General features: G+C 70.2%; 35 protein-coding genes and 2 pseudogenes (2 of these 37 cut by a window edge). 27 read left to right on the top strand and 10 right to left on the bottom strand.

The window, feature by feature from the left end:
- From ACWIGI_RS31410 to ACWIGI_RS31395, 4 genes and pseudogenes are all read left to right on the top strand, one after another.
- Positions 1 to 6561, top strand: the 3' portion of a protein-coding gene (locus ACWIGI_RS31410) for an amino acid adenylation domain-containing protein (RefSeq protein ID WP_454206428.1). It extends 726 nt beyond the left edge of the window; 6561 of the gene's 7287 nt are visible here — the last part of the coding sequence; its start codon lies beyond the left edge, outside the window; the stop codon is at positions 6559 to 6561.
- A 256-nt stretch (positions 6562 to 6817) separates the two neighbouring features.
- Positions 6818 to 25282, top strand: a pseudogene (locus tag ACWIGI_RS31405) (amino acid adenylation domain-containing protein); the annotation flags it as partial.
- Between the two features lie 211 nt (positions 25283 to 25493).
- Positions 25494 to 26516, top strand: a complete 1023-nt coding sequence (locus ACWIGI_RS31400; RefSeq protein ID WP_454206426.1) for an alpha/beta hydrolase — start codon at positions 25494 to 25496, stop codon at positions 26514 to 26516.
- A 288-nt stretch (positions 26517 to 26804) separates the two neighbouring features.
- Complete coding sequence (locus ACWIGI_RS31395; RefSeq protein WP_454206425.1) at positions 26805 to 28052, top strand: Nramp family divalent metal transporter; 1248 nt, start codon at positions 26805 to 26807, stop codon at positions 28050 to 28052.
- Positions 28053 to 28148: 96 nt separating this feature from the next.
- On the opposite strand, the gene ACWIGI_RS31390 is transcribed toward ACWIGI_RS31395, so the two are convergent.
- Positions 28149 to 28943, bottom strand: a complete 795-nt coding sequence (locus ACWIGI_RS31390) for an enoyl-CoA hydratase-related protein (RefSeq protein WP_454206423.1) — start codon at positions 28941 to 28943, stop codon at positions 28149 to 28151.
- Positions 28944 to 29068: 125 nt separating this feature from the next.
- On the opposite strand from ACWIGI_RS31390, the gene ACWIGI_RS31385 reads away from it, so the two are divergent.
- On the top strand, positions 29069 to 30316 hold the full coding sequence (locus ACWIGI_RS31385) for a TetR/AcrR family transcriptional regulator (protein ID WP_454206421.1): 1248 nt from the start codon (positions 29069 to 29071) through the stop codon (positions 30314 to 30316).
- Between the two features lie 96 nt (positions 30317 to 30412).
- Here the strand turns inward: ACWIGI_RS31385 and ACWIGI_RS31380 are convergent, their stop codons facing one another.
- Positions 30413 to 31918: an aldehyde dehydrogenase family protein gene (locus tag ACWIGI_RS31380; RefSeq protein ID WP_454206419.1), complete on the bottom strand. Its 1506-nt coding sequence runs from the start codon at positions 31916 to 31918 to the stop codon at positions 30413 to 30415.
- 307 nt (positions 31919 to 32225) lie between these two features.
- On the opposite strand from ACWIGI_RS31380, the gene ACWIGI_RS31375 reads away from it, so the two are divergent.
- The 4 genes from ACWIGI_RS31375 to ACWIGI_RS31360 all read left to right on the top strand — a co-directional run bounded on the left by ACWIGI_RS31375 (position 32226) and on the right by ACWIGI_RS31360 (position 36170).
- Positions 32226 to 33374: an ATP-binding cassette domain-containing protein gene (locus tag ACWIGI_RS31375; protein ID WP_454206417.1), complete on the top strand. Its 1149-nt coding sequence runs from the start codon at positions 32226 to 32228 to the stop codon at positions 33372 to 33374.
- A gap of 44 nt (positions 33375 to 33418) precedes the next feature.
- The gene (locus tag ACWIGI_RS31370; protein WP_454206441.1) at positions 33419 to 34186 is read left to right on the top strand and encodes an ABC transporter permease; all 768 of its coding nucleotides are present in this window, start codon (positions 33419 to 33421) and stop codon (positions 34184 to 34186) included.
- The gene (locus ACWIGI_RS31365) at positions 34183 to 35061 is read left to right on the top strand and encodes an ABC transporter permease (protein ID WP_454206415.1); all 879 of its coding nucleotides are present in this window, start codon (positions 34183 to 34185) and stop codon (positions 35059 to 35061) included. The genes ACWIGI_RS31370 and ACWIGI_RS31365 overlap by 4 nt, the downstream gene beginning before the upstream one ends.
- Before the next feature lie 80 nt (positions 35062 to 35141).
- Entirely contained in the window at positions 35142 to 36170 is a 1029-nt protein-coding gene (locus tag ACWIGI_RS31360) for an SDR family oxidoreductase (protein ID WP_454206413.1), read from the top strand.
- A 38-nt stretch (positions 36171 to 36208) separates the two neighbouring features.
- Here ACWIGI_RS31360 and ACWIGI_RS31355 read toward each other — a convergent pair whose 3' ends face one another.
- Positions 36209 to 37432: a lycopene cyclase family protein gene (locus tag ACWIGI_RS31355; protein WP_454206412.1), complete on the bottom strand. Its 1224-nt coding sequence runs from the start codon at positions 37430 to 37432 to the stop codon at positions 36209 to 36211.
- Positions 37433 to 37636: 204 nt separating this feature from the next.
- A complete protein-coding gene (locus ACWIGI_RS31350) occupies positions 37637 to 38113 on the bottom strand; it encodes a hotdog fold domain-containing protein (protein ID WP_454206410.1) in 477 nt (158 codons plus the stop codon).
- Positions 38114 to 38631: 518 nt separating this feature from the next.
- Between ACWIGI_RS31350 and rpsJ the strand changes: the two genes are divergently transcribed.
- Genes rpsJ through rpsQ form a run of 11 tightly spaced genes read left to right on the top strand, consistent with a single transcriptional unit; the run spans position 38632 to position 43903 of the window.
- Positions 38632 to 38937: a 30S ribosomal protein S10 gene (gene rpsJ / locus ACWIGI_RS31345; protein WP_003938093.1), complete on the top strand. Its 306-nt coding sequence runs from the start codon at positions 38632 to 38634 to the stop codon at positions 38935 to 38937.
- A gap of 14 nt (positions 38938 to 38951) precedes the next feature.
- On the top strand, positions 38952 to 39617 hold the full coding sequence (rplC, locus tag ACWIGI_RS31340; protein WP_454206408.1) for a 50S ribosomal protein L3: 666 nt from the start codon (positions 38952 to 38954) through the stop codon (positions 39615 to 39617).
- Complete coding sequence (gene rplD / locus ACWIGI_RS31335) at positions 39614 to 40285, top strand: 50S ribosomal protein L4 (RefSeq protein WP_354986658.1); 672 nt, start codon at positions 39614 to 39616, stop codon at positions 40283 to 40285. The genes rplC and rplD overlap by 4 nt, the downstream gene beginning before the upstream one ends.
- Entirely contained in the window at positions 40282 to 40587 is a 306-nt protein-coding gene (rplW, locus tag ACWIGI_RS31330; RefSeq protein WP_354986657.1) for a 50S ribosomal protein L23, read from the top strand. Before rplD ends, rplW begins: the two co-directional genes overlap by 4 nt.
- A gap of 32 nt (positions 40588 to 40619) precedes the next feature.
- Positions 40620 to 41450 (top strand): 50S ribosomal protein L2, encoded by an 831-nt coding sequence (rplB, locus tag ACWIGI_RS31325; protein ID WP_454206406.1) that lies wholly within the window; start codon positions 40620 to 40622, stop codon positions 41448 to 41450.
- Between the two features lie 14 nt (positions 41451 to 41464).
- Positions 41465 to 41746 (top strand): 30S ribosomal protein S19, encoded by a 282-nt coding sequence (rpsS, locus tag ACWIGI_RS31320; protein ID WP_327143669.1) that lies wholly within the window; start codon positions 41465 to 41467, stop codon positions 41744 to 41746.
- Positions 41743 to 42144 (top strand): 50S ribosomal protein L22, encoded by a 402-nt coding sequence (gene rplV / locus ACWIGI_RS31315; RefSeq protein ID WP_354986655.1) that lies wholly within the window; start codon positions 41743 to 41745, stop codon positions 42142 to 42144. Before rpsS ends, rplV begins: the two co-directional genes overlap by 4 nt.
- Positions 42145 to 42951 carry a 30S ribosomal protein S3 gene (gene rpsC, locus ACWIGI_RS31310; RefSeq protein ID WP_454206404.1) on the top strand — a complete coding sequence of 269 codons (807 nt, stop codon included), beginning with the start codon at positions 42145 to 42147 and terminating at the stop codon, positions 42949 to 42951.
- 3 nt (positions 42952 to 42954) lie between these two features.
- Entirely contained in the window at positions 42955 to 43371 is a 417-nt protein-coding gene (gene rplP, locus ACWIGI_RS31305) for a 50S ribosomal protein L16 (RefSeq protein ID WP_330183462.1), read from the top strand.
- Positions 43371 to 43610, top strand: a complete 240-nt coding sequence (gene rpmC, locus ACWIGI_RS31300; protein ID WP_354986652.1) for a 50S ribosomal protein L29 — start codon at positions 43371 to 43373, stop codon at positions 43608 to 43610. Before rplP ends, rpmC begins: the two co-directional genes overlap by 1 nt.
- Complete coding sequence (rpsQ, locus tag ACWIGI_RS31295) at positions 43607 to 43903, top strand: 30S ribosomal protein S17 (protein WP_454206402.1); 297 nt, start codon at positions 43607 to 43609, stop codon at positions 43901 to 43903. Before rpmC ends, rpsQ begins: the two co-directional genes overlap by 4 nt.
- An 85-nt stretch (positions 43904 to 43988) precedes the next feature.
- Here rpsQ and ACWIGI_RS31290 read toward each other — a convergent pair whose 3' ends face one another.
- Together ACWIGI_RS31290 and ACWIGI_RS31285 are read right to left on the bottom strand one after the other, a co-directional pair.
- Positions 43989 to 44411, bottom strand: coding sequence for a pyridoxamine 5'-phosphate oxidase family protein (locus ACWIGI_RS31290; protein WP_454206400.1), 423 nt, complete (start codon positions 44409 to 44411; stop codon positions 43989 to 43991).
- 39 nt (positions 44412 to 44450) lie between these two features.
- On the bottom strand, positions 44451 to 44912 hold the full coding sequence (locus tag ACWIGI_RS31285; RefSeq protein WP_454206398.1) for a MarR family winged helix-turn-helix transcriptional regulator: 462 nt from the start codon (positions 44910 to 44912) through the stop codon (positions 44451 to 44453).
- 134 nt (positions 44913 to 45046) lie between these two features.
- Here ACWIGI_RS31285 and ACWIGI_RS31280 point away from each other — a divergent pair, with 134 nt between their 5' ends.
- Positions 45047 to 46243, top strand: a complete 1197-nt coding sequence (locus tag ACWIGI_RS31280) for an MFS transporter (RefSeq protein WP_454206396.1) — start codon at positions 45047 to 45049, stop codon at positions 46241 to 46243.
- A 66-nt stretch (positions 46244 to 46309) separates the two neighbouring features.
- Here ACWIGI_RS31280 and ACWIGI_RS31275 read toward each other — a convergent pair whose 3' ends face one another.
- Complete coding sequence (locus ACWIGI_RS31275) at positions 46310 to 46744, bottom strand: DUF5997 family protein (RefSeq protein WP_454206394.1); 435 nt, start codon at positions 46742 to 46744, stop codon at positions 46310 to 46312.
- Between the two features lie 71 nt (positions 46745 to 46815).
- Between ACWIGI_RS31275 and ACWIGI_RS31270 the strand changes: the two genes are divergently transcribed.
- The 4 genes from ACWIGI_RS31270 (at position 46816) to ACWIGI_RS31255 (ending at position 51445) form a co-directional block, all read left to right on the top strand.
- On the top strand, positions 46816 to 47781 hold the full coding sequence (locus tag ACWIGI_RS31270; RefSeq protein ID WP_454206392.1) for a LysR family transcriptional regulator: 966 nt from the start codon (positions 46816 to 46818) through the stop codon (positions 47779 to 47781).
- Positions 47782 to 48100: 319 nt separating this feature from the next.
- Entirely contained in the window at positions 48101 to 48628 is a 528-nt protein-coding gene (locus tag ACWIGI_RS31265; RefSeq protein WP_454206390.1) for an EXLDI protein, read from the top strand.
- A gap of 52 nt (positions 48629 to 48680) precedes the next feature.
- Positions 48681 to 50831 (top strand): MMPL family transporter, encoded by a 2151-nt coding sequence (locus tag ACWIGI_RS31260; protein WP_454206388.1) that lies wholly within the window; start codon positions 48681 to 48683, stop codon positions 50829 to 50831.
- 203 nt (positions 50832 to 51034) lie between these two features.
- Positions 51035 to 51445 (top strand): hypothetical protein, encoded by a 411-nt coding sequence (locus ACWIGI_RS31255; RefSeq protein ID WP_454206386.1) that lies wholly within the window; start codon positions 51035 to 51037, stop codon positions 51443 to 51445.
- A gap of 109 nt (positions 51446 to 51554) precedes the next feature.
- Here the strand turns inward: ACWIGI_RS31255 and ACWIGI_RS31250 are convergent, their stop codons facing one another.
- From ACWIGI_RS31250 to ACWIGI_RS31240, 3 genes are all read right to left on the bottom strand, one after another.
- Positions 51555 to 52253, bottom strand: coding sequence for a CPBP family intramembrane glutamic endopeptidase (locus ACWIGI_RS31250; protein WP_454206439.1), 699 nt, complete (start codon positions 52251 to 52253; stop codon positions 51555 to 51557).
- A 136-nt stretch (positions 52254 to 52389) separates the two neighbouring features.
- Positions 52390 to 53334 carry an RluA family pseudouridine synthase gene (locus tag ACWIGI_RS31245; protein ID WP_454206384.1) on the bottom strand — a complete coding sequence of 315 codons (945 nt, stop codon included), beginning with the start codon at positions 53332 to 53334 and terminating at the stop codon, positions 52390 to 52392.
- A gap of 19 nt (positions 53335 to 53353) precedes the next feature.
- Positions 53354 to 53788: a TIGR03667 family PPOX class F420-dependent oxidoreductase gene (locus ACWIGI_RS31240; RefSeq protein ID WP_454206382.1), complete on the bottom strand. Its 435-nt coding sequence runs from the start codon at positions 53786 to 53788 to the stop codon at positions 53354 to 53356.
- A gap of 173 nt (positions 53789 to 53961) precedes the next feature.
- Here ACWIGI_RS31240 and ACWIGI_RS31235 point away from each other — a divergent pair, with 173 nt between their 5' ends.
- On the top strand, positions 53962 to 55245 hold the full coding sequence (locus ACWIGI_RS31235; RefSeq protein WP_454206380.1) for a SidA/IucD/PvdA family monooxygenase: 1284 nt from the start codon (positions 53962 to 53964) through the stop codon (positions 55243 to 55245).
- Positions 55246 to 55631: 386 nt separating this feature from the next.
- Positions 55632 to 57671 (top strand): annotated as a pseudogene (locus ACWIGI_RS31230) (non-ribosomal peptide synthetase); its annotated part runs 1215 nt beyond the window's last position; the annotation flags it as partial.

Raw genomic sequence — 57671 nt, 5'->3', positions numbered from 1 at the left:
ACGCTGGTCGTGGTGCCGCCGACCGTCTTCGGCGGGCCCGAGCTGGCGGAGGTGCTGCGCCGGGAGCGCGTGACGCACATGTGCATCACCCCCGCGGTGCTCGAATCCATCGATCCGGCCGGGCTGGACGATCTCGCGGCCATCATGTGCGGCGGCGAGCGGGTCAGCACCAATCTGGTGGACCGCTGGTCCTCGCCGACCCGCTCCTTCTATATCGAGTACGGCCCGACCGAGGTCACCGCGATCTCGGTCGGCACCGAGGTGCTCACCCCCGGCGATCCCGAGCACATCGGCGCCGCGATCCCCGGCATCGGCGCCTACGTGCTGGACGCGCGGCTGCGGCCCGTGCCCGCGGGCGTGGTCGGCGAGCTGTACCTCTCGGGACCCGGTCTGGCACAGGGTTATCTGTATCGCCCGAGCCTGACCGCCGAACGTTACGTGGCCAGCCCGTTCGGCACCGCCGAGAACGGTGAGGCCGGATCGCGCCTGTACCGCACCGGCGATCTCGTGAAGCGCTTGGACAGCGGCAATTTCGAGTATCACGGCCGCTCGGACTTCCAGGTCAAGATTCGCGGTCTGCGCATCGAGCTCGGTGAGATCGACGCCGTGCTCGCCTCGCATCCCGACATCGACTACGCGGCCACCCTCGGGGTCACCCTGCCGACCGGCGCGGCCGCCCTGGTCTCCTACGTGCTGCCGCGCCCGGGCGCGACGGTGGACACCGCCGCGCTGGCCGCGTTCGCGGGAGAGTCGTTGCCCGCGTACATGGTTCCGGCCGCGCTCATGGTGCTGGACGAGATCCCGCTGAATCCGGTGGGCAAGCTCGATCGCGCGCGCCTGCCCGAACCCGAGTTCAACGCGCGGGCCTTCCGCGCCCCCGGCACCGCCGCCGAACAGGCCATCGCCGAGGTGTTCTCGGCGCTGCTGACCCCGCCCGAGGCCGAGGAGCCGGTGCGGGTCGGCGCGGACGACGACTTCTTCGAACTCGGCGGCAACTCGCTGCTGGCGACCCAGGCCACCGCGCGCATCGGCAACGCGCTCGGCGTGCGGGTGCCGGTGCACGTGCTGTTCGAGGCGTCCTCGGTGAGCGCGCTGGCGCAGCGCCTGGAGCTCGAGAGCGTCGCGGTCACCGGTCCCGCGCTCGGCACGCTGGCGCGTCCCGAGCGGGTGCCGCTGTCGTTCGCCCAGCAGCGCATGTGGTTCCTCAACCGCTTCGATCCCAGCAGCGCGGTGAACAACATTCCGCTGGCGGTGCGCCTGACCGGCGACATCGACGTCGACGCGTTGCGGGCCGCGGCAAGGGATCTGGTGCAGCGGCACGAGGTGCTGCGCACGATCTACCCGGAGGTCGACGGCGAGGGTTTCCAGCAGGTGCTGCCGCTGAACGATCCGCGCGCGGTGCCCGGTCTCGAGGTGCTCGACATCGAGGTCGCCGATATCCGCGCGCGCGTCGGCGAGGTCGTGGCGGGCGGGTTCGACGTGACCGCCGCGCCGCCGATTCGCCTGCGGGTGCTGCGCATCGGCGCGCGGGAGCACGTGCTGGTGTGCGTGGTGCACCACATCGCCGCCGACGGCTTCTCCATGGGCCCGCTGACCCGGGATCTGGTGACCGCCTACGCCGAACGCGCGCGCGGTGTCGCGCCGTCCTGGTCGCCACTGGCCGTGCAGTACGCCGATTACGCGGTGTGGCAACGGGAAACGCTCGGCCGCGAGGACGACGAGACGTCGGTGCTGGCCCGGCAGATCGCGTTCTGGCGCGAGACCCTGGCCGATCTGCCCGATGAACTGGTGCTGCCGGCGGATCGCCCGCGGCCCCCGGTCGCCTCGTATCGCGGTGGGACGTACCGGTTCACGCTCGCCGACGATGTGTACGCCGCCGCGCGCCGGCTGGCCGAGAGCCGCAATTCGACGCTGTTCATGGTCGTGCACGCGGCGCTGACGGTGCTGCTGGCGCGCCTGTCCGGCACCGGCGATATCGCGGTCGGCACGCCCGTGGCCGGTCGCGGCGAGGCCGAATTGGACGATCTGATCGGCATGTTCGTCAACACCCTGGTGCTGCGCACCGAGGTCGACGGCGCGAGTTCGTTCGATCAGCTGCTGGCCCAGGTGCGTGAGAACGATGTGCGCGCCTTCGGGCACGCCGACGTGCCCTTCGAGCGCCTGGTGGAACTGCTCGATCCGGCACGTTCGCAGGCCCGCAATCCGCTGTTCCAGGTGATGCTGGCGTTCCAGAACCTGGCTCCGACCCGGCTGGAGCTGCCGGGCCTGAGCGTGTCCGGCGCCGATCTCGAGGTGCCGTTCGCCAAGTTCGACCTGCAGCTCACCGTGCAGGAGGAGATGGACGAGCGCGGCGACGCCACCGGCCTGGCCGCCGAGTTCTCCTACGCGCTGGATCTTTTCGACGAGTCGACGATCGCGGGCTTCGCGAATCGCTTCGCGCGGATTCTGGCCGCGGTGAGCGCGGATCCGAACGCGGCGGTCGGCGACATCGATCTGTTCGGCGTCGGCGAGCGGGCGCGCGTGCTGCACGACTGGAACGCGACCGCGGTCGATGTGCCCGCCGCGACCCTGGTGTCGCGCTTCGACGAACAGGCCGCGGCCACCCCCGACGCGGTGGCGCTGGTCTTCGAGGACGAGCGGCTCACCTACCGGGAACTGGCCGAGCGGTCGAGCCGGCTGGCTCGCGAACTGGTGCGCACCGCGGGCGCCGGTCCCGAATCGCTGGTGGCCCTGGCCATTCGGCGCTCCACCGAATTGGTGGTCGCCATGTACGCGGTGCTGCGAACCGGTGCGGCCTACGTGCCGCTGGATCCGGATCAGCCGCTGGATCGCGTCGCCCACATCCTCGAGACGGCGCAGCCCCGCCTGGTGCTGAGCACCGCGCGCGACGAGTTCACCGCCGCCGACGCCGCGCTGGTCGACGAACTCGAACGCGCCGCGGCGGGCCACAGCGGCGCGCCGCTGACCGATGCCGAGCGCACGGCCCCCTTGCGGCCGGAGAACACCGCGTACGTCATCTTCACCTCCGGGTCCACGGGCCGCCCCAAGGGCGTCGCGGTCTCGCACGCCGCGATCGTGAACCGCCTGGTGTGGATGCAGGCCGAATACGGTCTCACCGCCGACGACGCGGTGCTGCAGAAGACCCCGGCGACCTTCGACGTGTCCGTCTGGGAGTTCTTCTGGCCGTTGCAGGTCGGCGCGCGCCTGGTGGTCGCCGCCCCGGACGGTCACCGGGATCCGGCCTACCTGGCCCGGGTCATCGCCGAAACGGGCATCACCACGGCGCATTTCGTGCCGTCCATGCTCGCGGTGTTCGTGGCCGGGCTCGACGCCGGGACCACCGGTCTGCGCCTGCGGCACGTCTTCGCCTCGGGTGAGGCGCTGCCCGCGCCCACCGCGCAGCGCCTGCGCGAGCTGACCGGTGCGCGCCTGCACAACCTGTACGGCCCGACCGAAGCCGCGGTCGACGTCACGTACCACGAGGTCACCGCCGCCGACACGGTGTCGGTGCCGATCGGCCGCCCGGTCTTCAATACCCGCGTGTACGTGCTGGATTCGCGATTGGTCCCGGTTCCGGTCGGCGTCGCGGGCGAGCTCTACCTGGCCGGCGCGCAGCTCGCGCGCGGCTACGTGCGCCGCCCGGATCTGACCGCCGATCGCTTCCTGGCCGATCCCTTCGTCGACGGCGAGCGGATGTACCGCACCGGCGATCTGGTGAAGTGGACCGGCGCGGGTGAGCTGGAATACCTGGGCCGCACCGACTTCCAGGTCAAGCTGCGCGGTCTGCGCATCGAACTCGGCGAGATCGAGGCGGCGCTGCTGGCGCAGCCGGGCGTCGCGCAGTCGGTGGTCGTGGTGCGCGCCGACGCCCACGCCGGGGATCGCCTGGTCGGGTACGTGATTCCGGACGCCGGCGCGGTGATCGACACCGCCGCACTGGAATCCGCGCTGTCGCGCACGCTGCCGGGTTACATGGTGCCCGCCGCCACCGTGGTGCTGGACGCCTTCCCGCTGAACGCCTCGGGCAAGCTGGATCGCAAGGCCCTGCCCGCACCGGTGTTCGAGGCCAAGGTCTTCCGCGCGCCCGCGACGCCGATCGAGGAGATCGTGGCGCAGGTGTTCGCCGATCTGCTCGGCGCCCAGCGGGTCGGCGCCGACGACGACTTCTTCGAACTCGGCGGCAACTCCCTGGTCGCGACGCGGGCGGTCGCCCGGGTCAATGAGGCGCTGAACGCCGATGTAGCGGTGCGGGAACTGTTCGAGACCTCCACCGTGGCCGGGCTGGCCGCGCGCATCGTGCCCGGCGCGGGCGCCGGTGCGCGGCCGCCGCTGGTGGCCGCGCAGCGCCCGGAGCGACTGCCGCTGTCGCTGGCGCAGCAGCGCATGTGGGTGCTCAACCAGTTCGATCCCGAATCCCCGGCCTACAACATCCCGATGGCCATTCGCCTGACCGGCGCGCTGGATGTGACCGCGCTGCGGCAGGCCGCGGAGGACGTGCTGCTGCGGCACGAGGTATTGCGCACCCGGTACCCGGAATCCGCGCCCGGCGCACCGGCGTACCAGGAGATCCTCTCGGTCGCCGACGTCCTGCCGCGCGGTCTCGAGACCGAGCGCATGGCCGATGTCCCGGCGCGACTGGTGGAACTGGCCTCGGCCGGATTCGATGTCGCGGCACAGGTTCCGGTGCGGGTGCGCCTGCTCACCGGTACCGATCCCGAGGATCACCTGCTGGTGCTGGTCGCGCATCACATCGCCGCCGACGGCTCGTCCATGGCGCCGCTGGCCCGCGATCTGATGACCGCGTACCTGGCCCGCACCGCCGGTGCGACGCCGGGCTGGACGCCGCTGACCGTGCAGTACGGCGACTTCGCCGTGTGGCAGCGCACCGTGATCGGTACGGACGACGACGAGAACTCGCGCGCCGCACAGCAATTGGCGTTCTGGCGAGAGCGCCTGGCCGGGCTGCCCGATGCCCCGGTGCTGCCGCTGGACCGGCCGCGGCCCGCGGTGTCGAGCATGCGCGGCGCGCTGGTGGACACCACGGTTCCCGCCGCGGTGCACGCCGATCTGAACCGCATCGCCCGCCGGCACAACGCCTCGCTGTTCATGGTGGTGCACGCGGCGCTGGCGGTGCTGCTGGCCCGGCTGTCCGGCGGCAACGACATCGCGGTCGGCACCGCGGTCGCCGGGCGCGGTGAACGCGCGCTGGACGATCTGGTCGGCATGTTCGTCAACACCCTGACCCTGCGCACGGTGGTCGATCCCACCGCGCCGTTCGACGCCCTGGTCGAGCAGGCGCGCGAGGCCGACCTGTCCGCCTTCGCCAACGCCGACGTGCCGTTCGAGCGCGTCGCCGAGGTGGCGGCCGCGGGCCGTGGCGCCGCGAATCCGCTGCTGCAGGTGGTGCTTTCGCTGCTCAACACCGAGCAGCCGGTGGTGGAACTGCCCGGGCTGACGGTCTCGGCCCTGGACTCCGGCCTCACCGTGGCGAAGTTCGATCTGCAGATCGGCGTCGAGCCCCGCCCGGCCGTGGACGGCGACTTCGGTGATCTCGGGATCGTGTTCTCCTATGCCACCGACCTTTTCGACGAGGCGACGGTGCGCTCGTTCGGGCGGCGGCTGGAGCGGATCCTGGCGGCGGTGGCCGCGGATTCGCAGATCACGGTCGGCGACATCGACATTCTCGACGCGCAGGAGCGCGAGCGCGGCGCCGTGGCGGCCGAGGCCGCCGAGCCCGCGGTCGGCCGGACCCGGGGCGCGGCGCTGAGCCAGGTGCTCGTCACCGCGGCCGACGACGATCCCGAGGGCCCCGCGCTGGTGTGGGGCGAGGACGCGGTGAGCTACGAGGAACTCGCCGCTCGATCCGCGCGCCTGGCCCGGGTGCTGATCGCGCGCGGCAGCGGTCCGGGCACCGGGGTGGCGCTGCGACTGGATCGCGGCGTCGAGCTCGCCGTGGCGACGTGGGCGGTACTGCAGGCGGGCGCCGCGCTGGTGCCGCTGGCCGCTGCCGGCGCCCCGGGTCTGGACGTCAAGGTGGGCCTGACCCTCGGCGCGGCCCCCGCCGCCGGGGAGGGCATCGAATGGCTGTCGCTGGACGATCCGGCGGTGGCCGCCGAGATCGCCGCCGAATCGGCCCGGCCGGTGACCTACGCCAGCCGTACCCGCGCGCTGCGCGGTGAGGACGCCGCCTACGTGGCGGGTTCGGAACTGAGCTACGACGCGCTGGCCGCGGCCGTGCACCGGGTGCGCACCGGCAGCGAGCTGACCTTCGAGTCCCGCACGTACCAGTACGGGCCGCCGGAGTCGGCGCTGGCGCTGATCGAATTGGTGAGCGCGGGCGCGGTGGGCGCCTCGGTGGTGCTGGCCGAACCGGCCGATGTGCCCGAGGAATGGGTCACCCACCTGTTCGCGGCCGGCCATCGGCTCCCCGAACTCGGTGACCCGGAGGCGTTAGCGGACTTGCAGGCGCTGGTACTCGACGCGACCCCCGTCGCACCCGCATGGGCGCAGGTCGAGACCGTACTCGAGCTGCCCGGACTGCCCGCCGGCTGCACGAAGTGAGGTGAGTTCGAACCGCCGGGTTTGCGAGCACGCGCCTGCTGGGGTGAAGTAACCGCTGAGTAGTAACCGCTTGACGTAACACGGCCTCGGCACACTCGATGGTTCTCGTGGCGTGTCGGCACAGCACAATGGACAGGATGAGGAAAATCTTCATGATTCGGGTGGTCGGGGACCGGCACTACGAGACGCGGGCGGTGTGCGCATGACCCGCACGGCTCGAGTCCGGCCCACCCGCACCCGGCGGCCGCGTATTCCCACGTTGCCGCAGCTCATGGCGACCGCGGTGGAGGCCAATCCGGCCGGCGCCGCCCTCGTGCTCGCCGACGGCGAGGCCACGCTCGCGCGGCTGTCCTACGCCGAACTCGACGAGCGGTCCACTCGGCTCGCGCGCCGGCTGATCGAGCGCGGCGTCGGGCCGGAGGATCTGGTCGCTATCGGCATCCGGCGTTCGCTGGAGTCGGTCGTCGCGGTCTGGGCGGTGGCCAAGTCCGGCGCCGGATTCGTGCCCGTCGACCCGAACTACCCGGCCGATCGCGTCGCGCACATGGTCTCCGATTCGGGGGCCGTACTGGGCCTGACCGTCGCCGATACGGTCGGTGATCTGCCCGGACTCGTCGAATGGGTCGTCATCGACGGCCCCGAGGGCGACTATTCGACCGAGGCCATCGCCAACGCCGAGCGGGTGCGCCCGCTGCGGGCCGAACATCCGGCCTACGTCATCTACACCTCCGGGTCCACCGGTAAGCCCAAGGGCGTCGTCGTCACGCACGCGGGCCTCGCGGGTTTCTGCGAGGTGCAGCGCGAGCGGTACGAGGTCACCGCCGAATCGCGCACCGTGCACTTCGCGACGCCGTCGTTCGACGCCTCGGTCCTGGAGCTGCTGCTGGCGCTGGGCGGCGCGGCCACCATGGTGGTGGTGTCGCCGACCGTGTACGGCGGCGCCGAACTGGCCGCGGTGCTCGAGCGCGAGCAGGTCACCCACGCCTTCATCACCCCCGCCGCGCTGGCGTCGGTCGATGCCAGTGGATTGCCCGCGTTGCGGGTGGTCGTCACCGGCGGTGAGGCGTGCCCGCCGGATCTGGTGCAGCGCTGGGCAACCGGCGCCCGCCGGTTCTGGAACGCGTACGGGCCCACCGAGGCCACGGTCATGACCAATATGGCCGAGCTGCTGCCGGATCGCCCGGTGACCATCGGCGCGCCGATTCCCGGTGTCGTGGAATACGTTCTGGACGAACGGCTCGGGCAGGTCCCGACCGGCGTGGTGGGCGAACTGTATGTCGCCGGAGCGCATCTGGCGCGCGGCTACCACGGGCAGTCCGCGCTCACCGCCGCGCGCTTCGTCGCGAATCCCTTCGACACCGGTGGTTCCCGGCTCTACCGCACCGGCGACCTGGTGCGCTGGAACGCGGCCGGTGAAGTCGAATACATGGGCCGCAACGACTTCCAGGTGAAGATCCGCGGTTTCCGGATCGAGCTCGGTGAGATCGACGCCGTGCTGGCCGAACACCCCGGTATCGATCTCGCCGTCACCGTCGGGCACCGGTTGCCCACGGGCGCAACGGTGCTGGTGTCCTACGTGCACGCCGTCGACGACGCCGAGGTCGCGGTCGAGGAGCTCACCGCGCTGGCCGAGCGCAGCCTGCCCGCGCACATGGTGCCGACCGCGATCATGACGCTGGATCGCATCCCGCTGACCCCCGCCGGCAAGCTGGATCGCCGCGCACTGCCGGAACCCGTTCTGCAGGAACGCGAATACCGTGCCCCGCAGAGCGCGACCGAACAGCTGCTGGCCGGCATCGTGGGCGAGGTGCTGCGGCTCGACCGCGTCGGTCTCGACGACGATTTCTTCGCGCTCGGCGTCGACTCCATCACCGCCATCCAGATCGTCTCCCGGGCCCGGGCGCGGGGCGTCGCCTTCAAACCCAAGGATCTGTTCGAGACCCGCACGGTCGCCGATCTGGCGCTGATCGCCGAAGAGGCCGGGGCCGAACCGGAATTCACCCCCGGGACACTGCCGGAGCCGTCCGCGGCGGATCTGGAGCGGCTGCGCGGGGAGTACCCGAATCTCGCCGAGGTGTGGCCGCTGACGCCGCTGCAGTCCGGCATGCTGTTCCACGCGCTGCTCGCCGAATCCTCGGTCGACGCCTACATGACCCAGTTCACCGTGGACATCGGCGGCGGGGTCGACATCGAGCGGTTGCACGCGGCCGCGCAGGCCGTGCTGGACCGGCATCAGAATCTCCGGGTCGCCTTCGCCGAGGACGAGAACGGCGATCCGGTCCAGGTCGTCGTCGACGGACTCGACGTGCCCTGGCGCTTCGTGGATCTCGGGACGCCCGAGCCCGAGGACGCCGCAGCGGCGGTCGAGCGCATCCTGGCCGACGACATGGCCGAGCACTTCGACATGGCCACCGCGCCGCTGTTGCGCTTCACCCTGATTCGCACCGGCGCCGACGCCTACCGGGTGGTCGCCACCAGCCACCACATCCTCATCGACGGCTGGTCCATGCCGCTGCTGATGCAGGACATGTTCGCCTTCTACGCGCTCGGCGACGCCGCCGCGCAGCTGCCCGCCCGCCCCTACCGGGATTACCTGGAATGGCTTGCCGGACAGGACCGGGACGCCGCACGCGCGGCCTGGGGCGAGGTGCTGGCGGGTATCACCGAGCCGACCCCGATCGCACCCGCCGACCGCTCCCGGGTGATCACCGAGGGCATCGGCCAGATCGAATTCGAGTTGTCCGCGACCGAGACCGCCGCGCTGGGCCGGGTCGCCGCCGAGGCGGGCGTCACCGTCAATACGATCGTCCAGGCCGCGTGGGGTCTGCTCATCGGCCGCAGCACCGACCGCGACGACGTGGTGTTCGGCGCCACCGTGTCGGGCCGCCCACCGCAGCTCGCGGGTATCGAGACCATGGTCGGGCTGTTCCTGAACGCCATTCCGGTGCGCGTGCGGTTGCGGGCCGCCGACACCCTCGCCGGGCTGCTGCGCCTGCTGCAGCGCGAACAGGCCGGGCTGCTGGAGCATCATTACCTGGGGCTCAGCGAGATTCAGGACACCATCGGCGTCGAAGGACTCTTCGACTCGCTGGTGGTCTTCGCCTCCTTCCCGGTGGACGGGGAGAGGCTGGCCGAGGCCGCCGCGCCCGTCGCCGGGGTGGATCTGCTCGGTACGCAGATGGCCAACGGCACGCACTACCCGGTGACGGTCATGGTGCTGCCCGCTGCGGACACGCTGCACATCCAGGTCAAGTACCTGCGGGACGTCTTCGACGAGCCGGCCGCGCGGGCGCTGGCGCAGCGGCTCGCGCTGCTGCTGGAACGCTTCGGCAGCGATCCGCACGCGCGAGTCGCCGACGTGGACGCGCTCACCGCCGCCGAGCGCACCGCGCTGGCCGCGGTCAACGACACCGAAGTCGCTGACCTGCTGGACGATTCGACGCTGCTGTCGCTGTTCGACGCGCAGGTCGCGCGGACCCCCGAGGCCGTCGCGGTTCGGTTCGGGGACACCACGCTGAGCTACACCGAACTCGACGCGCGCTCGCGGATTCTGGCCGAGGAACTGCGGCTGCGCGGGGTCGGGCCGGAGTCGCGGGTCGCGGTCGCGCTGCGGCGCGGCATCGACCTCGTGGTCGCGGTCTACGCGGTGCTGCGCGCCGGGGGCGCCTACGTGCCGGTCGATCCGGACCATCCGGCCGAGCGCAACGAGTACGTGCTCGAGAGCGCCGCACCGGTCTGCGTGCTCACCCGCCGGGTGGAGGAGTTCGAAACCGCCACCGGCACACCGCTGTTCTACCTGGAAGCGCTCACCTCGGGCAGCGGGGTACCAGTGGTGGCCGCCGCCGCGCAGGTGCGCCCGGACAACGCCGCGTACGTCATCTACACCTCCGGCTCCACCGGCCGCCCCAAGGGCGTGATGATCACGCACCGGCAGATGGCCAACCAGTTCCGCTGGGCGCAGCGCGAATACCCGCACGGCCCCGGTGACGTGGTGCTGCACAAGACGCCCATCACCTTCGACATCTCCACCTGGGAGCTGTTCTGGCCGTTGCAGACCGGCGCGGCCGTGGTCATCGCCGAGCCGGACGGGCACCGCGATCCCGCGTACCTCGCCCGGGTCATCGACGAATACGGCGTCGGCACCGTGCATTTCGTGCCGTCCATGCTGGACGCCTTCCTGGACGGCGTCACCGGCCCCGCCGGGTTCGCCACGCTGCGGCGGATCTTCGCCGCCGGTGAGGCGCTGACCGCCGAGACCGCCGCCAAGTGCGCGGACCGGCTGCCCGGCGCCGAACTGCTGAACTGGTACGGCCCCGCCGAGGCCACCGTGGTCACCGCCCATCCCGCCCGCGAGGTCACCGGGCTCGCGGTGCCCATCGGCAGCCCGGTCGCCAATACCCGTGTGCACGTGCTGGATCGCCAGTTGCGGCCGGTGCCCCCGGGCGCGGCCGGCGAACTGTACGTCGCCGGTGTGCAATTGGCGCGCGGCTATTCCGGCGCGCCCGCGCTCACCGCGGAGCGGTTCGTCGCGCACGACGGCGGGCAGCGGCTCTACCGCACCGGCGACGTGGTGCGCTGGACCGGACAGGCCCTGGAGTACCTGGGGCGCAGTGACTTCCAGGTCAAGCTGCGCGGTCAACGCATCGAACTCGGCGAGATCGAGACCGTGCTGCTCGCGCATCCCGGCGTGCACCGGGCCGCGGTGTCGCTGGTGCGCGGCGCGGGCGGCGATCGACTGGTCGCCTACGTGGTGCTCGAACCGGGCGCCGCGCCCGACGACGCCGCGCTGCTCGCGCCCGCCCGCGAGGCGCTGCCCTCGTACATGGTGCCCTCGGCCGTGGTGCGGCTCGACGCCATGCCGCTCAACGCCAGCGGCAAACTCGACCGTAAGGCGCTGCCGGAACCGGAGTTCCAGGCCCGCGCCTACCGTGCGCCCGCCGCCGGAACCGAGAGCGTCGTGGCCGAGGTGTTCGCGACGGTCCTGGGCCTCGACCGCGTCGGCGCGGACGACGAGTTCTTCGAACTCGGCGGCAACTCGCTCAGCGCCACCCGGGTGGTCGCCCGGCTCGGCGCCGCCCTCGGCGCCCGGGTTCCGGTGCGCGCGCTGTTCGCCGCGCCGAGCGTCGCGCAGCTGGCCGCCTACCTGGCCGAGCACGCGGATTCCGCTGCCGCGCAACCGCTGCGACCCATGCCGCGCCCCGAGCGGGTGCCGCTGTCCTACGCGCAGCAGCGCATGTGGTTCCTCAACCGCTTCGATCCCGAGAGCGGCGTCAACAACCTGCCGTTCGTGGTCCGGCTCACCGGCGATCTGGACGCCGGGGTGCTGCGGGCCGCGCTGCACGACGTGGTCGAGCGGCACGAGGTGCTGCGCACGCTGTACCCCGAACTCGACGGCGAGGGTTACCAGCTGATCCTGCCGGTCACCGATCCCCGGGCGCTGCCCGAACTCCCGGTCGTGGACGTCAGGGCCGACGAGATCGCGGATCTGGTCGCCGCCGACGCGATCGCCGGTTTCGACGTGACCGCCGCGCCGCCGCTGCGGATCGGCCTGCTGCGGATCTCCGCGACCGAGCACGTGCTGGTCGCGGTCGTGCACCACATCGCCGGTGACGGCTTCTCCATGGGCCCGCTCACGCGCGATCTCATGACCGCCTACTTCGACCGGGTGCAGGGCAGCGCGCCGCGGTGGGAGCCGCTGCCGGTGCAGTACGCCGACTACGCGCTGTGGCAGCGCGAGGCCCTCGGCGCGGAATCGGATCCCGACTCCGCGCTCGCCCGGCAGGTCGCCTACTGGCGGGCCACGCTGGCCGGACTGCCCGATCAGCTGGACCTGCCGCTGGACCACCCGCGGCCCGCGGTGGCCTCGGGCCGGGGCGCGACCCTGGTCTTCGACATCGACCGGTACGTGCACGCCGAACTGAATCGCACCGCGCAGGAACACAATTCGACCCTGTTCATGGTCGTGCACGCGGCCCTGGCGGTGCTGCTGGCCCGGCTGTCCGGCTCCCGGGACATCGCCGTCGGCACCCCGGTGGCCGGTCGCGGCGAGGCCGAACTCGACGGCGTCATCGGCATGTTCGTCAACACCCTGGTGCTGCGCACCGACGTCGACCCGGCCGCCACGTTCGGTGACCTGCTGGCCGCGGTGCGGCACAACGACATCGAGGGCTTCGGGCACGCGGACGTCCCGTTCGAACGGCTCGTCGAGCTGCTGGACCCGGCGCGCTCGCAGGCCCGGCATCCGCTGTTCCAGACCATGCTGACCTTCCAGAACATGGCGCGCACCGAGCTGGAGCTGCCGGGTCTGGCGGTGGCCTCGGTCGACCTGGACGTGCCGCTGGCCAAGTTCGACCTGCAGCTCTCGGTGGTCGAGCAGCTCGGGGACGACGGTGCGGCGCAGGGGCTGACGGCCGTGTTCACCTACGCCACCGACATTTTCGGGCCGGCCACGGTGCAGAGCTTCGCCGACCGCTTCCGCCGGGTGCTGGTCGCGGTGGCCGCGCACCCGGAGACGCCGGTCGGCGATTTCGACCTGCTCGCGGTCGACGAGCGCCAGCGCGTGCTCGCCGACTGGAACGCCACCGGCGTGGGCCTGCCGCCCGCGGCGACCCTGGTCTCGGTGTTCGCCGAGCAGGTCGCGCGCACCCCGGGCGCGCCCGCGCTGATCGCCGAGGGGACGAGTCTGTCCTACGGCGAGTTCGCCGAACGCGTGCACCGGCTGGCCCGCCGCCTGATCGCGGCCGGCGTCGGGCCGGAAACCCTGGTGGCCCTGGGCATCCGGCGCTCGGTCGATCTCGTCGTCGCCATGTACGCGGTCCTGGAGGCCGGCGGCGCGTACGTGCCGCTGGACCCGGATCAGCCCGCCGAGCGCAACGGCCACGTCCTGGACACCGCCGCCCCGGTGTGCGTGCTGTCGACCGGTCGCGACGGCTTCGACGCGGGTGAGCACCCGGTGCTGGACATCGACTCCGAGGACCTGTCCGGCTTCGCCGGCACCCCGGTCGCGGACGCCGAACGCCGTGCGCCGCTGCGGGCCTCGAACACCGCCTACGTCATCTTCACCTCCGGTTCCACCGGCCGGCCCAAGGGCGTGGCGGTGCCGCACGCCGCGGTGGTCAACCAGATCCGCTGGATCACCGCCGAATACGGCATCGACGCCGACGACGTGGTGCTGTTCAAGACCCCCGCGACCTTCGACGTCTCGGTGTGGGAACTGTTCGGGCCCTTGGCCGTCGGCGGCCGCATGGTCGTGGCGAGCCCGGACGGACACCGCGATCCGCAGTACCTCGCCGAGGTGATCGCCGCGCGCCGGGTCACGCTCACCTCGTTCGTGCCGTCCATGCTCAGCGTCTTCGCGAGCAGCGCCGCGCCGGACGCGCTCACCTCGCTGCGCGCCCTGCTCATCGCCGGTGAGGCCTTCACCGCCGACGCGGTGCACGCCTTCCGCCGGGTCGGCTCGGCCGCACTGCACAACCTGTACGGCCCCACCGAATTCACGGTGCACGCCACCTACGCGCCGGTGCCCGAGCAGGTCTCGGGCGCGGTGCCGATCGGCGGCCCGGTGTGGAACGCGCGGGCGTACGTGCTCGACGCGCGCCTGCACCCGGTCGCGCCCGGCATCGCGGGCGAGCTGTACCTCGCGGGCGATCAGCTGGCCACCGGCTACGTCGGCCGCCCCGATCTGACCTCGGATCGGTTCGTGGCCAACCCCTTCGGCCGCGGCGAGCGGATGTACCGCACCGGCGACCTGGTCACCCGCGACGCCGACGGGGCGATCGTGTACCTGGGCCGCACCGACTTCCAGGTCAAGCTGCGCGGTCAGCGCATCGAACTCGGGGAGATCGAGGCGGCGCTGGTCGCACACGAGTCGGTGGCCCAGGCCGTCACGCTGGTGCGCTCGGACGAGCACACCGGCGACCGGCTGATCGGCTACGTGGTGCCCGTGCCCGGCGCGGAGCCGGACCTCGCGGACCTGCGCGCCCACCTGTCCGGCCTGCTGCCGTCCTACATGGTGCCCGCCGCGCTGGTGGTGCTGGACACGTTGCCGCTCAACGCGAACGGCAAGCTCGACCGCAAGGCGCTGCCGGTCCCGGACATCGAGATCCGGCCCTTCCGCGCGCCGTCGACTCCGGTCGAGGAGATCGTCGCCGGGGTGTTCGCCGACGCGCTCGGACTAGAGCGCGCCGTCGGCGCCGACGACGACTTCTTCGATCTCGGCGGCAATTCGCTGATCGCCACCCAGGTCGCCGCCCGGCTCGGCGCCGCCCTCGACATCCACGTGCCCGTGCGCGTGCTGTTCGAGGCGGCGAGCGTGAGCGGGCTCGCGGTCGCGGTGGAACAGCACCGCGGCGCCGGGGCGCGCCGCGCGCTCACGGCCGTCGAACGGCCGGATCGGGTTCCGCTGTCCATGGCGCAGCAGCGCATGTGGTTCCTGAACCAGCTCGACAACGCTTCGGTCGCCTACAACCTGCCGATCGCGCTGCGGCTCATCGGCGAACTCGACGTCGCGGCGCTACAGGCGGCCGTCGCCGACGTGGTGACCCGGCACGAGACCCTGCGCACGGTGTATCCGGAGATCGACGGCGTCGGGCACCAGGTGGTGCTGCCGGTCGGGCGGTTCGCCCCGGACCTCGCGCCCGAGACCATCGAATCGGCCGACATCCTCGAGCGGGTCGCGGGCCTGTTCCTGAGCCCGTTCGACGTGACCGCCGCGGTTCCGTTGCGGGTCAAGCTCTTCCGCATCGACAACGGCGACCGCACGCCCGAGCACGTGTTCGTGATGGTGGCGCACCACATCAGCTCCGACGGCTGGTCGCTGGGCCCGCTGACCCGCGACCTGATGATCGCCTATGCGGCCCGCACCAGCGGTGTCGAGCCGGGCTGGGCGCCGCTCGCGGTGCAGTACGCGGACTACTCGCTGTGGCAGCGCGAGGTGCTCGGCCGCGAGGACGACCCGGAATCGCTTGCCGCACAGCAGCTCGGCTACTGGAAGCAGGCGCTGGCGGGGCTGCCCGACCAGCTGGACCTGCCCGCCGACCGGCCCCGGCCCGCCGTGCAGTCCTTCGCCGGCGACACCGCCGAGATCCGCGTCGACGCCGCGACGCACCAGGCGTTGCTCAACCTCGCGCGCGCCGAGGGCGCGACGCTGTTCATGGTCGTGCACACCGCGCTCGCGGTCCTGCTGGCCCGGCTCTCGGGCACCGACGACATCGCGGTGGGCACGCCCATCGCCGGTCGCGGCGAGGCGGTGCTGGACGACCTGGTCGGCATGTTCGTCAACACCCTGGTCTTCCGCTCCCGCGTCGACGGCGCCGTCCCCTTCACCGAGCTGCTCGCCCAGCAGCGCGCCGCCGACATCGCGGCCTTCGCCAACGCGGACGTGCCCTTCGAGCGGCTGGTCGAGGTGCTCAACCCGGTGCGCTCCACCGCGCGGCATCCGCTGTTCCAGGTCGGCCTCTCGTTCCAGAACCTGGCCAAGGCCGGACTGGAACTGCCCGGGCTCTCGGTCGCGCCGGTCGCGGTGGACACCGAACTGTCGCAGTTCGATCTGCACTTCCTGATCACCGACGCGCACGACGAATCCGGTGCGGCGGCCGGCATCACGGGTCTGGTCACCTACGCGGCCGACATGTTCGATCGCGCCACCGTGCAGGGCTTCGCCGATCGCTTCATGCGCCTGCTGGACGCCATCGTGGCGAATCCGGCCGCCGCGGTGGGCGATTACGACCTGCTGACCCACACCGAGTACGGCGAACTCGTCCGCGACGTGAACGCGACCGCGCACGAGACGGATCCGACGACGCTGGCCGCGCTGCTCACCGCGAGCGTGGCCCGGCACGGCTCGGCCATCGCCCTGTTCGAGGACGCCTCCGGCGACGATCTGACCTACGCCGAGCTGGGGGAGCGGGTCAACCGCCTGGCCCGGCACCTGATCTCGGCCGGGGTCGGCCCGGAATCGCGGGTGGCGCTGGCGCTGCGGCGTTCGGCCGACCTGGTGGTCGCCATGTACGCGGTCACCCTCGCCGGTGGCGCGTACGTACCGCTGGATCCGGACCAGGCCGCCGAGCGCACCGGGTACATCCTGGAGACCGTCGCGCCGGTGTGCGTCCTGACCGACGCCGACGCCGGCTTCCGCACCGATCTCGCGCCGGTCGTCCGGCTCGACGAATTGGATCTGGAAGCGGTTGCGGGCGAGCCGATCTCCGACGCGGAGCGGATCGCGCCGCTGCGTCCCGAGCACACCGCGTACGTCATCTTCACCTCCGGTTCCACCGGCAGGCCCAAGGGCGTGGCGGTGCCGCACGCGGCCATCGTCAACCAGTTGCTCTGGAAGACCGCCGAATTCGCGCTCGGCTCCGACGACGCGGTGCTGCTCAAGACCGCGGCCACCTTCGACCTGTCGGTCTGGGAGTTCTGGTCCGCCGCCGTCTGCGGCGGACAGCTCGTCATCGCCGCGCCGGACGGGCACCGCGATCCGGCCTACCTGAACGAGCTCGTGCGGCGTGAGCAGGTCACCACGCTGCACGTGGTGCCGTCCATGCTGGACGCACTGCTGGCCGACGCCACCGCGACCGGCGCCGGCGCCCTGCGCAGGGTGCTGGCCATCGGCGAGGCGCTGCCGGGTGCGCTGGCCCAGCGGTACCGGACCGCGTTCCCGCAGGTCGAACTGTTCAACCTGTACGGGCCCACCGAGGCGGCGGTGTCCATCACCAGCCATCGGGTGAGCCCCGCCGACCAGGTGTCGGTGCCCATCGGCGCGCCCGAGTGGAACAGCCGCGTCTACGTGCTGGACGCACGGCTGCGGCCGGTCCCGGCCGGGGTGGCGGGCGAGTTGTACCTGGCCGGAGCGCAATTGGCGCGCGGCTACTTCGCCAGGCCGGATCTCACCGCCGACCGGTTCGTGGCCGATCCGTTCGGCGCGCCCGGCACGCGGATGTACCGCACCGGCGACCTGGTGGCCTGGAATCCCAACGGCGAGCTGGACTATCGCGGCCGCACCGACTTCCAGGTGAAGATCCGCGGCTTCCGCATCGAACTCGGCGAGATCGAGGCCGCGCTGCTCGCGCTGCCGGAGATCGACCGGACCGCGGTGCTGGCCAAGTCCGATCCGCACACCGGGGACCGGCTCGTCGCCTACCTGGTCGGCTCGGACATCGAGGTGGCGCGGGTGAAATCGGCGCTGTCCGAGGCCCTGCCCTCCTATATGGTGCCCGCCGCCTTCGTCGTGCTCGACGCTCTGCCGCTCAACGTCAACGGCAAGCTCGATCGCAAGGCGCTGCCCGAACCCGAGGGCGCCGCCCGTGAATACCGCGCACCCGGAACGGCATTGGAGCAGACCGTCGCCGACGCCTTCGGCGCGGCGCTCGGCATCGAACGCGTCGGCCTGGACGACGACTTCTTCTCCCTCGGCGGCAACTCGCTGCTGGCCACCCAGGTCGTCAGCCGGCTGCGGACCCTCACCGGCGCGCAGGTCATGGTGGCCTGGTTCTTCACCGACCCCACCGTGGGCGGGCTCAGCGGGCAGATCATGACCGCGCTGGCCGGGGAACACGACTACGACGAGGACTCCGAGGCCGGACTCCAGGTCGTACTGCCCATCCGGGCCACCGGCACGCGCACGCCGCTGTTCTGCGCGCCGCCCATGGCGGGCATGTCCTGGTGCTACGCGGGCCTGACCCGGTTCCTGCCGGACGACCAGCCGATCCTCGGCCTGCAGTCGCCCGCGCTGACCGAAGCCGACTGGGATCCCGCCACGCTGCGAGACGTGGTGCGGCGCTACGTAACCGAGATGCGCAAGATTCAGCCGGAAGGCCCGTACCGGGTCCTGGGCTACTCACTCGGCGGCATTCTGGCGCACGCCATCGCCACCGAACTGGAGGCCGACGGGCAGCGGGTCGACCTGGTCGCGATCCTGGACTCCTACCCCGAGACCGAGTTCACCGACTTCCGCAGTTCGCTGCGCGACGAACTCGCCCAGGTCGGCGTCGGACCCGACGCCTTCCCCGACGGCGACCTGCGCAACCTCGACGGCGACGCGCTCGCCGCGGTGCACGCCGCCATCCCCGCCGACCTGGCGGTGCTCACGCTGGAACGCTTCCAGCAGATCTACCGCGGTGCGGTGCGCAGCATGGAACTCGGCTCCGAGTACCGGCACGCCGTGCTCGACGGCCCCCTGGAACTCTTCCGGGCCACCTTCGGCCGAGATGGTGCGGGACAACCGCATTCGGCCGCGGACTGGCGACCGTACGTCACCGGACCCATCGGTGAATACCCGGTCGAGACTCGACATCAGCTCATGACGACCGCCGAAGCCTTCGCCGATATCGGACCGAAGCTGGCGGAGCTCATCGAACGCGCCGACCGAGAACGCGGCGAATCGGAGGAAACCGTGCGAGTTCCGGTATCCCCGGCCCAGCAGCGCATCTGGTCCCGCGAGCGCTCGGCGGTCGACAACCTGCCTATCGTGCTTCGCTTCACCGGAGAGCTCGACGCCGGAGCCCTCGAACAGGCCCTCGGGGACGTGGTGCGGCGGCACGAATCGCTGCGCACCCTGTACCCGGTGGTCGAGGGCGAGGTCTACCAGCGGGTGCTGCCCGGCGTGCAGATCGCGCCCAAGGTCACCCCCGAACTGATCGACGTCGACACCCTGCCCGATCGGCTCGAACGACTGCTCACCCGGCGCTTCGACGTGGCCGCCGAACTGCCCCTGCGCGCGGAGCTCTTCCGCGTCGATCTGGGCGGCGAGATCGAACACGTGCTCGGCCTGGTCGTCCACGCGATCAGCGCCGACGCGGGCTCGGTGGGCCCGATGGTGCGAGATCTGGTGACCGCGTACGAATCCCGCGTCACCGGCATCGGACCGCGCTGGGCCGCGCTGCCGATGCGATCGGTCGATCACACCGGATTGCGCACGGACACCCGCCGATTCACCGAACTGACGCTGCCCGGCGACCGGCCGCGCCCGGCGATCGCGAGCCATCGCGGCGGCAGCGTGCGGTTCCCCGTCAACGCCGCCATCCACCGCGGGCTCGATCGCATCGCCCGCCAGCACGGCACCACCCTGTTCTCCGTGGTGCACACCGCGCTGGCGCTGTTCCTGGCCCGGCTGACCGGAACCGCGGACATCGCCATCGGCACCCCGGTGTCGGGGCGGGACGCAGCCGGATTGCACGACGCGGTGGGCGTTTTCGCCAACACCGTGGTGCTGAACACCCGGGTCGAGGGACACCTGAAGTTCGCGCAGCTGCTCGCGCGCGCCGGTGACGCCCAGGCCGAGGCGTTCGCCCAGCCCGAGCTGCCGGTCGGGACCGCGCAGGTGTCGCTGTCCTTCCAGCGCCCGGAGCAGACCGAGTTCGAGCTGCCCGGATTGCGGATCAGCACCCTGGATTCCGGGATCGAGTACACCGCCACCGATCTGGCGCTGAGCATTCGCGAGCGCGCCGACCACGACGCCGGGCTGTTCGCCACGCTGAGTTTCGCGCGGGACCTGTTCGACGACGAGACCGTGGACGTGTTCGCCTACCGCTTCGTGCGACTGCTCGCGGCCGTGGTCACCAGCTCCGAGACGCCCATCGGCGATCTGCCGCTGCTCGGTGACGACGAATACGAACTGCTCACGCGGGTAGAGGATCCGGCGCCGGCCACCCGGCTGCTGCCGGACCTGCTGGCCGCCGGAGCCCGGCTCGGCCGGGACCGGGTCGCGGTGCGCTATCGCGGGCATTCGCTGACCTACGGCGAGTTCGACGACTACTCCTCGCAGCTCGCGCGGGTGCTCATCGATCGCGGGGTGGCGCCGGAAACCCTGGTCGCCGTGGCGTTCCCGCGGTCGTTCGAGGCCGTGGCCGCCGTGCTCGCGGTATCCAAGTCCGGTGGCGCGTACGTGCCCGTGGATCCGACCGACGCCGCCCTCGCGGCGCAGCGGATCACCGAATCCGGTGCGGCCGTGGGTATCACGGTCAAGGCGTTCCTGCCGGTGCTGCCGGCCACGGTCGACTGGCTGTGCCTGGACGACGCCGACACCGACGCCCGGTGCGTGGCCGAGGCCACCGACCCGGTCACCGACGCCGATCGCAACGCGCCGCTGCGCGCGGGCCATCCCGCCTACGTCGTGCACACCGCGGGCACCCGCGGCGTGGTCGTCACGCACGCCGGTGCGCAGGGCCTGCTCGACTCGGTCGTGAACCGGTTCGGTCTCGACACCGCCAGCCGAGTGCTGCACGCGGGCAGTCCCGCGGACGATCTCTCGGTCCTGGAATGGCTGTCCGCCTTCGAGATCGGGGCCACGCTGGTCATCGCGCCCGCCGCCGCCACCGAGGGGCAGGCACTGGCCGACGTGATCCGCGCCGAACAGGTCACCCATGTCCTGCTGACCCCGCGGATCGCCGACACGCTCGATCCGGGATCGCTGCCCGGGGTGCGACTGATCGCGGTGCGCGGACAGAGCGGCCCGGAGCTGGTCGGCTCCTGGCAGCGGCCCGAACGCGCCTTCCGGCAGCTGCACGGCCCGGCGGAAACCACCGTCGTGGCCACAGTCGGCGAGCCCGCCCCCGGCCGGCACCTGACCATCGGCCATCCGGTCGACGGCCTGTCGGCCCTGATCCTGGACGACCGCCTCAACCCGGTGCCGCCCGGCGTGCCCGGCGAGCTCTACCTCACCGGTCCCGCCCTGGCCCGCGGGTATCTCGCCCGCCGCGCCACCACCGCCGTGCGCTTCGTGGCCAACCCCTGGGGCGCCCCCGGCTCGCGGATGCTCCGCACCGGTGACCTGGTGCGCTGGTACGCCGCGCCCAAGGCCCGCAACGGCAACGCCGCGCTGGCCACCGTGGACTGGGAGATCGAGTACCTGGACCACACCGCGCCCGCCGACGAGTTCGACGCCGAGTACCTGGCGCGCGCCCGGGCGGCCGCGGCCGCCGCGCCGGCTCCCCGCCCCGAGTTCGGGATCCTCGCGTCCGGCTCGCCGTCCGCCGCCGGTCGCCCCGCGACCCCGGTGACCGCGCGCCGCGACCTCCCGCCCCGCACCGAGCCCAGACCCTCCAGATCCGACCGGTCCGCGCCCCCCAGCACGAGTTTCACCGACAACAACGAGGATTGGGCCACCACCCAGGTCCTCCCGGTGATCAAGTCCGACGGACCCCCCACCAGCGTGAAGCTACGCGCGGTGGACCCCTCGACCCTGGGCCCCGACTTCGCCCCCCGAGTCCCCGCGGTCTCACCCCCCGCCCCCCGGACCCCCACGGACCCCCACGGTCCGGCCGACACCCATCGCCCCGCCGCACCGGGTTCGAACGAGTCCGCGCCCGCCGCACCCCGATTCGATGCCGCGGAGTCCGAGGCACAGGCCCCGAGCCCCGCCGACGAACGCGCCCTCGCCGACGCGTACCGCTCCGGCGCCGTTGGCGCGCAGCCCGCCGAGCCGGTGGATCGTGCTGTGCCGCAGCGTTTCGGCGGCGATGTCGCCGAGTCGGCGTCGTCCAGCATCGCGGGTGCGAGGGCGGATGAGGCTCGTGCCCCGGGCGCACCCGACGATCGCACGTGGGCGGAAGCTCGCCGCTCGGGTGCTACATCCCCGAACGACTTCGCGCCCGGCGCATCCCGTTTCGATGATGTAGAGGGCGAGGCGCAGGCCCCCAGCCCGGCCGACGAGCGGGCCCTGGCCGATGCGTATCGGTCCGGTGCCGTTGGTGCGCAGCCCGCCGAGTCGGTGGATCGTGCTGTGCCGCAGCGTTTCGGCGGCGAGGCCGCAGACCCGGAGTCGCGTCGCGGCGCGACCGATTTCGAATCCGCCGCTGCTGCGGCGCGGGGTTTCCGTGACGCCGAGGGTGGCGAGCGGGCCCCCGATCCAGAGGACGAGCGCGCGCTTGCCGACGCCTATCGCTCGGGTGCGGTCGCTCCCGAAGCGGTTACTCCCTCCACCTCGCGGTTCGCTGCAGCGGACGAGGAGCACGCTCCCGATCCCGCCGACGAGCGGGCGCTGGCGGACGCCTACCGGTCCGGGGCGCTCGGTGGGCAGACCGCCGAGCCGGTGGATCGTGCTGTGCCGCAGCGCTTCGGAGGCGAGGCCGTTGACCCGAGCCGGGACCGATTCGGGGACGAGGGCCCGGCCGAGGCGGGGCGCGCCCCGAGTGCGGCCGACGAGCGGGCGCTGGCCGACGCCTACCGGTTCGGGGCGGTGGAACCCGGTGGGGTTACGCCTGCCGCGGCGCGGTTCGACGACGCGGACGGCCGGGAACAGGCACCCGATCCGGCGGACGAGCGGGCGCTGGCCGAGTCCTACAAGGCCGACCTGTCGGCGGAGGACGCCGCGTGGCGAGCCGGGGGACTGGCCTACTCGGCCGCGGGCGAAGGTATTTCGCTGCCGGGCGGGCGGGAACCGAGTGGATCGGCGGACTTCGGCGGGGCCGACGCGCCCGCGCGATTCGACGACTCGATCGACGAGATAGACCATCGCGCGCTGGCCGACGCCTATCGGGCGGGGTCGCAGGGCGATTCGGTGGGCGCGCTGCCCGCGCGCTCCGGTAGCGACGTGAGCGAGCGCCCGGACAGCGCCGCGGACCATGCGGCGGCGGATGCCTTCCGCGCGGATTCCGATGTGGAGCAGAACGACTGGCGGTTGAGCGGAACGGCCCACTCGGCCGCCGGTGAAGACCGGGGCGCCGCCGCATCCCGGTTCGCCGCCGACGACGTGGCGCCGGATGAGATCGATCACCGGGCCCTGGCCGACGCCTACAAGGCCGACGCGGTCGCGGATGCGGCGGGGGAGAACCTCTCGCCCGCGGCGGAATTCGACGAAGCCGAGGCGCAGCGCGCCAGCGCCGCCGCGGACCGCGCGCTCGCCGAGGCATACCGCTCCGATACCGGGGTGGGTGCGGGAGCCGGGGTCTTCGGGCCGCCGGTGGACTCCGAGCCCGCGCCGGAACCGTCCGTGGACAAGGCGTTCTCGGGGTTCGGGGAGCCGATCGCCCCGCAGCGGGGCGCGGACACCGCGCACCGGGGCGGGGAACAGACCGCGTTCGGTGCCGACCGGACAGCCACCACACAGACCGGCGCTGACGGCGAGACCGCCGATGGTTCGGTCGGTCCGTCGGACGCTCGCGGCGACTTCGCCGACGCGGGCTCGCGTGCGGACCGGACAGCCGTGGCCCCGCAGACCGGCACCGGTGCCCTCCGCGAGACCGCCGACGGTGCCGTTCGGTCCTCGGACGTTCCCGCCCGCAGCGACTTCGCCGCTGACGGTGACCGGCCCGATGCCGCCGTCGAGAACGACCGGGCGGCTGCCATCTCCAACGCCGACGATGCGGTGGACGCGCCCGGCGACATCGCCGCCGACGAACGCGCCGCATCCGCCGAGCCGGCTCCGGCCGCCGCTCCGCCCGCCGGCCCGCGGCTCACCGCGGTCGGCAAGGTGTCCGCGCTCCCCGCCGGTGCGGTGAGCCTGCTCGAGGTCGAGCCCTCGGGGCTGTGGGTGCGGGCCATCACGCTCGACATCGCGGCCGACGTGTCCGGGACCCGGGTCCGGCGTTCGGTCGCCACCCTGCTGGACAGACATCCCGCGCTATGGTCCCGACTACGCCGCGACGGCGACGCCGTGGCCATGGACATTCCGGGCGCGCCCAGCCGCGGGGATGCCGTGGTGTGGCAACTCGATCCGTCCGTCGAGGCCGTCGGCGACCCCATCGAAGCGGTGATCCACGCGGCCGCCGCCGAGATGGACCCGGAGAAGGGCCGCAACATCCGCTTCGTGCTCATGGCCGGCGTGGAAGCCGACCCGGGTGTCGAAGCCGGGGACCGGCCCGCCGCCGTACTGGTCGTGGTCGCCAACGGCCTCGTCGTCGACGACACCTCCTGGCGCACCATCATCGAAGACCTCACCGCCTCCTGGTCCGGCGGCCACGCCACCCCGCCCAGCGCGGACGCACACCCGCTCGGCATCGCCGCCGCCCTCGCCGACCGCGCCGCCGAATCGGACACCCTCGGCGAATTGCCCTGGTGGCGAGCCACACTCACCGGCGCCGAACCCGGCATGGACCTCGAACAGGCCCTCGGCGGCGAGGACGGCCCCGTCGGCCGCGGCCGGGTGTCGGTTTCCATCACCGGCGAAGGCGCGGCCGCCGTCGACACGGTCGCCCGCCGCTACCACGCCACCATCGACGAGGTCCTGCTCGGCGCCCTCGCGGTCGCCCTGCTCGACGACAGCGTCGAATCGTCCAGGCACGCCATCGGATCGGTGGTCCGGCTCGTCGCCGACGGCCGCGTCCCCGGCGACAAAGCCGGGCACCGCACCGTCGGCGCGTTCAGCACCGCGTACCCGTTCGCGCTGCGCCTCACGGGCGTGGACTACGCCGAGGTTCGCCGGGGCGGCGACGCCGCGGGATCGGTCATCGAACAGATCCGCGACCACTGCCGCGAAGTGCCCTCGCAGGGCGTCGGCTTCGGACTGCTCCGGCACCTGAACCCCGACACTGCCGCCGAGACCGCGGCGCTCCCGGTGGGCCGCATCGGCTTCCGCTACCGCGATCTGCGACCCGCCCGGGTGTATCCGGAACCGGTCGCCGACGATCTGTACCTGGACGTCACCGTCGACACCACCCAGGACGGCCTGGTCGCCCGCTTCGACTTCGCCGGTGCGGTCCTGGACCTCGAACAGATCAAGAAGCTCGTGGAAGGCTGGGTGCAGGCCCTCGGCGGACTTGCCGAACATGGACGCGCGGTCAATTCGTAACGCATCGGCTACCGTCACGATGGGATAGCCCGTAGGGTCTCCACCCGAGGCCCGTATGCGCTGCGAGTCCGGCCGGACATCCGGTCGAGAACCCGAATGCGGGGTAGATCTACCGGCACACGAACCGATAGTGAAGGTGTGAAACTTGATTCGTCGACATGTCCGCACTCGGCTTGCAAGTCGCAGGCGCGGTGCCCGCACCGCCGCTTTCATGGCCGTGACGGCAGTACTCACCGGTCTGGTGACCGGTGTCGGCACCCCCACCGCCGCTGCTGATCCGATCATCGACAACAAGAAGTTGCTGGGCGATCCGGTCGCACCGGACGGGTCGAAGATCACCAAGGCGGAGATGAAGGACGGCCGCAACATCCGGCTGTACGTCTACTCCGCGGCCATGGACGCCACCTTCCCCGTCGACGTGCAGCGGCCCGCCGACACCTCCGAACCGCGCCCGACCCTCTACCTGCTCAACGGCGCGGGCGGCGGCCAGGACGACGCCTCCTGGGTGAAGAAGACCAACATCGTCAACGGCTTCCTCGCCGACAAGAACGTCAACGTCGTGCAGCCCATCGGCGGCAAGTGGTCCTACTACATGGACTGGCAGCAGGACGACCCGACGCTCGGCCGCAACAAGTGGAAGACGTTCTTCACCGAGGAACTGCCCCCGCTCGTCGACGGCGCCCTCGGCACCAACGGCGTGAACGCGATCGCCGGCATCTCCACCTCCGGCACCACCGTGCTCTCGCTGCCCGAGGCCAAGCCCGGCCTGTTCCGCGCCGCCGCCGCGTACAGCGGCTGCGCCCAGTTCGCCGATCCGGTCGGCCGCGAGTTCATGCGCCTGACCGTCGAGACCTGGGGCGGCGGCAAGCTGGAGAACATGTTCGGCCCCGAGAACTCCCCGGCGTGGGCCGAGAACGATCCGGTCATCAACGCCGAGAAGCTGCGCGGCACCGACCTGTACATCTCCACCGGCAACGGCCTGCCCGGCCAGTGGGACGGACTCAACGGCCCGTACACCCTGCCGGGCAGCTACGGCCTCGCCAACCAGCTGATCATCGGCGGCGTCATCGAGGCGGGCACCAACTACTGCACCGCGAACCTCAAGAACAAGCTGGATTCGCTGAACATCCCGGCCACGTACAACTTCCGCAGCAGCGGCACCCACTCGTGGGGCTACTGGAACGACGAGTTCATCGCCTCCTGGCCGGTACTCGCCCGCGGCCTCGGATTGTAAGTAGGCCTTCCCGCCTCCCCGAATATTCAGCGCCCGGCATGGGAGCCGTTGACTGATTCGCTCGCGTAGTGCGGTCCGGTGCGGCACCCGTTTCGGGCGTACCCGGGGAGTTACCCCGATCTCACGAGATCAGTTGTTGCTTTCGGCCGCTTCGCCCTTCGGGGCGGGGCGGCCGAACTCGTGCTGTGGGGGAGTCGGATGTGGGTCGTGAGCTTGCGGTCCTCGATCGACCCGCCAACTTTGTGGGGTCGACTCAAACAAAAGTTTGGTTGGCCTTAAAATCTCGGGGTGGAGACCGAGCAGGCCGCGCGCCGTAGGCAACCGCACCGCGTGCGTTCGGCCGCGGTGCTGCTCGGACCGGCGTTCGTCGCCGCCATCGCCTACGTCGACCCGGGCAACGTGGCCTCGAACATCAGCGCGGGAGCGCAGTTCGGGTACCTGCTGGTGTGGGTCATCGTCATGGCCAATGTCATGGCCGGGCTCGTGCAGTTCCTGTCGGCCAAACTCGGACTGGTCACCGGGCTGTCGCTGCCGGAAGCCGTGCGCGACAGGGCGAGCCGCCCGGTCCGGCTGGCCTACTGGGCGCAGGCCGAAACCGTCGCCATGGCAACCGATCTCGCCGAGGTCGTCGGCGGGGCCATCGCGCTGCATCTGCTGTTCGGCCTGCCGCCGCTGCTCGGCGGCCTGATCACCGGGCTGGTCTCGCTCGCCCTGCTCGCGGTGCAGAACCGGCGCGGGCAGCGGCCCTTCGAGCGCATCATCATCGGCATGCTGGCGGTCATCGCCGTCGGCTTCCTGGCGTCGGTGTTCATCTCGCCCCCTTCGGTTTCCGGCACCCTCGGCGGCCTCGTGCCGCGCTTCGACGGCACCGAGAGCGTGCTGCTGGCCGCCGCCATGATCGGCGCCACCGTCATGCCGCACGCGGTGTACCTGCACTCGGGGCTCGCCCGGGACCGGCACGGCACCCCCGAACCCGGTCCGGCGCGCGTCCGGCTGCTGCGCATCACCCGCTACGACGTCGGCCTGGCCATGCTGCTGGCGGGCACGGTGAACCTGGCCATGCTGCTCATGGCCGCGAGCACCCTGCGCGGGCGCGACGGCGTGGACTCCATCGAATCCGCGCACGCGGCGGTGCGCGAAACCCTCGGTCCCGCCGCCGGATTGCTGCTCGCGGTCGGTCTGCTCGCCTCGGGCCTGGCCTCCACCTCCGTCGGCGCCTACGCCGGCGCGATGATCATGCAGGGCCTGCTGCGCCGCCACATCCCGCTGCTGGTGCGCCGCGTCGTCACCCTGATCCCCGCCCTGGTCGTCCTGGCGCTCGGTGTCGACGCCACCCGGGCGCTGATCGTCTCGCAGGTGGTGCTGTCCTTCGGCATCCCGTTCGCGCTGATCCCGCTGGTGCGCTTCACCGCCGACCGCACCCTCATGGGCGACGACGTGAATCGCCGCCTCACCACCGCGCTGGCCTGGCTGGTGGCCGCCGTCATCTCGGCGCTGAACATCGCGCTGATCTACCTGACGATCACCGGAAACTAGGCCGGCGCAAGCGAAGTCGCTCGCTCCGTAGTGGGAGCGAGCGACTTCGTACATCGGGGTACCCGCGGCGCGGCCGAATCGCCCTGCCGCCGACGGCTACTGCGCGAAGACCGCCTTGCGCTTGCCGAGCATCGCCGTCGCGCCCTCGGCGAAATCGGGGGAGCGCAGCAGCTCCACCTGACCCTCGGCCTCCGCGGCCAGCGCCCCGTCCAGCGACGTGAGCGCCGCGCCGTTCAGCGCGCGCTTGGTGAGCTCGATGGCCCGGCGCGGCCCGTGCGCGAGCTTGTCCGCCGCCGCCTCGACCTTGGCGTCCAACTCGTCCGCGGACAGCACGCCCGTGACGAGCCCGTGCTCGAGCGCCTTGCTCACCGGCAGCCGCTCACCCAGCAGCGCCATCTCCGCGGCGAGCGGGCGACCGGCGGCGGCCGCGACCATGGCCGCCGCGCCGCCGTCGGGCATGAGCCCGATATTGATGAACGCCAGCAGCAGGTACGCGTCGTCCGAGGCGTAGGTCAGATCCGCCGCGAGCGCGAACGCCACCCCGACCCCCGCCGCCGCACCCCGTAGCCGCGCGATAACCGGAACGGGGGCGTCGACGATCGCCTTGATCATCCGATTCGCCGCGACCATGGTCATCTCCGGCGTGATGCCCCGCGCCGCCTCACCGGGACTGGCAGACAGATCCGCGCCCGTGCAGAAGTCGCCGCCCTCGCCGGTCAGTACGATCACCCGCACGGCCGGTTCCGCCGCCGCGGCCAGCACGGTTTCGCCGAGACCGACCATGGTGTCGTAGTCGATGGCATTCTTGCGCTTGGGATTGGTGATGGTGATGCGCAGCACCCGCCCGTCGAGCACGGCGGTGTAGCCCGGGGTCGTCGCGGCAATGCTCATCGGTACTCCTGCCCGCGTGCGGCGAATTAGCCCGCGCGATGTGTTCAGCTGTGCGAATTGTGGTTAACTTAGGGTGACTCGTCCGGCACTGTCAACAGCCGGTGCCGTACGGAAGGAGAAAGTGCATGGTCGCCGATCGCAGCGAGGTGGGCCTCGCCGATGCGCGACCGGCCGCCGAGCCCGGCCCCCGACGGCGACCCAAGAATCGCAAGGCGCAGATCGTGCGGGTGGCCGCGCGAGCCTTCGCTGAGCGGGGCTATCACCCCGTCGGAGTGGACGAGATCGCGGCCGAGGTCGGCATCTCCGGACCCGCGCTGTACCGGCACTTCCACAACAAGTACGCCATGCTGGTCGCCGCCGCCGAAATGGGCGCCCAGCAGTTGCTCGACGCCGCCAAGGCCGCCGACGACCCGACCCTCGAACCGGAACCGCGACTCACCGCGCTGTTCCGCGGCATCACCGAATACACCATCGACTGCCGTCGCGAGGGCGGGCTGTACCGCTGGGAACGCCGCTACCTCGAACGCGAGGACCGCGCGCGCATCCGCGTCATCTACACCGAACTGCACGCCACCATGGAAGCGGCCATCGCCGCGCTGTACCCCGACGCCGAGCCCGCCGACATCAGCCTGCGCGCGGCCGCCGTGCTCAGCGCGATCGGCAGCGTCACCGCACATCGCACGGCCCTGTCCAACACCCGCCTGGTCGGCCTGCTCAACGAGATCTGCTGGGACATCCTGCGCGCCGACCTGCCGCCGGTGCCGCCCATGCCCGCCGGCGACCCGATCGTGCGCGGGCTCCCCGTCATCTCCAAGCGCGAGCAGTTGCTGACCGAGGCCATCCGCATCTTCGGCCGCCAGGGCTATCACGAGGCCAGCATCGAGGAGATCGGCGCGGCCGCGGGCATCAACGCCTCCAGCGTGTACCGATACTTCGCCAGCAAGGCCGACCTGCTGGCCGCGGCTTTCCATCGCACCGGCGAGCGCGTGGCCATCGCCAACGCCGAGGCGCTCTCGGAGGCCACCAGCCGCTCCGACGCCGCCGTGCGCATCGCCGACCGCTTCGCCCGGATGACCTTCCACATGCCGGAGATCCTGCCGGTGTACTTCGCCGAATTCTCCAATCTGCCCGCCTCCGAACAGCATCGGCTGCGGTCGATCCAGCGGCAGAACGTCCTGGAATGGGCCAACCTGCTCGAGGGCGATCAGGTGGAGGCGCGATTCCGCGTGCACGCCGCCATCGGTCAGGTCGTCGACGTCGGCCGCCGCCTGCGCTTCGATCCGCGTCCCGCGCAACTGGCCCGGGTGGCGGCGCTGATGAGCGCGGTCCTGCTGGGCGCGGACGCCGCCAACCGGGCCGAGCCGGAGAACTAGCCGGCCCGGGTGCCGGGTCCGTCATCCGGACCGGGCGCCGGGCTCGTCACCGGCGTGCGCGCCGTAGCCCGGCACCGGCGCGAGCGCCCCGGCCCGTCAGACCCGATGCCGCATCCGGAACAGCGCCCGCGCCATGCGCAGTCGCTGTGGATGCCGGTCGAAGGTCCCCATATCCACCGGATCGCGCCGCCGCTTCTCCACAATCGCCTGCGGCCGGGCGAATTCGCGCAAGCGCGCGGTGTCCCGGATCCGGCCCGGTCCGTGCACCCCGTACGCCGGGGCGGCGTTGACCGTCACCAGTTCGGTGCGCAGACGCTCGGCGAACTCGGGCACACTGCGCAGATCCCGGGTGAAAACCGCTACGGGGAGCGATCTTTCGTGCCCGTTGACGCGCTCCACCGCCTCGTCCATGGTCGCCACCTTGTTCACGATGAGCACCGGGCCGGTGGCCTCACCGGTGGCGGCCAGGCTGACCTCCGGAACATCGGTCAGCACGATGGGTTCGATATAGGGCTCGCGAATCGACTCCAGACTGCCCACCACCGGACGGCCGCCCCGGGTGAGGGCGTCGCGCACCTGGCGGCGGACCACGTCGGACTGCGTGTCCAGCGTCATCGGCCCGTAGGAGGCGCGCCGGTCGGCGGCCGGGCGCAGCCGCCTGGCCTGCTCGGCCACCAGCTCCAGGAACGGTTCGTACACCGATTCCGCGACGTACACCCGGTGCACGCCCGCGGGTTGCTGCCCGGCGTTGGCCATGGACCCGTACACCGCCGCGGCCGCGGCGAGATCGAGCCGCGCGTCGACCTGCACGATCATCGCGCCGCGCCCGCCCGGCTCGATCACCAGGGGCGTGGCGCTCTGCGCGCACAGGGCGGTGACCTCACGGGCGCCCGCCGCCGATCCGGTGTAGGCGATCTTGTCCAGCCGCGCCCGGCAGAGGGCGGCGGCGGTGGAGCCGTCGCCGGTGACCACCTGCAGCACAGGCTGATTGGGGGACAGCCTGCTCCAGCTGTCGGCCAGCCACGCGCCGACGCCCGGGGTCAGCTCGCTGGGTTTGAAGACGACGGCGTTGCCGGCGGCCATGGCGCAGGCGATCGAATTCATCGGTGTGAGAACGGGATTGTGCCAGGGGCCGAGCACCCCGACCACGCCGAGCGGCCGGTAGCCGACCACGCCGGGTTCGGTGCGGCGGAACCACGACCGGGCGCGGGTGGGGCGGCCCAGCGTCTTCTCCGCATGGCGCGCAACCCAATCCAGATGCTCGACCGCCAGGGTCACCTCGATGGCGGCATCCATCCGGGGTTTGCCGGTCTCGGTGCTGATGAGCTCCACCAGATCCCGGGTGCCGCGCGCGATCACGCGTTTCCAGTCCAGCAGCCAGCGCCGCCGCCCCGCGAATCCCAGTGCCGCCCACCACTGTTCGGTGGTGCGAGCCGAGCGCACCGCGCGGGTCAGCTCACCGGCGCCCATGATGGCGAAATCACCGACGACCTCGCCGGTGCGTGGATCGTACGATGTCAGTACCTTCGGTCGGCCCGTTCCCGTGCGCACCGTGGCCCGCGGCGGATGGGATTCCGACCGCGGCTGCGCAGACTCGGCCATGGTCACCCTCTCGTGGCCAATGAAATTCTCCCCGTCCCGCCAGACTATGGGGCGGTGCGCGGACCCGACAAGGGACGAAAATTGGCACAAACCGCCCGGTCTGCGCCCGGAACAGCGGCTATTCGTAAACCCCCCGGTTTGTGACCAAGCACACGTTTGCCAGATAGCTGCTTCGGCAAAGAAACGTCCTCGAAACTGGTGCCCCGGTAACATCGCGCACGGTGGAGTGGATCATCCCGGATGGGATGTGGGGACCTGCCGAAACGGGGCGACAGAATTGCCCGCCTATGCCGATAGTGGAGAGTTGATGCCGAGCTTGGACAAACCGGATTCGCAGACCGCGGAAACGCACAGCATAGGGAGCGAACCGGCCGTTTTCGTCGAGGACGTCCGCAAGTCCTTCGGCGAGGTGCACGCGCTACAGGGCATCAGCTTCACCGCCGCCCGCGGTCAGGTCCTGGGCATTCTCGGCCCCAACGGCGCCGGCAAGACCACCACCGTCAAGGTTCTGTCCACCCTGCTGCGCCCCGACTCCGGCATCGCTCGCGTCGCCGGGCACGACGTCCGCAAAGATCCGGCAGCCGTGCGCCGCTCGATCATGATGACCGGCCAGTACGCGGCCCTGGACGAGAACCTGTCCGGCCGCGAGAACCTCGAACTCTTCGGTCGCCTGATGGGCCTGCCGCGCAAGGCCGCTCGACAGCGCGCCGACACCCTCCTCGAGGAATTCGACCTCACCGGCGCGGGCCGCCGCGCGGTCCGGCACTACTCCGGCGGCATGCGCCGCCGCGTAGACATCGCCTGCGGGCTCGTGGTCCGGCCCGAGGTCGTCTTCCTCGACGAACCCACCACCGGCCTGGACCCGCGCAGTCGCCAGGGCGTCTGGGATCTGGTCAACGCCCTCAAGACCCAGGGCATCACCGTCCTGCTGACCACGCAGTACCTCGAAGAGGCCGACGTGCTCAGCGACAACATCATCGTCATCGACAAGGGCACCGTCATCGCCGAGGGCACCGCCGACGCCCTCAAGGAGAAGACCGGCGGCAGCTACTGCGAGATCGTGCCGCTGGATCCGAGCGATCGCGCCAAGGCGCTCGACGCGCTGGGCGAACTGGTGCCCGACGCCGTGCGCACCGAGACCACCTCCGGCGACCGCATCTCCATCCCCGCGCCCGACGGCGCGGGCACGCTGTCCGACGCCCTGCGCAAGCTCGACGCGGCGGGCATCAAACTCGCCGACATCGGCCTGCGCCGGCCCTCGCTCGACGACGTGTTCCTTACCCTCACCGGACACGGCTCCGAGGCGCCGGCGTCGGAGGCCGCGGCTGTGGTGCCGAAGCCCGCCGCGGCGAAGCCGGTCGTGGAGAAGGCCGCCGCCGAAGTCAACACCACCGACGACGCGACCGCCGACGACACCGCCGCGGACAAGCCGGCGGAGAAAGCGGCCGCCGAGTGAGCGCCCCCGCCGCCGCGGCGGTCGGCACACAGCTCTTCTCCGGCATGCCGGAAGCCAGACCCAACAGCTTCGCGCAGTGGCGGGCGCTGACCGGACGCATCGTCTGGGTCATGGCCACCAAGGGCGAACTCGTCGTCGCGGTCTTCATCCCGCTGGTCTTCACCCTCGGCTTCTACCTGCCGCTGAAATTCATCATGTCGATCAAGGGCATCGACTACGCGCAGTACGTCATGCCGATCATCGTGCTGCAGACCATGTCCTTCACGATGATGTCGAACGCCCAGCTGGCGGCGTTCGAAGCCATGACCGGACTCAACACCCGCATGCAGACCATGCCCATCGGCAAGATGGTCCCGCTGCTGGCCCGGCTGTCCGCGGGCCTGGTGCGCTCGGTGGTCTCGCTCGCCGCGGCCCTGGGCTGGGGCTACCTCATCGGCTTCCGGTTCGTCGCGGGCTGGCAGCAGGCGCTGTGGTTCGTGCTGTTCTCCCTGGCCGTGGGCACCGTGCTGGCCATCGGCGCGGACGGGCTCGGGTCGCTGACCAAGAGCCCGGAATCGCTGAGCCAGGCCCTGACCCTGCCGACGCTCATCTTCGGCATGCTGTCCTGCGGCTTCGTTCCCGAGGCCGGATTCCCGGCGTGGATCCGGCCGTTCGTACGCAATCAGCCGATCTCGCAGTTCTCCTTCGCACTGCAGGACATGGCCGAGGGCGGGGTGACCTGGCAGGTGCTGTGGGTGCCGCTGGTGTGGTTGATCGGCGGCGCGGTGGTCTTCACGCCGCTGGCCGTGTGGGCGAGTGTGAGGCGATCATGAGTACTGTCATCGCGGCCGAACCGGCCACCGGCGCGCGCGCCGAAGCGGATTCGTGGGCCGGCCATCAGCCGCTGCCCGTCGTGCCCTCGCGCAACGAGAAGTCCCTGCGAATCTGGCTGGAACAGAGCCTCATCCAGTGCAAGCGGCTGCTCATCGGGTGGTCGCGCGATCCCGCGACCACCGTGCAGACCCTGCTCTACCCGGCGGCCACGCTGCTCATGTTCCGGGTGGTGCTCGGCGATTCGATCACCCAGGCCACCGGCATGCCCAGCATCTACGGCACCGTGCCGATGATCATGCTGGTGGCGGCGATGTCCGGCTCGGTGGTCTCGGCGCTCGGTTTCAAGGTGGAGAAGGCGACCGGCCTGCTCGGGCGGTTCCACACCATGCCGACGCACCGGGCCGCCGGATTGACCGGACGGCTGCTGGCCGAGGCGATCCGGGTGCTCGTCACCTCGATTTTCGTGCTGCTGGTCGGGCTGTGCCTGGGCTTCCGCTTCTGGTTCGGCCCCGCGGCATCGATCGCCATGCTGTTGATTCCGGTGTTGTTCGCCATCGGTTTCGCGGTGCTGGTGACGGCGCTGGCGACCATGTCCGAGGGCATCATGCTGGTGTCGATCATCGGCATCATCAGCAACCTGCTCATGTTCTTCAACTCCGGATTCGTGCCGACCTTCGCCTACCCGCAGTGGTTGCAGTCGACCGTGGAGAACCAGCCCATGAGTACCGCCATCGACGCCATGAAGGGCCTGGCCTTCGACGGCCCGATCGCCACCCCGCTGTTGAAGACGGTGGCGTGGTCGGTCGGCATGATCGTGGTGTTCGCCTACCCCGCGGTGCGCGGTTACCGGAAGGCCGCCGAGACCGGGGCGTGAAAATTCGTCCTGCATGCGAGCTTTGGGTGTGTCGCCGAGTCAGGAACCGGGTGTGTCGTGGGTCACGCTAGGCTGAGTCCATGTCTTACCTGGTTACCGGGGCAACCGGGTTCATCGGCCGCTTCCTGATTCCCGAACTCCTCGAACGCGGCGAGCCCGTCCACGTGCTCGTGCGCCCCGGCGAGGACTCGGTGCTGCGGTTCAACCGCTGCCTGCGCGCCTGGGACGCCGAGGGCCGGGTTCGTCCCGTGCGCGGCGACCTCGGCGCGCCGGGGCTCGGGGTCGATCCGGGCTGGGTCGCCGCGCACCGGGGTTCGATAACGCACGTCATCCACCTCGCCGGCGGCCACGACGCCACCGGCGACGGGGGCGGCACCCGCCGCGTCGCCGAACTCGCCGCGACCCTGGAAGCGGGCCGGCTGCACCATGTGTCGACCGTGCACGTGGCGGGCGGCTGGAACGGCACCTTCACCGAGGACATGCTCGACGTGGGGCAGCAGCTCGGCACGCCGTATCAGCGCGCCATGCTCGCCGCCGAACAGGCCGTCCGCGAGCAGGATTCGGTGCCGTGGCGGATCTACCGGCCCTCCATCGTCATCGGGCACTCCCGCACCGGCGAGATCGATCGCATCGAGGGGCCGTACTACTTCTTCCGGCTGCTGCGCATGGCCGCCCAACTGCCGCGCATCCTGCCGGTGGTCGCGCCCAAGCTCGGCGACACCAACATGGTCCCCGTCGACTTCGTGGCCCGCGCCCTGGCCCACATCGCGCACACCCCGGGCGGGGACGGGCAGACCTATCACCTGGCCGATCCTCGCGAACAGAGCGTCGCCGACGTCTTCAATCTCTTCGCCGACGAGGCCGGGGCGCCGCACCTGGTCGAGGTCATGCCCAAGCAGACCCTCGACATGACGCTCAAGGTGCCCGGCATGGGCTGGATGCTCAAACAGGTCGGCGTGCCCAACGACGTCATCGAGCACAGCGAGTTCGCCTGCCGCTTCGACACCGCGCGCACCGGGGCCGCCCTGGCGGGCAGCGACATCAAGGTGCCGCCACTGGCGGGGTACGCGCCGGTGATCTGGAAGTACTGGATCGAGAACTGGGTCTGACGTTCCGCGCTCCCGAGGCCCGGGATCGTGCGCCGGAATCAGGGCGTGGCGCTGGTCTCGCTCTCGTGCGCGTCCGGGAACTCCAGGGGGTCCGGGCGGCCGAAATCCCAGCCGACCCAGCGATTGCGATTCGTCCAGCCGACCAGGTCGTAGCGCCAGCGGAACGGCCAGGTGCGCGCGACCGTCATGAACAGGCCGCCGCCGAGCGCGGCGTAGTCGTCGTGCGCGGACAGCAGCGCCCGCTGCTGGCGCGGTGATCCGGTGAAGAAGGCGTCGAACATGGCGATCGCCTGCGCCTCGGTGAGCCGGCCCAGGCCGTAGACCCCGCGCATGCGCATCCAGTACACCAGTCGCGCCTGCCAGGGCCACAGCGCCTGCACCGGGTCCGTGCCCCGCTGCACCGCCGCGACGGCGGTGTCCACGAGCGCCAGCGAATCGGCCACGCAGTAGCCGGTGATGGGGTGCATCATGCCGCCCCGCGACCCGTACGGAATCACCTGTCCGAGGCCGGTTTTCGGCGGCGGGGTGTCGAGCGGATAGTGCGCGGCCTCGCTGGGCTCGTCGCCGCGTAGTCGAATATCGTGCGCGGCAAGGCGATTCAGGGTGCGCCGGCGCAACTCGTGCTGCGGCATGCCGCCGCGCAGGCCGAGGCTGGTCTCCTCGAAGATGACGGTGCCGTCGCCCAGCGGCACCGAGTACAGGAAGCTCGGCGGCTCGCCGGGGCCGGCGCCGTTCTCCGGCCGCCAGTCCAGCAGCAGGCCCTCGCCGGCCTTGACCATGGGCGCGGCGATGTCCTCGTCCACGAAAATGCCGTGCGCGCTGGCGGTTCGGCGCTTGGCGGGGGAGGGCATGCCGCGGGTGTCGAACACCGTGGCCGCCCGGACCTCGGTGCCGTCGGCCAGTTCCACGCGATGCGCCTGCACCACCCGGGCGCGCCCGGCGATCACGGTGGCGTCGTCGAGCGCGAGCGCCTCGTGCAGGCCCGCCTTGGACAGCACGGCGTACGGCCGGTCGATGCGGTGCGCGCTCTGCGTCCACACCACCGGCGCCTCGATCCGGCTGGCGATCACGGTGCGCGGCAACCACTCCGGCAGTTCGTCGACCCAGCACGAGTAGGTGGGCGGGAAGAGCCGGTCCGGCCGGGGATCGATCGCGACCACGCGCAAGCCGGCCCGCATCGCGCGATGCGCCAGCGCCCGCCCCGTGGGCCCGAGCCCCACCACGCACACGTCGGCGGCTGCGCCGACCTTCCGGCCACTCATACCCGCATTCAAACAGCCTGGTCCCCGGGCCGCCAGCACCCGGGCGACCTCGCACCCCCGGGGTCGCGAACCGGACGGTTCCGGCGAATCGGCCGTCTCGGTTCGGCACACCGCTCTCAACTGCGCGGACGGCGGCCGAAAAGATGTTTGAAACTGGTCGGTTTGATTGCAAGCAATCTTCGAGTTACCGACAGGGTTCGGGGACTACTTCGGCGTCACCCACGTGGTGATGTCCGCGTGCACCACCTCGAGCCCCGAGAGGTCGTAGATCGAGACCGGGACCACCAGGTTCTGCCCCTCGGTGATCGTGGCGAAGTCGGGGATCTCCGGGAGCTTCGCGACCGCGTGCAGGCTCGAGTTCGCTTTGGCCAGGTACTGCACGTTCATCGCCTTCGGGATCCAGCGATGCGTGCCGGGGACCGTCGCCTCGGACAGCATGCCCATGGCCACCTCGGCGAGGTTGCAGGCGGCGATCGCGTGAAAGGTGCTCAGGTGGTTGTGGATACCGAACCACTTGGGGGCGCTGACCTCGCACAGGCCCGGTTCCAGGCGGGTGACGGTCGGCAGGATCGTGCCGAAATAGGGGACCCGCGCGACCATGCCGAGGGAGAACAGGGTGTGGCCGAGCCGGTTGTCCGGCAGTTTCTTCCAGCCGCGGTAGGTGGCGGTCTCTTGTGTCATGCCGCTATCTTACTCAAAAGTAAGTTGTCCGGAACCCCTCGGGCGCGCCCGGGAAGCGATTGCCTATAGGTTGGATTCGCCCCCGAACGTGGTGGCTGTGACCAGCGCCATCGTCATCTCGCACGGATGTGGGGGGCGATTTGAAGTCCCCCCGGGGCGTGGGGCATACTGTTCAGGTTGCCCGCACCGGGTGGCGTCTGTTTTCTGGATAGACGCTGGTGGTGGCGGGTGAGAAGGACCAATCTCGTACTCCGCCGATATGGCTGGAGTGCGTCCGGGACAGGATTCCGAGGCTCGAGGATTACTTCGGGGCCGGAGAATGAGCGGATGGGCGACACGCCCGACCGCGTGGACCGGATAGAACCATGACAGATGAACAGCGGCGATGGATCGGGCCCGAGGGGCTTGGTCGTGTGGTGGCTGATGCGTCTTCGTGTGTTCGGACTGTGCAAATGAGGGTGTTTCGGGAGCGAAAGCTCCTGGGGCACAAACGTTAAGCGGAGAAAAGGACACTCAGCGTGGCGGGACAGAAGATCCGCATCAGGCTCAAGGCCTACGACCATGAGGCGATCGACGCGTCTGCGCGCAAGATCGTCGAGACGGTGACCCGTACCGGTGCCCGTGTCGTCGGCCCGGTGCCGTTGCCCACCGAAAAGAACGTGTACTGCGTCATCCGTTCGCCGCACAAGTACAAGGACTCGCGCGAGCACTTCGAGATGCGTACTCACAAGCGGCTGATTGACATCCTCGACCCCACGCCGAAGACGGTCGACGCTCTCATGCGTATCGACCTCCCGGCCAGTGTCGACGTCAACATTCAGTGACGGGGATTCCAGATATGACTGACAACAAGAGCAGGCCGGCTGCCGGCATCCTGGGAACCAAGCTCGGTATGACCCAGGTCTTCGACGAGAAGAACCGCGTTGTTCCGGTGACCGTCGTCAAGGCCGGTCCGAACGTGGTGACCCAGATCCGCACCGCCGAGCGTGATGGCTACGCCGCCATCCAGATCGCCTACGGCGCCATCGACCCGCGCAAGGTGAACAAGCCGGTTTCCGGCCAGTTCGCCAAGGCCGGTGTCACCCCTCGCCGCCACATCACGGAGATCCGCGTCGCCGACGTGGCTTCCTTCGAGGTCGGCCAGGAGATCGGTGCCGAGTCCTTCGCCGAGGGCAGCTACGTCGACGTGACGGGCACCTCCAAGGGCAAGGGCTTCGCCGGCACCATGAAGCGTCACGGCTTCGCGGGCCAGGGCGCCTCGCACGGCGCGCAGGCCGTGCACCGTCGTCCGGGTTCCATCGGTGGTTGCTCCACCCCGGGTCGCGTGTTCAAGGGCATGCGCATGTCCGGCCGGATGGGTAGCGACCGCGTGACCACGCAGAACCTCACGGTCCACAAGGTGGATGCCGAGAACGGTCTGCTGCTGATCAAGGGTGCGATCCCGGGCCGTCGCGGCCACGTCGTGATCGTCAAGAGTGCAGTGAAGGGTGGTGCCCGGGCATGAGCACCGAGACCAAGACCAACCTGACGCTCCCGGTCAAGGCCGTTGGCGGCAAGACCGAGGGCACCGTCGAGCTCCCCGCGGAGATCTTCGACGTGACCGCCAACATCGCGCTGATGCACCAGGTCGTCGTGGCCCAGCTGGCCGCGGCTCGCCAGGGCACGCACGCCACCAAGACCCGCGGCGAGGTCCGCGGCGGTGGGCGTAAGCCGTACCGCCAGAAGGGCACCGGCCGCGCCCGTCAGGGCTCGACCCGTGCGCCGCAGTTCGCCGGCGGTGGCACCGTCCACGGCCCGCAGCCGCGCGATTACACCCAGCGCCTGCCCAAGAAGATGAAGGTTGCCGCACTGCGTGGCGCCCTGTCGGACCGGGCCCGCAACGAGCGCATCCAGGTCATCACCGAACTGGTTGCCGGGCAGGCCCCGTCGACCAAGACCGCCAAGACCTTCCTTGCCGAGCTCTCGAGCCGCAAGCAGATCCTGGTCGTCATCGGTCGTGAAGATGTCGCCGCGTGGAAGAGCGTTGCGAACCTGCAGAACGTGCACCCGATCGCTCCCGATCAGCTGAACACTTACGACGTGCTGAAGGCCGATGAGGTCATCTTCTCCGTCGAGGCGCTCAACGCCTTCGTGCACGGCCCTGCCGAAGCTGCACAGGAGGAGAGCAAGTGACCACGATCGCCGACCCCCGCGACATTCTGCTGGCGCCGGTCATCTCCGAGAAGTCCTACGGACTGATCGAAGAGGGTACCTACACCTTCATCGTGCACCCGGACTCCAACAAGACGCAGATCAAGATCGCCGTCGAGAAGGTTTTCGGCGTGAAGGTGACCAGCGTCAACACCGCCAACCGTCAGGGCAAGCGCAAGCGGACCCGTGCCGGTTACGGCAAGCGCAAGAACACCAAGCGCGCGCTCGTGACCCTCTCGGCCGACAGCAAGCCCATCGAGATCTTCGGGGGCCCGGTCGCGTAAGCGCCTGGGAATCCAGAAAGTAGAGAAGACTCATGGCAATCCGTAAATACAAGCCGACAACCCCGGGTCGTCGTGGCTCCTCGGTGTCCGATTTCGCCGAGATCACCCGCTCGACCCCCGAGAAGTCGCTGCTGCGTCCGCTGCACAAGACCGGTGGCCGTAACGCGCAGGGCCGCATCACCACCCGCCACAAGGGTGGTGGCCACAAGCGTGCCTACCGCGTCATCGACTTCCGTCGCCTCGACAAGGACGGCATCCCGGCCAAGGTCGCTCACATCGAGTACGACCCCAACCGCACCGCCAACATCGCGCTGCTGCACTTCGCGGACGGCGAGAAGCGCTACATCATCGCGCCCAAGGGCATTGCCCAGGGCACGCCGATCGAGTCCGGCGCCGGCGCGGACATCAAGCCCGGCAACAACCTGCCGCTGCGCTCGATCCCGACCGGTACCACCATCCACGCGGTCGAACTGCGTCCGGGTGGCGGCGCCAAGCTGGCCCGCTCGGCCGGCATGAGCATCCAGCTGCTGGGTAAGGAAGGCGCCTACGCCGTCCTGCGTATGCCCTCCGGCGAGATCCGTCGCGTCGATGTGCGCTGCCGCGCCACCATCGGCGAGGTCGGCAACGCCGAGCAGTCGAACATCAACTGGGGCAAGGCTGGCCGCATGCGGTGGAAGGGCGTTCGCCCGACCGTCCGTGGTGTGGTCATGAACCCGGTCGACCACCCGCACGGTGGTGGTGAGGGTAAGACCTCCGGTGGTCGCCACCCGGTCTCCCCGTGGGGCAAGCCCGAGGGCCGCACCCGCAAGCCCAACCGTCCGAGCGACAAGCTCATCGTCCGCCGCCGCGGCAAGAAGCGTTAAGGAGGAGGTTAGAAATGCCACGCAGCCTGAAGAAGGGCCCGTTCGTCGACGATCACCTCCTCAAGAAGGTGGACGTTCAGAACGAGAAGGGCACGAAGCAGGTCATCAAGACCTGGTCGCGTCGTTCCACCATCATCCCCGATTTCATCGGGCACACGTTCTCGGTGCACGACGGCCGCAAGCACGTGCCGGTGTTCGTGTCGGACAACATGGTTGGACACAAGCTCGGTGAATTTGCGCCGACCAGGACGTTCAAGAGCCACGTCAAGGACGATCGGAAGAGCAAGCGGCGATGAGCACTGAAACTCAGAATCAGACCGCGCGCGCTACCGCCAAGCACGTGCGCGTGACGCCCATGAAGGCCCGTCGTGTTGTGGACCTGGTCCGCGGCAAGAGCGTTGCGGACGCGCTGAACATCCTGCGGTTCGCCCCGCAGGCCGCCAGCGAGCCGGTCGCCAAGGTCGTGGCTTCGGCCGCCGCCAACGCGACCAACAACCTCGGCCTGAACCCGGCCACCCTGGTCATCTCGACGGCTTTCGTCGACGAGGGCGCGACCATGAAGCGTTTCCAGCCGCGGGCCCAGGGCCGTGCGTTCCGGATCCGCAAGCGCACCAGCCACATCACCATCGAGGTCGAGAGCGTGCCCACCGTCGGCGCTGCCACTCGTAGCCGCCGGAACGGAGGGGAGAAGTAAATGGGACAGAAGATCAATCCCCACGGCTTCCGCCTCGGCATCACCACCGACTGGAAGTCGCGCTGGTACGCCGACAAGCAGTACAAGGAATACGTCGGAGAAGACGTCAAGATCCGCAAGCTTCTTGCCACAGGCATGGAGCGCGCGGGCATCTCGAAGGTCGAGATCGAGCGCACCCGTGATCGCGTCCGTGTGGATATCCACACCGCGCGTCCGGGCATCGTGATCGGCCGTCGTGGCGCCGAGGCCGACCGCATCCGTGCCGAGCTGGAGAAGCTCACCGGCAAGCAGGTGCAGCTGAACATCCTCGAGGTCAAGAACCCCGAGTCCGATGCGCAGCTCGTCGCCCAGGGTGTGGCCGAGCAGCTGTCGAACCGTGTGGCGTTCCGTCGCGCGATGCGCAAGGCCATCCAGTCGGCCATGCGTTCGCCGAACGTCAAGGGCATCCGCGTGCAGTGCTCGGGCCGCCTCGGTGGCGCCGAAATGTCGCGCTCGGAGTTCTACCGCGAAGGCCGTGTGCCGCTGCACACCCTCCGCGCGGACATCGACTACGGCCTGTACGAGGCCCGCACCACCTTCGGCCGCATCGGCGTGAAGGTGTGGATCTACAAGGGCGACATCGTCGGTGGCAAGCGTGAGGTCACCGCGACCGCCGCGCCGGCCGGCGACCGTGATCGTCCGCGTCGTGAGCGGCCGAGCCGCCCGCGTCGCTCGGGTGCCCAGGGCACGACCGCGACCAGCACTGAGGCCGGACGCGCCGCGACTGCGGTCGCGGATGCTCCGGCAGAGACGACCCAGGAGGGCTGACCTATGTTGATGCCTCGCAAGGTCAAGCACCGTAAGCAGCATCACCCCAGCCGTTCGGGCATGTCCAAGGGCGGCACCTCGGTTGCGTTCGGTGAGTACGGCATCCAGGCTCTGGAGCCCGCTTACGTGACCAACCGTCAGATCGAGTCGGCGCGTATCGCGATGACCCGCCACATCAAGCGTGGCGGCAAGATCTGGATCAACATCTACCCCGATCGCCCGCTCACCAAGAAGCCGGCCGAAACCCGCATGGGTTCCGGTAAGGGTTCGCCGGAGTGGTGGATCGCGAACGTGAAGCCCGGTCGGGTCATGTTCGAGATGTCCTACCCGAATGAGGAGACCGCTCGTGAGGCCCTGCGCCGCGCGATGCACAAGCTCCCCATGAAGTGCCGCATCGTGACGCGAGAGGAGCAGTTCTGATGGCTACCGGAACTCCGGCTGCAGAGCTGCGCGAGCTGACCGAAGAGGAGCTCGTCGCGAAGCTGCGCGAAAGCAAGGAAGAGCTGTTCAACCTGCGCTTCCAGATGGCGACGGGCCAGTTGCAGAACAACCGTCGTCTGCGTGTGGTCCGTCACGAGATCGCGCGTATCTACACGGTCATGCGTGAGCGCGAGCTCGGCCTGGCCACCGGTCCTGAAGGCAAGGGAGACGCCGCATGAGCGACGTAAAGGGCCCGGCCAAGACGCCGGCCAAGGCGGAGGAGCGGGGCCAGCGCAAGACGCGCATCGGCTACGTCGTCTCCGACAAGATGACCAAGACCATCGTGGTCGAGCTCGAGGATCGCGTGAAGCACAAGCTTTACGGCAAGATCATCCGCTCCACCTCGAAGGTGAAGGCGCACGACGAGAACGAGATCGCCGGCATCGGTGACCGCGTGCAGCTGATGGAGACCCGTCCGCTGTCCGCCACCAAGCGCTGGCGTCTGGTCGAGGTGCTGGAGAAGGCCAAGTAAGGTCGGCTTCACTCTCGGCGACAGTCGAAGTACGAAGGCCCGCTTCCCGTTTGGGAGGCGGGCCTTCGTCGTTTCCGGGTCTCGGTCAGAAGCTGCCCATGTCGGCCGACAGCCAGTGTTCGGGGGTCATGTACACGGCCACCTGCTCGCCGTGCGATTCCGCGAACTTCAGGTACTCCTCGACGGCGGCGGGCGGCAGATAGCGCGCGGCCATCTCCCGATGCTGTTCGGGCGTCATCTCGGTGACCTTGGTGATGGGTCCCTCGACGGTCACGTAGCGGACGGTGGGTTCCACGACCTGCACCATGAGGCTGAAGCGCCCCGCGGATTCCAGGGCGCGCATCTTGCGGGATTCGGGTCCGGTGAGGATCCAGAGATCGCCGCCGGGGGTGTACTGGTACCAGATGGGCAGGTTGAGTGGCGCCCGCCCGGGCTTCTCGGTGACGGCGAGCGCGCCGATGAGCGGCTGCGCGAGGAATTCCTGTCGATCTGCAATCGTCAGTGCCATGGGTCCCACAGTACTGAGAACGGGTGCGGATTCGGCCCGTCAGCGGGCCGGGGTGTGCAGGGCCTCCACCGTGCGGACCAGGGGAGCGAGTTCGGGGGAGAGGGCGGCCTCGTCGAGGGCCGCGCGCAGGGCGGCGTCGTTCGTCGGGCGGGCCTGTTCCAGGAGGGCGCGGCCGGTGTCGGTGACGTTGGTGTAGATGCCGCGGCGATCGTGGGGGCACAGGTAGCGGGCGAGCAGGCCGCGGTCCTCGAGCCGGGTGACCAGTCGGGTCGTGGCGCTCTGGGAGAGCACGACCGCGTCGGCGACCTGTTTCATCTGCAGCATGCCGCCGTCGCCGGTGTGCTGGCGGGAGAGCACGTCGAGCAGGGAGTACTCGCGCACGCTCAGTCGGTGCCCGGCCTGCAGGGCCCGCTCGATATGGGCCTCGATGCGGCCGTGCAGCAGCGAGAGCGCGCACCAGCCCTGGGCGAGTGCGGTCATGGCGGGATCCGTGGCGGTCATGGCGTTTCCTCTGTTCGGAGCGGCGCTCACCAGGATAGACGATTTTCGAGATTGCCCGCGCTTGCATATATCGCGCGTGTGCAACTATTGTGTGTGCAATAACAAGCTCATGCAATCGTCTGGAAGGTGTTCCCATGCCGCTCGCGCTGCTGGCTCTCGCAATCGGAGCCTTCGGAATCGGCACCACCGAATTCGTCATCATGGGCCTGCTGCCCGAGGTCGCGGGGGACTTCGGGGTCTCCATCCCCACCGCGGGCTGGCTGGTCACCGGGTACGCGCTGGGCGTCATGGCCGGCGCGCCCGTCATGACCGCCCTCGGCACCCGCGTCTCGCGCAAGCGCATGCTGATGATCCTCATGGGCCTGTTCGTCGCGGGGAACCTGATCTCGGCGATCGCGCCGGTCTTCGGCGTGATGCTCGCCGGCCGCGTGGTCGCCTCGCTCGCGCACGGCGCGTTCTTCGGCATCGGCGCGGTGGTCGCCGCCGAACTCGTCGCCCCGGACAAGAAGGCCGGGGCCATCGCCATGATGTTCACCGGCTTGACCGTCGCCAACGTGGTGGGCGTGCCGCTGGGCACGATCGTCGGCCAAACCCTGGGCTGGCGCGTCACTTTCGTGATCGTGGCGCTGCTCGGCGTGGTGGGGCTGGCGGGCATCGCCAAGCTGGTGCCCGAGCAGCCGGTCCGCGAGCGGGTGCTCCTGCGTCGGGAACTGGCCGCCTTCAAGAACATTCAGGTGTTGCTGGCCAACGCCATGACGGTGCTCGGCTTCGGCGCGGTCTTCGCGGCCATCACCTACATCGCCCCGATGATGACCGAGATCGGCGGTTTCGCGGACACCTCGGTGCCCTGGCTGCTGGTCCTGCTCGGCCTGGGCATGGTGGTCGGCAACCTGGTGGGCGGCAAGTACGCCGACCGCCACCTGATGCCGATGCTCTACATCTCCCTCGGCGCCCTGACCCTCACCCTGGCCCTGTTCACCGTGACCGCGCACAGCAAGCCCCTGGCGGCGATCTCGGTATTCCTCATCGGCGCACTGGGTTTCGCCTCGGTACCGTCCCTGCAGAAGCGCGTACTGGACCACGCCCAGGCGGCCCCCACCCTCGCCTCCGCGGTGAACATCGGCGCCTTCAACCTCGGCAACGCCCTGGCCGCCTGGCTCGGCGGCCTGACGATCGCCGCGGGCCTGGGCTACACCGCCCCCAATTGGGTGGGCGCGGCCCTGGCGGCCTCCGCCCTGTCCCTGGCGGTCCTGGCCGCGAGCCTCGAACGCCGCTCCGCCGCAACCGTTTCCGCGACGACCACCGACGATCGAGTCCTCGTCCACTCCTGATCGCGGCGAAGGCCATTGGCGCGGAGGGCTGTACGCCTTCCGCGCCTCGGCCGCGATGCGGCCTTGTCAGCTTTTCTTGCCGGGGGTGCCGAAGCGATTCTTCGCGGGCCTGTTCGTCGCCGCGCGGCGCTCGGCTTCCTTGTTCTTCACGCGCTCGGCCTCGGCCTGCACGGTGCGCAGGTTCTCGCGCTCGCGCAGCAGCCACTCGGGGGACTCGGCGATCAGGGCGTCGATCTCGGCGGTCGTGAGCGCGTCGGCGACGCCCGCCCGGCTCAGGCCGGAGTTGGAGATGCCGAGTTTGCGGGCCGTCACGTCGCGGGGGAAGGGGCCGGTGGCGCGCAGGTCGGTCAGCCACTGCGGCGGGTTGGCGCGCAGCTCCTCGAGTTCGCCGCGGGTGATGGGTGAGTTCCGGAACTCCTCGGGCGTGGCGGGGAGGTAGACGCCGAGCTTGTCGGCCGCGGTCAGCGGCTTCATGGTCTGGTTGTTCTTGTCCGGGCTCACTGATCAAGGGTATCGGGGGCCGGTGGGCACCTGTGCACAGGGCGGTGTCGCGGTGCAATAACCTGGGTGGAATGAGCCGGTTCTCCTCGATCGACGTCACGCGTCTGCGCTGGTTCGTGGCGGTTGCGGAAGAGTTGCACTTCGCGCGGGCCGCGCGCGCCCTCGGCATCTCCCGCCAGCGACTGAGCGGAACGGTCATCGAATTGGAGGCCGAACTCGGGACCAAGCTCTTCGTTCCGGGCGCGCAGCCGACCGAGCTCAGCGCCGACGGCGAGGAACTGCTGACAGCGGCGCGGGAGATCCTCGCGAATGTCGTCGAGCCCGAACCCGTTGCGGCGCAGGGTGAACGGCTGCGCGTCGGTTTCGTGCCGGGCGTGACGGTCACCAAATGGGATCGCATCTGGCGCGAGCGCTTTCCGGACATCCCCGCCGAGATGATCCCGGTGCCCATGCGCGAGCAGGAGGCGGCGCTGCGCGCGGGCGCCGTGGACATGTGCTTCGTCCGGCTGCCCATCGACCGCGAGGGCCTGGACGTCATCCCGCTCTATCGCGAGGTGCCGGTGGTGGTCGTGCCCAAGGATCATCCGCTCTCCGTTTTCGAGCAGATCGGCCTGGCCGACCTGGCCGACGAGCGCATGCAGGACGCCGACGACCTGGACGAGGCGGCCATGACCATGGATCTGGTGGCCGCGGTCAGCGGCGCCGCGATCGTCCCGCATTCGATCGCGCGCCTGCACACCCGCAAGGACCTGGTCTACCGGACCGTCATGGGTGTGCCCGAGACCGAGATCGCTCTGGCCTGGCCGGCCGCGGCGACCACCGAACTGGTGGAGGAGTTCGTCGGCGTGGTGCGCGGCCGTTCCGCGCAGAGTTCGCGATCCCCGTCGGGTCAGCGCAAGCCCGCGCGAGCGCAGCAGTCGGCCAAGGCGCGCTCGGGCGGTGCGAAGAAGGCCGTCGGCAAGAAGCCGCAGCCGGGCGGCGCGAAGGCGAAAAGCGCTGGGGCGCAGAAGAAACAGGGTAAGAAGCGCGGCCGTTAGCCGCGGGTGGGGCTCGGAGCCCGCCTCCTCGTGCGTCGAGGGGGCGGGCTCTCGTCGTCTCGGGGGCTCGACTCCGGGAAAGTTCAGGGTCGACTGAGGGTTGCGCTATACGTATACGTCTACTTATAGTGTTTTCAGGCGAGGGGGAACCCTGGCACCAACTCCATCCGGAAGCCCCGTGGCGCAAGGGGAATCGAGCTGGGTGCCGTGTCGTACAAGCATGCCTATATGCGCATCCACGCACCAGAATCGTCAACCAATAGTTGACTATTCACATCCAGTCAACCTATGGTTGACGCACCGAATCCGGGAGCAACCCATGGACATCGATATGCAGAAAACCGCCGGCGAACCCACCCCCGGCACCGTCGTCACGCAGGCCGAGCCGGAGGGCCTGCGCACCATCGAACTGCGCGTCGGCCACGGCGGCGGGCGCCGGCAAACCTTCGTCGGCCGCGACATCGCCGAATCGCACCGCGTCACCAAGGTGGGCGCCGAGGCGATCCGGGTGTACCTCAGCAAGAAGGGCAAGCTCGTGGTGCACCGCCACCACATCGAGTGGGCCGAGTTCACCGCCGTCACCCGGCGCGCGTTCCGCGACAAGAAGACCGAGTTCACCACCGCCCGCGAGACCTCCGGTCAGGCGGATCTGGCCGCGATCACGCACTGGGCCAAAGGTTTCCGGGACTGGCGCGACATGCTCGGTCTCGGTGACGATGGGTACGGCGACTTCACCGTCGACATCGTGGACGAGCCGGACCGGCTGCGGGATCTGGTACCGGAGAAGGTCTTTCGCATCGTCGTCGACGTGCTCGAGAACCCCGCCGCCCAAGTACTCGACATCTGAATCCGCCGAAACAATCGAATAGTACGGCCGAACCTCGAAGGGATCGCTTCGCATGTTCTCCCGACTCGGACGCCTCGTCGTCGCGCAACCGTGGGCGGTGATCGGCGTCTGGCTGATCGCCATCGTCGCGGTGGCGGGGCTGGCTCCGAAGCTGACCGCGACCACCGACCAAGCCGACTTCCTGCCCTCGCACTACGAATCCATCCGGGCGATGGAGTTGCAGGAGAAGGCATTTCCCAACAGCGCCACCCCGGCCGCCCTCATCGTTTTCGCCCGGGCCGACGGCGCACCGCTCACCGAGACCGATGCCGCGTCCGTGGCCGCCATCGCCGGCGCGCTCGGCGAACGCAAGGTCGAGGACGTCACCACCGTGCAGGCCACGCCGCCCTCGCAGAATCGCCTGGTGCAGGTGGTCGCGGTCGGCATGACCAAGATCTCGAGTCCGGAGGACACCCGGCAGAGCGACGCCGTCAAGGATCTGCGCACCGCGCTGCGGGAGCAGGTCGAGGGCACGGACCTGAAGGCCGGCATCACCGGTTCGGCCGCCCAGGGCCTGGATCAGCAGGAGTCGAGCGAGAAGGGCATGGCCATCATCGCCATCGCCACCATCGTGCTGATTCTGGTGCTGCTGCTGGTCATCTTCCGCAGTCCGGTCATCGCGCTGCTGCCCATCGTGGTCATCTTCGGCATCTCGTCGATGGTCGGCGGACTGCTCGCGATCGTGAGCAAGGCCTTCGACCTGAAGATCGACAGTTCGGTGCAGTCGCTGCTGATCGTCGTGCTCTTCGGCGTCGGCACCGACTACATCCTGTTCCTGATGTTCCGCTACCGCGAACGACTCCGGGCCGGTGAGGATCCCAAGACGGCGATGATCAGCTCGGTGACCCGGGTCGGCGAGGCCATCACCTCGGCGGCCGCGGCGGTCATCATCGCCTTCGGCGCGCTGACGCTGTCCACGCTCGGCATGTTCCGGTCGATGGGCCTGGCGCTGGCCATCGCGGTGGCGGTCGCGCTGCTGGCGGGGCTCACCCTGATCCCGGCGATCGTCTCGCTGCTCGGCACCAAGGTGTTCTGGCCGTCGAAGGCGTGGCAGCACGAGCCCGTGGGCGCGCGTTTCGACGCCATCGGGAATTCGCTGGGCCGGCGGCCCGGGCTGTACGCGGTCGCCTCCGGCGGAGTGCTGGTGCTGTTGGGCGTCTTCGCCTTCGGCTTCAACCCGACCTTCGACCTGTCCTCGGGTTCGACGTCGAGCGCGTCCGAATCCACGGTCTACGGTGAAGAACTCCTCAAGGGCATGCCCGCGGGCAGCACCCAGCCCTCGCAGGTCTATCTCCAGGCGGACCAGGGCGCGCTGGGCGCGGATCAACTCGGCGCGTATCGCACCGCGCTGGCCGCGGTGCCGGGTGTCGGCCAGGTCGGCGAGCCGGTGCTCTCGGCGGACAAGGGCGTGGCCGAGTATCAGGTGACGCTCACGGACGCACCGGAATCCGATGCCGCGGCCGACACGATGAAGGGCGTGCTGCGGGACACCGCGCACGACGCGGCGCCCGCGGGCACCACAGCCGTGGTCGGCGGCATGACCTCGATCTACGTGGACTTCCAGGCGGCCATGAACCGGGACTACCGGGTGGTCTTCCCGGTGGCGGCGGTGCTCATCATGATCGTGCTCGGGTTGTTGCTGCGCAGTCTCGTCGCGCCCTGGTATTTGATGGCCTCGGTGTTTCTCGGCTTCGCGGCCACGCTGGGCGCCGCGGTGCTGGTGTTCCAGCACCTGCAGGGTGATTCGGGCCTGATCTTCACGCTGCCGATCATCATGTACCTGTTCGTGGTCGCGCTCGGCACCGACTACAACATCCTCATGGTGGCGCGCCTGCGGGAGGAGGCCCGCGAGGGGCACGACCCGCATCGGGCGGCGGCGCTGGCGTTCAAGCACGCCGGCCCGACGGTGGCCGCGGCCGGTGTCATCCTCGCGGGCACGTTCGCCTCGATGATGCTGGCGGGCAACAACGTGCTCTCGCAGATGGGGTTCGCCATCTCGGTCGGCATCACCATCGCGGCGTTCGTCATGGCGATGTTCTTCACCCCGGCGGTGACCGCGCTCATCGGCCGCGCCGCCTGGTGGCCCGGGCACGATGGTGACGCCCGGCCGAACACGGCGACGGTGACCCTGGGCAAGCGGGAGCAGGACGCCGCGCACCGGTAGCTCGCGCCGCGAGATCCCGTCATCGGGCCCGCTTCCTTCGGGAGGCGGGCCCGATTTCCGCGCCCGTGACCACGTATCCGGCCAGGTCACACGTGTTTGACAGGAACTTGTTTCAGTTTTTCGGGCAAAGTGCCCCATAGTGAACTGGACAACCGATACAGTTCGCCGACCGCACACAACGCGGGCAGGCATCGAGGAGTGACATGAAGCAGTCCGTGACCACGCGCATGGCCCGGCGCGCCGGCGTCGGGGCGACCGCCCTGGCCGCGCTCGGCTGTTCGGTGGCGATGGCCGCCCCCTACGCGGGCGCCGTTCCCACCGGCATCTCGGTCAACGCCGACAAGATCTACGCGGCCTGCACCTACGAGATCACGGCCACCTACGACCACTGGTTCGAGGCGTGGTTCTACGACAACGGCCTGGTCATCGCCGGTAGCCCGGTGAAGCCGTCCGGCGGCAAGGCCACGATCCAGTGGACACCCAAGAAGGCCGGCACGCACACCATCTCGACCCTGCAGGGTTCGGCGTGGGAGTTGAAGGTGAACGTGCTGCAGCCGACCCTGACCGGCAGCGCCACCTGCGGTGCGAGCCCGCTGGGCTTCCTGGGTTCCTGACCCCCAGACCCGGTTCGGTGTGGCCCGACCACGCCGAACCGTCCCGGGCCAGGCTGACGCCATTCCTCTGTTCCCTAGTCAGCCTGGCCCTCCCCGTTTCCGGGGTCGCTCAGCTCAGGGTCGTGTGCCAGACCAGGGCCGCGGCCAGCGCGCCCGCGCCGTTCACCGACCAGTGCAGGGCGATGGGCGCGAGCAGGCTGCCGCTGCGCCGGCGCAGCCAGGTGAAGACCGCGCCCGCGGCCGCGGTGGCGATCACCGCCAGCGCGATACCGGCGATCTGGCCGGCGACGCCGCCACCCAGGAATCCGCTCAGCCCCTTGTTGCCGCTGGTCAGCCCGAGCGACGACGCGATGTGCCAGAGCCCGAAAAGCATTGAGCCGGCCGCGAATACGCCGCGCGCCCCGTAGGCGCGATCGAGGGTGCCGTGCAGGACGCCGCGGAAGGCGAGCTCTTCCGGGATGGCCGTCTGCAGTGGAATGACGATCATCGACGCGATGAGCGCGCCGGAGATGGTGGCGTAGCGATCGGCCAGGAAGAACGGCCGCGTCACCGGCAGGATCGCGCCGATGGCGACGACCGTGAGCACGAGCCCGACCGCGCCGAGGGCCCAGAGCGAGCCCTGCCGCCAGTGTCGCGGGGAGAGTCCGAGTTCGGACCAGGCCAGTCCGCGACGCCGGACCATCGCCAGCAGCACTACCGCGGCAATCGGAACCGAGACGATGCTGGCCCAGGGGGTCGTGAAGTGCGCGATGAGATTCGTGCAGGTCAGGACGACGACAACGACCGCCACATCGATGTAGGCGTGCATGCGATGGCGGGGCTGTTCGGTCGGGGCCGGTAGGACAGCGACCGCACCGTTATCGTTCTGAGACATCTCGGCCAGTGTACGTAGCAATTCTGAGCGCGCACTTCGAATGTGGGTAATACCGCTCGGTTCGCTCGAATCAGCCGGTCGCGGCCGGCCCGTTCCAGCCCGCGAAGTCGTCCCAGGCCTGCAGGGTGCGGCCGGTTTCGAAGCGGCGCGGGGCGCCGGTCAGCGGATCGGTGAATTCGAGTGCGCAGGCGAGCAACTGGAGTGGGCGGGTGTAGTCGTCCACGGGTTTGTCGGTGAGCTCGGGGTAGAAGTCGTCGCCCAGGATCGGGATACCCAGGCCGTTCATGTGCAATCGGAGCTGATGGGTGCGCCCGGTCGCGGGCGACAGGCGATACCGGCCGAGTCCGTCGCGCTGATCGAGCAGCTCGATCCGGGTCTCGGCGTTGGGCTCGCCGGGCTCCTCGTACGCCTTGAGCACCTGCCGCTCCTTGACGATGCGGCTCACCACCGTGCGGGGCAGGTCGAGGGTGGGATCGAACCGGGCGATGGCCTCGTACTCCTTGCGGACCACCCGCCGGTGGAACATGGTCTGGTACGCGCCGCGCGCGGCCGGGTCGACGATGAACATGACCAGTCCGGCGGTGACCCGGTCGAGCCGGTGCGCCGGCACCAGATCCGGCAGCTCGAGGTCGCGGCGCAGCCGCACCAGCGCGGTCTGCAGGATGTGCTGCCCGCGCGGGATGGTGGACAGGAAGTGCGGCTTGTCGATGACGAGCAGCCGCTCGTCCCGGTGCACGATGCCGATCTCGAACGGCACCTCGGCCTCGTCGGGCAGGTCCCGGTGGAACCACACCGCGCCGCCGGGCACGTAGGCCGCGTCCGGCGCGATGGGCCCGTCGAGGTCGACGATGCCGCCGCTGCGCAGCAGTTCGTCGATGCGCGCCGGGTCCACGCGCGGCAGGCGTTCCACGAGGTGGTCGCGGATGGTCGTCCACGTTCCGTCCTCGGGCAGCCGCAGCCGCGCGGGGTCCAACCCGTGCCGCTTGGGTAGCGGCGGCTGCTGCCTGCGTCTCACCGATAGGACCCTAGTGGGGTCAGTACCCGCGCAGTTTGTCGGGAGTGATGCGGACCAGCGTGTTGTATTCGGCGAAGAACGCCTCGGCGGTGAAGTTCAGGCTCGCGAGCCCGCCGGTGTACTTCTCGGTGTAGTCGGCGATCTCCGCGGCGGTGGCGGGCTCGGTCGCGATGTGCGCGTCGCCGACGAAGATGGCGAAGTCGCCGCCGTCGAAGGTGGAGTTGAAGTTCAGTGAGACGCGCGGCTGCCGGGCGATGTTGCGCAGCTTGGCCTGTCCGGGCTTGCTGAAGAGCAGGAATTCGGTTCCGTTCCACAGGAACCAGACCGGGTTGGGCTGCGGGGTGCCGTCGGCCCCGGTCGTGGTGAGCCAGATGACATTGTCGCGTTGCAGGCGCGCGGCGACCCGTGCGCCGAAATCGGTGGAGGCGTCGATGAGCGGTGCGTGAGTGGTCATATCAGGCGACAACGCGCCTGCCGGGGCGGCGATTCCGGATCGCCGATGCCGATTCTTTACTGGCGCATCCCGAACGTGGCCCCACAAAATAAGGTAAGCCTATGCAACTATAGCCGGAGCGGTGGTTACCCACTGTGGACAACAGTGGGCAACCGTGACAGGCGGGAGAACCGGTGGACACAGTTCTGGTGGTCGGGGCGGGTCCGAAAGCCCTTGCCGTAGCGGCGAAGTCGCAGGTGTTACGAAAGCTCGGATTGCCCGCGCCACGCGTCGTGGTGGTGGAATCGCATGCGGTGGGCGGAAACTGGCTGCCCAGCGGCGGCTGGACCGACGGACAGCATCGGCTCGGCACGAGCCCGGAGAAGGATGTCGGGTTCCCGTACCACTCGACGTGGGCGCGCGGGCGCAATCGCGAGATCGACGCGGCCATGCGGGATTTCAGCTGGAACGCCTTTCTGATCGAACACGGCACCTACGCCGAGTGGATCGATCGCGGCCGGCCCGCGCCCCAGCATCACGTCTGGGCCAAGTACCTGCAGTGGGTGGGCCGCGGGACGGACATGGAACTGATCGCGGGCAGCGTCACCGGCATCGCCGCGGCGGCGGACGGCTGGCTGGTCACGGTCACCGACGCCGACGGCGGCAACAGTGAAATCGATTGTGACGCGGTCATGATCACCGGCCCGGGCCGCAGCGATCGGGCCTTCAGCGCGCATCCGAAGGTGCTGAGCATCGCGCGCTTCTGGGATCTGGCCGGACGGCGGCAGCTGCCCCCGTCCTCGCGGGCGGCGGTGATCGGCGGCGGCGAGACGGCGGGCTCGGCGCTGGACGAGCTGGTGCGGCACGAAATGCTCACGGTCTCGGTGATTTCGCCGAACGCGACCCTGTACACCCGGGGCGAGAGCTTCTTCGAGAACTCGCTGTTCAGCGATCCCACGAAGTGGGGCACGCTCGGCGCCGACGAGCGTCGCGACGTGATCCGCCGGACCGACCGCGGGGTGTTCTCGGTGCGCGTGCAGGAAACGCTGCTGGGCGACAACCGGGTTCATCATCTGCAGGGCAGGGTGACCGCGATGTCCGATCAGGACGGGCAGGTCGCGCTGACCCTGGCCAACGATCGGCGTTCGGATCAGGTGCATGCCTTCGATCTGGTGGTCGATGCCATCGGCGGGCAACCGCTGTGGTTCCTCGATCTGTTCGACGCGACCGCGACGGATCTGCTCGAGCTGGCGGTGGGCGGGCCGCTCACGCAGGCGCGCATCGAGAACGCGATCGGCTACGACCTGGCCGTATCCGGGCTGGGCGCGAAACTGTATCTACCGAATCTGGCGGCGTTGGCACAGGGCCCCGGGTTCCCGAATCTCAGTTGCCTGGGCGAACTTTCGGATCGGGTGTTGATGCCGGAGCCGGTGCGGCGCCGAGCCGGGGCGCGCAAGCGGGCCGGGCTGCACAGCTAGCCGTGTGAGCGGTGTTCGGATGTGGTCGAGCGACGCCCGCGTTCTCGGCTTCCCGGGCATCGGCGAATATCCCGCTACGCCCGGTCGGCAGGGCAGAGACGGCCTGCCGTCGGTGAATTGCGCTGGTAATCGGGTCTTTCCGTCTACCACGCTACGAAAGTTTCTGTGGCAGTGCGTGTCCCGAGCGATACGTGCGAATCGTGTGCGAGAAGCCGGATTCGGCCGAACTCTGCCCAAATCAGATAAGGATAGCCTATGCTAATACTCGGTGCTGTGCACTGTCCGGACGCCGGGGGCGGGTACACCAATGATGCCGCGAGCGGTCGTATTCCGCACGGCGCGAACCGCCATCCCGGGCTGAGGGGCCGAACGAGGGGCCGGATCCCATGTCAGACACCGACGCCGCCGGGCGGGCGGACCTGTCCGCCGCCGAACGCCGCCGGGCGCCGCTGCACCCCGGCCCGCCCGAGCCAGGGTTTACCGCGGTGAGCCCGGCCGGAGCCGGGGTGCGCGGGACAGTGGTGGAGCCGCGACCGCTGTCGGCCGGGCAGCGCCGGATGTGGTTCCTGCAGACCCGCGATCCGCTCGATACGACCCTGAACATCTGTGTCGCCTACCGGCTTTCGGGCGATCTCGACGAACTCCGGCTGCACGCCGCGTTCACCGCGGTCTATGCCCGGCACGACATCCTGCGCACCACCTACGACGTCGACGCCGACGGCGAGCCCTTCCAGGTCCGCGCCCACACCGCCGAGGTGCCCTGGAAATACCAGGATCTCACCGAGCTGCCCGAGACCGGCCGCGCCGTCCGGGTGGAGGTGCTGGCGCGCCGGGAGTTCGCCCGCGCCTTCGACCTGTCCGTCGACGCGCCGTTGCGGGTGAGCCTGCTGCGCACCGGCGTTCGCGAGCACGTCCTACTGCTGTCCGCGCACCACATCTGCTGGGACGACGACTCGTGGGGCGTGCTGTTCGCCGACCTGAACTCCGCCTACCGAGGCGCCGAGAAAGATCCGCTCCCAGCTCAATTCGTCGATCTCGAGGTCTTCGACGCGCCCGCCCCGGATCCCGTGGACATCGACTACTGGCGTACCGCGCTGCGGCACATCCCCGAACCCCTGGAATTGCCCGGCACCGCCCTGCACACCCCCGGTCGGGATGCCGCCCGCTGTACCGTTCCGCTGCCCGCCGGTCTGCTCGACCGGCTGGACGACTTCGCGCGCGCCCACGCGGTGAGCCCCTTCACGGTGCTGCTCGCCACCTACGCCGCCCTGATCGAGCGCTACACCGCGGCAAGCGATTTCCTCATCGCCATCCCGGCCACCGAACGCCGTTCCGCCGCGGCCTCGAACCTGATCGGCTATTTCGGCAACACCCTGCTCATCCGCGAAACCATCCACGCCGGAGCGTCTTTCACCGAGGTGGTGGCGGCCACGGCGCAGACCTGCCTGGCGGCTTTCGCCCGCCGGGGCGTCGGCATCGACCGGGTGGTGCGCGAGGTGAATCCCGAGCGCACCGGTGGTCGCGACGGCATGGATCACCTGGTGCGGCTGGGGTTCAGCGTGCGCCGGGGCATCGGCGGCTTCGACCTGGACGGCATCGAGGCGACCCGGCTCGACGAGCCGGGCGCACCGACCGCGCAGGTGCCGCTGGCGCTGGCCGTGGTGACCGCCGCGCCGGGCGCGGGTGTCGCGCCCGCGGCCGTGCTGACGGCCGAGTATCAGGTCGACGTCCTCTCCTGCGCGCTGGTGCGGCGCATGCTCGAACACTTCGTCCACTTCCTGGACAGTGCCCTGACCACACCGGATCGCCGCATCCGCACCCTCGACATGCTCGGCCCGGATGCCGCCGCCGAACTCCTGGACCTCTCGCGCGGCCCGTCCGTTCCCGTCGCCCCCACCACGATGGTCGCGCTCTTCGAACGGTCGGTGGTCGCGACCCCGCACGCGACGGCCGTGGTCTCGGACACCGAGCGCCTCACCTACGCCGAGCTCGCCACCCGCGTGCATCGCTTGGCGCACCGGCTCGTTCGCGAGGGACTCGGCCCCGAGGACATCGTGGGTCTGCGCATGAGCATGTCGGTCGAATTCATCGTGGCGCTGTTCGCGGTCCTCGAGGCCGGCGCGGCCTACCTGCCCATCGATCCGGCGTATCCGCCGGCCCGTATCGAACAGCTGATCGCGGATGCCCGCCCCCGCCTGGTGCTCGACCCCGATACCTTCGCGGTCGCCGAAGCCGAAGCCGCCGGTCTGCCCGCGACCGCGCCCACCGACGCCGACCGTGTGCGCCCGCTGCGCCCCTCGCACCTGGCGTACGTCATCTACACCTCCGGCTCCACCGGCCGGCCCAAGGGCGTCCCGGTCGAGCACGCGGCGATCGCCGAGCACGTCACCGGTTTCGTGGCCGAATGGGGGATGACCGCGCGGGAC

It is taken from the genome of Nocardia sp. NPDC055321, assembly GCF_053645575.1.
Note: the sequence above shows the minus strand (reverse complement) of the source record. Positions and strands in the feature narration are given on the sequence as shown.

Coding starts and splice junctions, on each gene's coding strand:
- ACWIGI_RS31400 (WP_454206426.1), top strand. CDS start 25,494: ATGGCCGTGACGGCAGTACTCACCGGTCTGGTGACCGGTGTCGGCACC.
- ACWIGI_RS31390 (WP_454206423.1), bottom strand. CDS start 28,943: ATGAGCATTGCCGCGACGACCCCGGGCTACACCGCCGTGCTCGACGGG.
- ACWIGI_RS31385 (WP_454206421.1), top strand. CDS start 29,069: ATGGTCGCCGATCGCAGCGAGGTGGGCCTCGCCGATGCGCGACCGGCC.
- ACWIGI_RS31380 (WP_454206419.1), bottom strand. CDS start 31,918: ATGGCCGAGTCTGCGCAGCCGCGGTCGGAATCCCATCCGCCGCGGGCC.
- ACWIGI_RS31375 (WP_454206417.1), top strand. CDS start 32,226: ATGCCGAGCTTGGACAAACCGGATTCGCAGACCGCGGAAACGCACAGC.
- ACWIGI_RS31370 (WP_454206441.1), top strand. CDS start 33,419: ATGCCGGAAGCCAGACCCAACAGCTTCGCGCAGTGGCGGGCGCTGACC.
- ACWIGI_RS31365 (WP_454206415.1), top strand. CDS start 34,183: ATGAGTACTGTCATCGCGGCCGAACCGGCCACCGGCGCGCGCGCCGAA.
- ACWIGI_RS31360 (WP_454206413.1), top strand. CDS start 35,142: ATGTCTTACCTGGTTACCGGGGCAACCGGGTTCATCGGCCGCTTCCTG.
- ACWIGI_RS31355 (WP_454206412.1), bottom strand. CDS start 37,432: ATGAGTGGCCGGAAGGTCGGCGCAGCCGCCGACGTGTGCGTGGTGGGG.
- ACWIGI_RS31350 (WP_454206410.1), bottom strand. CDS start 38,113: ATGACACAAGAGACCGCCACCTACCGCGGCTGGAAGAAACTGCCGGAC.
- rplC (WP_454206408.1), top strand. CDS start 38,952: ATGACTGACAACAAGAGCAGGCCGGCTGCCGGCATCCTGGGAACCAAG.
- rplD (WP_354986658.1), top strand. CDS start 39,614: ATGAGCACCGAGACCAAGACCAACCTGACGCTCCCGGTCAAGGCCGTT.
- rplB (WP_454206406.1), top strand. CDS start 40,620: ATGGCAATCCGTAAATACAAGCCGACAACCCCGGGTCGTCGTGGCTCC.
- rpsS (WP_327143669.1), top strand. CDS start 41,465: ATGCCACGCAGCCTGAAGAAGGGCCCGTTCGTCGACGATCACCTCCTC.
- rplV (WP_354986655.1), top strand. CDS start 41,743: ATGAGCACTGAAACTCAGAATCAGACCGCGCGCGCTACCGCCAAGCAC.
- rpsC (WP_454206404.1), top strand. CDS start 42,145: ATGGGACAGAAGATCAATCCCCACGGCTTCCGCCTCGGCATCACCACC.
- rplP (WP_330183462.1), top strand. CDS start 42,955: ATGTTGATGCCTCGCAAGGTCAAGCACCGTAAGCAGCATCACCCCAGC.
- rpmC (WP_354986652.1), top strand. CDS start 43,371: ATGGCTACCGGAACTCCGGCTGCAGAGCTGCGCGAGCTGACCGAAGAG.
- rpsQ (WP_454206402.1), top strand. CDS start 43,607: ATGAGCGACGTAAAGGGCCCGGCCAAGACGCCGGCCAAGGCGGAGGAG.
- ACWIGI_RS31290 (WP_454206400.1), bottom strand. CDS start 44,411: ATGGCACTGACGATTGCAGATCGACAGGAATTCCTCGCGCAGCCGCTC.
- ACWIGI_RS31285 (WP_454206398.1), bottom strand. CDS start 44,912: ATGACCGCCACGGATCCCGCCATGACCGCACTCGCCCAGGGCTGGTGC.
- ACWIGI_RS31280 (WP_454206396.1), top strand. CDS start 45,047: ATGCCGCTCGCGCTGCTGGCTCTCGCAATCGGAGCCTTCGGAATCGGC.
- ACWIGI_RS31270 (WP_454206392.1), top strand. CDS start 46,816: ATGAGCCGGTTCTCCTCGATCGACGTCACGCGTCTGCGCTGGTTCGTG.
- ACWIGI_RS31265 (WP_454206390.1), top strand. CDS start 48,101: ATGGACATCGATATGCAGAAAACCGCCGGCGAACCCACCCCCGGCACC.
- ACWIGI_RS31260 (WP_454206388.1), top strand. CDS start 48,681: ATGTTCTCCCGACTCGGACGCCTCGTCGTCGCGCAACCGTGGGCGGTG.
- ACWIGI_RS31255 (WP_454206386.1), top strand. CDS start 51,035: ATGAAGCAGTCCGTGACCACGCGCATGGCCCGGCGCGCCGGCGTCGGG.
- ACWIGI_RS31250 (WP_454206439.1), bottom strand. CDS start 52,253: ATGCACGCCTACATCGATGTGGCGGTCGTTGTCGTCGTCCTGACCTGC.
- ACWIGI_RS31240 (WP_454206382.1), bottom strand. CDS start 53,788: ATGACCACTCACGCACCGCTCATCGACGCCTCCACCGATTTCGGCGCA.